The organism is Pseudomonas sp. D8002 (assembly GCF_013385695.1).
GTDB lineage: Bacteria > Pseudomonadota > Gammaproteobacteria > Pseudomonadales > Pseudomonadaceae > Aquipseudomonas.
Genome location: NZ_JACAPM010000032.1, coordinates 110,169 through 167,839, shown reverse-complemented (window position 1 = coordinate 167,839; position 57,671 = coordinate 110,169). Strand labels below are relative to the sequence as shown.

The following is a 57,671-nucleotide window of genomic DNA, read 5'->3' as shown; positions in this document are numbered from 1 at the left end:
CAGAGCTGCGAATCAGAATGCCGTGACGCGCCGCCACCGCAATGCCCGCAATCGCCGTGGCCGGAGCCGACAACACCAAAGCACACGGGCACGCCGCCACCAGCACCGCGAGCATCGCCTGGGCGTCATTGGTGACAAACCAGGTGACCGCCGCCAGCAACAGCACCAGCACCATGTAGCTGCCGGCGTAGCGCTCCAGCAATCGGGTGATCGGCGGCTTCGAACGTTCGGCGCTCTGCATCAGGGCGATGACTTTGCCCAGCGTCGACTCATTGCCAGTGCGGGTCACTTCCAGGCGCAGCAAACCGTCGAGGTTGATCGCGCCACCAAACACCTGCACGCCGACACTCGCTTCCAGCGGCACCGATTCACCGGTAATCGGCGCGGTGTCCAGGCTGGCCTGGCCCGACAGCACCACGCCGTCGGCGGGCACGCGGTCACCGGCACGCACTTCGACGATATCGCCGGTCTTCAGGATGCCGTTGTCCACTTCCAGGATCGTCCCGTCCGCCTGCACCAACCGTGCGTGGCTACGGGTCAGCTTGCCCAGGGCATGAATCGCTTCCTGGGAGCCGATGACGCTGCGCTCTTCCAGCACATGGCCGAAGATCATGATGATCGGCAGCAGCGCGGCGGTCAGCAGGTCACCGGTAGCCCAGGCGCCGAGCATCGCCAGCGCAATGAGTTGGTCGGTGATGCCATGCAAACTTGGATACCGCAGGCTGTACCAGGCCGAGCGCATCACGGGCACGGCCACCAGCAATGAGGCGACGCCCAACAGCAGTTGGCTCACGCCGGTCTGGTCCGGCGCCAGCCAGCGCCATACCAGGCCCAGGCTGAGCAGGCCCAGGGCGAGCATCGCCAGGGTCAGTTGCCGGGCGGCGCTGCGTTGTTCGGCCGACGAGAGCATCGGGGCTGCGTGGGCGGTCATTGTTCGGCTCCCTGAATGATCAGGCGGGAATCGTCTTTAGGGTCAACCGTGGTCACGGAGCCGGCCTGCCCGAGAATCTTCGGCAGGCGTTCGCGGTAGAGGCGCAGCAACAGGCCGGGGTCGTTGACCTGGGCCAGGCTGGCGACGGTGGCGGTTTGGGCCTGGGCGTTGGCCAGGCGCTCGCTGGCCTGGGCGTGAGCCACCTGCACGGCGCGATCAGCGTCCTGGTTGGCGGTCTGGGTGAGTTTTTCGGCGTCGGTGCGCGCATTGGCCACCGCCTTGTCGGCTTGCTGGCTGGCGGTCAGCACTGCGTTGAAGGCATTGACCGCCGGGCCCGGCAAGCTCGATTGCACGTCGACCCGGGTGACTTCGATGCCCAGGCCAAGGCCGGTGGACGCCAGGTCAGCCAGGCGTTGATTGATGCCGCGCACCAGGTCGCCACGCAGCCGTTCGCGGCGTTCGGCGGCCTGGTTGTCGGCGCCGATCAACTCGGGGCGCGCCACCAGAATCGTGTCCAGATCCCGCGCCGCAGTCAGCACCACGGCGCTGCGAGTGACCAGTCGATCCAGCGCGGGCAGCACGTGATCGCCCTGCAACACAAACGCGTAGGGCTCGGTGACCTTGTAGAAGACCCGCACATCCAGTTGCACCACGCCGGCATCGCCGGTCAGCAGGTAACCGGAGCCGGCCAGGGCATCGCTCAGCGGTGTGGCAAAACTGGCCACGCGATCGGCTTGGGTGGCCGCATCGGAACGCAGCAGGTTTTCCACCCGGCGCTCAATCACCCGGTCCGCGGCGGGCAACAGCACCACTTGCTCGAACGGACGCGGCCAGGCCAGCAGCAGCCCGGCATTCTGGATCCGGTCCAGCGCACCGAAGTGCAACACCACGGCGCGGTTCTGCGGGTCGATCTGGCGTACGTTGGAAAACGCCCACGCCAGCGCCGCCAATACCGTCACCGCATACAGCGCCAGGAACGTCAGCCGTCCAGCCTGGATCCACGGGCTGTCGAGGCTTTCCCGCTCACTCATGGCTGCACATCCTTCGGCCCATCCACCAGCGCGCGGAAAGGCGCGGCATCGGTGCGCAGGATGATCTTGGTGCCCGGCGTGACCACTGTGCCAAGGGTGTCGAGGGAACGCAGCAGGTTATACAGCTGCGGATTGCCGGCGTAGGCACGGCCATAAATCTGCGCGGCTTCGACCCGGGATTGCGCTTCGATGTCGGCGGCTTTCACCGTGGCGTCGGCCTGGACGATTCGCGCATCACGCTCGGCGGCCGAACGAATCTGCGCCGCTTCACGCTTGCCCACGGCGGTTCGTTCCGTGGCGATGGTCTCGCGCTCGGCGCGCATGCGGTCGACGGTGGCGGCGAGGGTCACCGAGGGCAAGGTCAGCCGTTCAACGCCCACCTGCACCACACGCACGCCATAGGTGGTGAGCAATTGTTGATCAATCTGCTGGCGCAACTGCGCTTCAAAATCGGCAATGCGCACCTGGCTGGCATCGGTGTTCACCAGGTTGGCCAGGTCGAAACTGGCGGCGGTGGTTTCCAGCGCCGAGCCGACAAAGGTACGAATCTGCCGCGCCGCTTCATCCGGCTGGTTCTGCACCGCACGCATAAAGCGCTGCACGTTGTCGGGGTCGCCCTGCACCTGCCAGGCCACGTAGGCCTGCACGATGATCCGCAGGCCATCGCGGGTGCCCACATCCTGCAAACCGCTGGAGGTGGTGCGCAGGCGCAGGTCCACCGGAATCGCCGCCTCGAACGGCGCCGGCCAGCGCCATCCCAGGCCCGGCTCCAGCAATACCCGCGACGGGTTGCCGAAGCGAGTAATCACCGTGGCTTCACCGGAACGCACCTGCACCAGGCTCGCCGCGGCGACCGCGAACAGCACCAGCAATACCGCCCAGCCCATACGCCGCCAGGGGAACGGGCCGGCTTCGTGTTCATCGCCATGATGGTGATGATGGTGGCCGTGGTGGTGACCATGGCCTGCGTGATCGTGAGAATGAGCGCTCAACAGATGAACTCCTTATTGAACGGCTTTACGCGGCACCGCAGGGTCGGCCGGTAAGGTAAAGGAACGCAGATCGATGGTCGGTGCGCCACTGGCGCCCAGGCGATGATCAAGAATGAGTAACTTGGCGTGGGCCAGGCCCTGGCTCAGTTGGCTCAGGTACTGCTCCAGCACGAAGGCCTGGCCGGCTTGTTGATAGGCCTTTTGTTCGGCGCTGAAGCGCAGGTCCGCCGCTTGGGCGCCGGCGCTGACTTCATGGGCCGTGGCCTGGGCTTGGTCACGGGCGGTACTGGCTTGCAGCAACGCCTGGTTGGTCTGCTCACTGGCAGCGCCGCGCTCCCGGGAAATCAGCGCCTGGGCGCCGATCTGCGCAGCTTGCACCGCGTGGTAGGCATTCGCCGCACCGGAGGGCGGGTGAATGGCTTCCACCACGGTGGCGAGAATTTCCACGCCGCTGTCGAGTTTCTTCAGGTCCGCTTGCACCGCCTGGCCAATTTCATCGGCGAGGCTGTTGCGTTCCTCACCCAGCAATTCATCAAGGGTTCGCGAGGCAAACTCGTGGACGAGGATGCGGCTGGCGGTGCTGCGGATCAGCGTGGGCACATCGGCGCTGTTATAGGTGGCGGCGAGTGCGGCCTGGTCGGTCAAGCCGATGCGGTACACAAAGCGCACGTCCATATTGACGATCTGGAAGCTCTGCTTGTCGCCGCTGCTGCTGGCGATCACCTGGGATTTGTCATTCACATGGCTGGCGTCCCACAGGCGGTTGGCGATCAGCGGCGCCGGGCCCTCGGCCGGAGCGACGTCGGTGTTTGCCGCTTCGCCAACGCTGGTGGCCAGCTCATGGACCACGCCGTTTTCCACGTTCAGTACGCGACCCAGCGGCCACGGCAAACCGGCATGCAGGCCAGGCCCGAAGACCTCCACCGGCTTGCCAAAGCGTTCATAGATCCCACGGCTTTGCAGGGCGACTTCATGCACGCCGGTCAGCAACCAGCCTACGGCCAGCACCACCACCAGCACTGGCAGGAATGCCCGGCGCATGTAGGTGAAGGCCCAGATCTGCCGCAGGTCGATGCCGAAACGGTTGTGCAGTTCGTGCTGCAAGGCGAGCAACGGTTGCGGCGGCCAGCGCAGCATCCCGGCGATAAAACTTTGCGCCATCAGGCGCGGTTCAAGCCGCTCCTGGCGCGGGCTGAACAGCGACAGCAGGCCTCTCAGCAGAAACTCCAGCGCCACCAGGGCCGGCAACAGGCCGATCAACACGGCCAGGCGCAGAGGCCACACGGACTCTTCACCGGCAAACAGCAGACAAATCGCACTGATCACCAGGCAGATAATCGCCACCCGGCTCAGTTGCGCCAGTTGCACCGCTTCCGGCCATTGGGCGGTGCTTTCCTGGGCCATGCGCCGTTCAAACACCAGCAAGCCGAACGCCAGTGCCAAGGCAATGGCGGCGCCCACACTGGCAGCCTGGCCCAACGCCGCGGCGGGCAAGGTCAGGCTCCAGAATTCCAGAACGCTGAAGAATGCCAACAACGACCAGCCGCACAGCCAGAACACCGGTGCGCCAATCTGCACCAGCAAGCCGTTACCGACGCGACCGAACTGCCGGTTTAGCCAGCCAGGTTCTTCTTGTGGCAGCGGCGGTTCGATCAGCCGTGCAGCCGGCTCCTCCAGCGCCATGGCCCGCCAATCCGCGACCCACCACGCCGATTGCAAGCCAGCCACCAGCACCAGCAACGCCGAGGCGCAGTTGATCAGCACCACCGGCCAGATCGACAGCGGGGCGAACAGCGCCACAAACAGCGCCAGCATCCAGCCGCCGACCGCCAGCACCGTCAGGCCAATGCCGGCCTGCCTCAACCGGCGGGCATGAAACAACCCCTGCTGAAAACGCGGCAGCCCTTCGATGGCCACGTCATCAGCGTCTAGATCCACTCGCATCCCCAAACGCCCACCCAGAAACAATTAGTTACTCTATAACCCGAAGCGTGAAATTTTTGTTTGGTTTCACACAGATAGTGACGAAAGCCCCAGAAACACGAGCCATCACTGGTTTCAGCGGTGATAAATCGGCACACTCCCCAGAGTTTTTCGCGGGCTTACGGACAAGGAAGCGTCACTCCCCATGATTTCGATCTATCAGCTTAAACCGCGTTTTCAGAACCTGCTGCGCCCGCTGGTGCAGCGCCTCTACGACAACGGCACCACCGCCAACCAGATCACCGTGCTGGCCGGGGTGGTTTCCCTGCTGGTGGGATTGCTGATTGCCGGCTTCGCACAACATGTGTGGCTGTTTGCGCTGATCCCGCTGTGGATGATCCTGCGCATGGCCCTCAATGCCATCGACGGCATGCTCGCCCGGGAATTCGGCCAGCAATCGCGACTCGGCGCCTACCTCAATGAACTGTGCGACGTGATCGCCGACAGCGCACTGATCCTGCCGTTTGCGCTGATCCCCGAGGTCAGCCTGGCGCCGGTATTGCTGGTGACGCTGCTGGCGGTGTTCAGCGAATACGCCGGCGTGCTCGGGCCGATGGTCGGGGCTTCCCGGCGCTACGACGGCCCGATGGGCAAGAGCGATCGGGCGTTTGTGCTCGGGGTGCTGGCCACCGGCGTAGCGCTGGGCTGGCTGGGTGCCGGTTGGGTCGATGCGGTGATGTGGCTGGTCGCGGCGTTGCTGGCCTACACCCTGGTCAACCGCGTGCGCCAAGGCTTGAAAGAAGAAACGAACACCTCCCCTTCTGCATAAGGATTTTGCGATGCGTGAACAGCAAGAGCACACCTTCAGCACCCATGACGGGGTGGAGCTTTTCTACCGTCATTGGCCCGCCACCGCACCCGCGGGCTTTGCGCCGCGCAAGGCGATCTTGCTGTTCCATCGCGGCCACGAGCATTCCGGTCGTATCGCCCACCTGGTGGACGAGTTGAACCTGCCGGAGTTCGACTTCTTCGCCTGGGACGCCCGTGGCCACGGCCAATCCCCCGGCGCGCGCGGCGACAGCCCGAGCTTCGCCACCAGTGCGCGGGACGTGCAGACCTTCGTTGACCATATCGGCGCCACCTACAACATTGAGGAAGAAAACCTCGCGGTGATCGCCCAAAGCGTCGGCGCGGTGATCGCGGCCACTTGGGTGCACGACTACGCGCCGAAGATTCGCTCGCTGGTACTCGCCTCCCCCGCATTCAAGGTCAAGCTCTACGTGCCCTTCGCCCGGCCGGGCCTGGCGTTGATGCGCAAGTTTCGCGGCAACTTTTTCGTCAACAGCTACGTCAAGGCCAAGTTCCTGAGCCATGACCCGGAGCGCGTGGCGTCCTACGACAGTGATCCGCTGATCACCAAAGCCATCTCGGTGAATGTACTGTTGGGCCTGTACGAAGCGGCCGACAGGGTTGTAGCCGATGCCCAGGCAATTCAGGTACCGACCCAACTGCTGATCTCCGGCTCGGACTTTGTGGTGCACCGCAAACCCCAGCAGCAGTTTTTCGACCGCCTCGGCAGCTTGAAGAAAGAGCTGCACATCCTCCCCGGCTTCTTCCACGACACCCTCGGTGAACGTGATCGTGCCGTGGCCTTGAGCAGCGCCCGGCGCTTTATCCTGCAGAACTTCGAACACCCGCTGGACCGCGCCTCCTTGCTGGATGCCGACAGGATTGGCCTGACCTGCGCCGAATCCGAGTCCCTCGCCGCGCCGTTGCCACGCAACTCCCTGCGCGACCTGTACTGGCGCATGACCCGCGCCAGCATGGGCCTGGGCAGCAAACTGTCGGATGGCGTGAAGCTCGGTTTCGACACCGGCTTCGACTCCGGCAGCACCCTGGACTACGTGTACCGCAACAAACCCACCGGCAAAGGCGGGCTGGGGCGGATGATCGACACCAACTACCTGAACTCCATCGGCTGGCGCGGTATTCGTCAGCGCAAGTTGAATGTGGAAGAGCTGCTGCGCCTGGCGATGGCCAAGCTGCGGGACGAGCAGCGGGAAGTGCGAATCGTCGACATCGCCGCCGGGCATGGTCGGTACATTCTGGAAGCCTTGCAGGGCGTTTCGCCGTTGCCGGAATCGATCCTGCTGCGGGACTACAGCGACATCAACGTGCGCGACGGTGGCGCGCTGATTCGTGAAAAAGGGCTGGGGGATATCGCCCAGTTCGTCAAAGGCGATGCGTTTGACCGGGCGGACCTTGCGGCGCTGGAACCCAAGCCGACGCTGGCGGTGGTGTCCGGGCTATATGAACTGTTCGCGGATAACGCGATGGTCGGTGGCTCGCTCGCCGGCTTGGCCGAAGCCGTGGAGCCCGGTGGTTATCTGGTGTACACCGGCCAACCGTGGCACCCGCAACTGGAACTGATCGCCCGCGCCCTCACCAGCCACCGCCAAGGCCAGGCCTGGGTAATGCGCCGGCGCAGCCAGGCGGAAATGGATCAACTGGTGGAAGCCGCCGGTTTCCGCAAGATCACCCAACGCGTGGATGAGTGGGGGATTTTCAGCGTGTCCCTGGCACAGCGAGCCTGACCCATGCGTGAACCGGGCCTGTTGAAACCGGCGGTGCTGTGGCTGCTGCTGTTGGCGCCGCTGTTTTTCAGCACCTACGGCTTTGCCACGTGGGTCACCAGCCAGCGCAGCGACGTGGGCACGATGGTGTTCGGCTGGGAAACCCATATCCCGTTCTGGGCCTGGACCATCGTGCCCTACTGGTCGATCGACCTGCTCTACGGTTTCTCCCTGCTACTGCCAAGCACCCGCCATGAACTGAAACAACATGCCTTGCGCCTGCTGACGGCCCAAGTGATTGCCGTCACCTGCTTCCTGATCTGGCCCTTGCGTTTCACCTTCGAAAGACCGGAGCTGGACCGCGTGTTTGGCTGGCTGTTTGCGGTACTCGCCGGGTTCGACAAGCCGTTCAACCAGGCGCCGTCATTGCACATCGCGCTGCTGGTGGTGCTGTGGATAATGTATCAGCGGCATAGCCAGGGCCTGTGGCGCTGGCTGGTGCATGGCTGGTTCGCGTTGATCGGCCTTTCGGTGCTGACCACTTATCAACATCACTTTATTGACTTACCCACAGGCGCCCTCGCCGGCTGGCTGTGCGTGTGGCTGTGGCCGCTGGAACATCCGAGCCCGCTGCTGAATGCCCAGCTGACCAGGGACCGCCAGCGTTGGCGGCTGGGGCTGCGCTATGGCTTCGGGTCGCTGGTGTGTTTGATCCTGGCGTTTTCCCTTGGCGGCGGCTGGTTGTGGCTGCTTTGGCCGGCGGTATCCCTTGGCTTGATGAAGGCGAATTACCTGGTACTGGGCGTTGCAGGATTTCAGAAACGCGCCGACGGACGACTCACTCCGGCGGCGCGCTGGTTGTTGGCGCCTTATCTGGTGGCTGCCTGGATCAATTCCCGCCTGTGGACACGTAGACATCCACAGCCCGATCAGGTTGTGGATAACGTTTGGCTGGGGCGAATTCCCACCAGCGGTGAGCTGGGATCATTCAAGGCGGTGGTCGATCTGTGCGCCGAATTGCCGATTAATCCACAGGGTCGCGCCTACTACAGCCTGCCAGTGCTCGACCTCACGGCGCCCACTGCAGCGCAATGCGTGGAAGCCGCCCAAGCGATAGAGCGGCTACGCTCAGCCGGACCTTTGCTGGTGTGCTGCGCCCTCGGTTACTCACGCAGCGCCACCGCCGTGGCTGCATGGCTGCTGCATACCGGGCGCGCAGGCAATGTCGACGAGGCGGTGGCTATTATTCGTACAGCACGCCCACGTGTGGTCCTGCATTCCGCTCACCGTGAAGCCCTGGAGGGTTTAGCCCATGCCCGCTGATATGGAATTACAGGTCGTCGCCAGCCTGCTGCGGCGGGGCCGTTCCCTGGATCAGTTATCCACAGGCCTGACCTTGCTCGGCGTACTGTTCGGCCTCGCTCAACTGCTGATGGCCAGCATCACGCCGGTCTGCCTGATCCTCAGCCTGTGGATGATTGTGCTCGGGCTGCTGGAAAAATATTGGGCGTTGCGGGTGGCCTTCGACGCCGACCTGTTCGCCCTGCTCGCCCGCGACACCGACCGCACGCCCGACTTCGACCAGGCCATGCAAACCCTTGGCCTGCAATCCGCCAAACGCGCAGGCCGCCCCTGGACCGAGCGCCGTCGCGGCGCCCTGAAACTGTTGCGCAAGCAAGCCTACCTGCTGGCGGCGCAAGTGCTGCTGACCGTGGCCGTCATCCTGGCCAGCCCCTGGCTGCCCTTCGCCGGATAAGGAATCCTCATGTTCGAACCCGTGGTCGCCACCCTGATTACCTCCATGGCCCGCACCGTCACCGGCGCCCGCAGCCTGTGGCTTGGCTGCGCGCCGGTGCCGGTGCAACGCATCTACTACGCCAACCACAGCAGCCACGGCGATTTCGTGCTGCTGTGGGCCTCGTTGCCGCAGAACCTGCGTAAATTCACCCGCCCGGTGGCCGGCAGCGACTACTGGAACACCAGCGCCCTGCGCCGCTACATCATCAACCGGGTGTTCAACGGCGTGCTGATCGACCGCGAGCGCAAGGACCCTGTGGATAACCCTCTGGCGCCGATGCTTCAGGCCCTGGAAAACGGCGACTCGCTGATCATCTTTCCCGAGGGCACGCGCAACCTGGAAGACGGCCTGTTGCCGTTCAAAAGCGGGCTGTATCACCTGGCCAAGAGTTATCCACAAGCCGAATTGATCCCGGTGTGGATCGCCAACCTCAACCGGGTCATGCCCAAGGGCCGTGTGCTGCCGCTGCCCTTGCTGTGCACCACCAGCTTCGGCGCACCGCTGCAACTGGAGGACGGCGAAGACAAGGCGCTGTTCCTCGCCCGCACCCGCGACGCCTTGCTCGCCCTTGCCCCGGAGCATTCCTGAGATGGATAGCCAAACCCTGATGTTGTTCGGCGGGATCGGCGCGATCCTGGTGCTCGCCTCGCTGATCGGCCTGATCCTCAAACTGCGCACCCGTGGCACACCCAACGCGGTGATCGACAACCTCAACGCCCGCATCAATGCGTGGTGGGTGATGGTGGTGGTGATTGGCATTGCGTTCTGGCTCGGCACCGGCGCGGTGATCCTGCTGTTTTACGCCGTGTCGTTCTATGCCCTGCGGGAATTCCTCACGCTGACACCCACCCGGCGCAGCGATTACCCGGCGCTGGTGGCGGCCTTCTACCTGGCGCTGCCGCTGCAATACCTGCTGATCTACTTCGACTGGTACGGGCTGTTCTCGATCTTTATCCCGGTGTACGTGTTCCTGCTGCTGCCGATCCTCGCGTCACTGGGCGGCGACAGCACGCACTTCCTGGAACGGGCGTCGAAAGTGCAATGGGGGCTGATGATCGCGGTGTTCTGTGTGTCCTTCGTGCCGGCGCTGCTGACCCTGGATATCGTCGGCTACGAAGGCCGCAACCTGCTGCTGATTGCCTACCTGGTGATCGTGGTGCAACTGTCGGACGTGTTGCAGTACGTGTGCGGGAAGCTGTTCGGCAAACACAAGATCGCGCCCAACCTGTCGCCATCGAAAACCGTGGAAGGGTTTGTCGGCGGGATCCTGCTGTCATCCCTGATCGGCGCGGCGCTGTGGTGGACCACGCCGTTCAATCCCTGGCAGTCGTTCCTGATTGCGCTGTTGATCAACCTGCTGGGGTTTGCGGGCGGGATTGTGATGTCGGCGATCAAGCGCGACCGGGGCGTGAAGGATTGGGGGCACATGATCGAGGGCCACGGCGGGATGCTGGATCGGCTGGATTCAGTGTGTTTTGCCGCGCCGATCTTCTTTCATCTCGTGCGCTACTGGTGGACCTGACGACCACCTTCCTCCCCAAATCCACACAACCCCAGTGGCGAGGGAGCTTGCTCCCGCTGGAGTGCGCAGCGCTCCCAGGATTTTGGGGCCGCTACGCAGCCCAGCGGGAGCAAGCTCCCTCGCCACAACAAGCGTCCTTATCACAATAAGAAAGCACCAGCCGGGAAGGTGCCCCCGGCGTCATTATCTGATCGTTCCCACGCTCTGCGTGGGAATGCATCCGGTGACGCTCCGCGTCACGACTTTAAAGCGGACGCGGAGCGTCCAGGGCGGCATTCCCACGCGGAGCGTGGGAACGATCTAGCCGGGAAGGTGACTCAGCGGCAACGCCCCGGGCGTCTTCACCGTCTGAATCGCGAAGTTGCTGCGGATATCACTCACCCCCGGCAACTTCAACAAGCTCCCTGTCAGGAACCGTTCATACCCGCGCAAGTCCGGCACCACCACTTGCAGCAGGAAATCCGACTCCCCCGACACCAGAAACGCCGAAATCACCTGGGGCAGCGCCGTCACCGCCAACCGAAACGCCTCCGCCTGTTCGTCGTTATGCCGCTCCACTTTCACCCCGACAAACACCGTCAGCCCCAACCCGACTTCATCCCGGTCCAGGCTTGCCTGGTAACCACGAATCACCCCGGCCTCTTCCAGCAGCCGCACACGCCGCAAGCAGGGCGAGGCCGACAGGCCAATCTGGTCCGCCAGTTGCACGTTGCTCAGCCGGCCATCCCGTTGCAGGGCTTCAAGAATCTTGCGGTCAAATGCGTCCAGCTTCAGATTTGGCATAAGTGAAATGTTTCGCCCGAAAAAAGTGGCAGATTGTGCCAAGACTAGACGCTTTTCCGGCTGACTACGCAAGCACCTGCCCCGGCCTTCACCTCTAAAATTGCCCTACGAATCACCTACCGCAAGGGGCAGGCACATGGCAGAACTCTGGTTGTTTTCAGTCGCGTTGGCAGTGGTGTACCTGCTGCCCGGCCCGGACATGATCCTGCTGCTGCAAACCGGCGCCCGCCAGGGCAAGGCGATGGCACTGGCAACCGCAGGCGGCTTGGGCTTGGCGCGAGCCTGCCACGTGGCGCTGGCGGGGATGGGCCTGGCGACCCTGTTCAAGGTCGCACCCTGGACCTTCGATGTGGTGCGCCTGGGCGGTGCGGCGTATCTGCTGTGGATCGGCGTGCAGTGCCTGCGCTCAAACCTGCTGCCCAACCTGAACGCCGAGCACAGCACGACGCCGGCGCATGCCTGGTGCGAAGCCTTCCAGCGGGGTTTGCTGACCAACCTGCTCAACCCCAAGGCGCTGCTGTTCTGCTCCGTGCTGCTGCCGCAATTCATTGATCCACATGGCGCATCGGTGACTGCGCAGTTTGGGCTGCTGGGGGCGATTCTGGTGGCGGTCGGCCTGGGATTCGACAGTTGCTATGGATTGGCCGGCGCAAGAATCGGCCGCTGGCTGGAACGCAGCCCGTCCGCCCAGCGCCTTCAGCAATGGCTGTTTGGCAGTCTTTTGATCGGTTTTGCGATACGCCTCACCTTCGTACAGCAAGCCTGAGCTTTGCAGCGCATTTGCCGTCATCTTTTGTATCAAAGAGACGTGTAAGATACGCGACACATTGCCAGGGATGCTCACCATGTTTGATTCGTTAAAAGCGACCAGCCGCCGTTTTTTCGGGGCCTTGATCTCAGTGGTGAGTGTTCTGTTCAGCGCCGTTCGATGGCTGGCGCGCAGCCTGTTCGGCCAGTGGCAGCCGCCGCGCTGGCTGCAAGCCACAGGCAACGGCCTGGTCAACGTCGGCCACAAGGCCCGGGCTTATCCGCGCCAGGCTGCGGGCGGCGCGCTGGCCCTGGTACTCGTGCTGGCCGCGGGCTTTTACGGCTGGCACTGGTATTCCCACCTGCCACAGCCCCACACCGTGGGTTATTCGCTGCACAAGCCCAACCTGACGGATTACACCCAGCCGCAGCCAGTTGTGGATAACTTGCAGGTGCGCTTCGCCGAATCCGTGGCCCCGCTGGCGGCCATCGGCAAGCCGGTCACCGAAGGCATCACCCTCAAGCCTGCCATCGCCGGCGCCTGGCGCTGGGCGGATGACCGCAGCCTGGTGTTCACCCCGGAAAAAGACTGGCCCGTCGACGCCCACTACACCATCGACCTGGCCAAGAAAACCCTGTTGGCCGACGGCGTACTGCTCAGCCAATACACCAGCCAATTCTCCACCCAGCCGTTCCGCGCCACCTTGACGCAAAACGAGCTGTACCAGGACCCGAGCAACCCGACGCAGAAACAGCTGGTAGCGACCTTCCACTTTTCCCACCCGGTAGACGAAGACAGCGTACGCAAACGTGCCTCGGTCGCCCTCGGCAAAGGCTTGGCCTACCGCGACGCGCAACTGCCCAATCGCCCGGAAATCACCTTCGACGAACACAAGCTCAACGCCTTTGTGCGCTCTGCCGCCCTGGCCACCCCACTGGAAAGCACCCCGGTCAGCGCCAAGCTCGATGAAGGCCTCAAGGCCCGTGATGGCGGCAATCCCAGCTCGGCGCCGCTGGTGGCCGAAGTCACCGTGCCCGGCCGCTATCGCCTGACCTTTACCGGCGCCGAAGTCAGCTTTGTCGACAACGAGCGCGGCGAACCCGAGCCGGTGTTGATGTTCAGCAGTTCCAGCGCCGTGGCCGACGAGACCATCGCCAGCAAGGTCCAGGCCTGGATGCTGCCGGAAAAAGCCGAGGACGATACCCGCCCCTGGAACCTGCAAGACATCGACGACAAGCTGTTGGCCAGCAGCACCAAGGTCAAGCTGACCCACGTGCCGAGCGTCGAACCGCTGAACACCCTGCACGCCTTCAAGTTCAAGGCCCCGCCGGGCCGCGCCCTGTATGTGCGGGTGCCGGCCAACCTGGAAGCCATCGGCGGCTACCTGGCGAAAAATCCGACAGCCTCTCTCGTGAGCATGCCGGCTTATCCACGCACGCTGCAGTTCCTGTCCGACGGCGCCCTGCTCAGCCTCACCGGCGAAAAACGCCTGGGCTTCATGGCCCGTGGCGTACCCGGCGCCCATGTGGAAATCGCGCGCCTGCTGCCCAACCAGTTGCAACACCTGGTGGACCAGAGCAGCGGCAGCTTTGCCCGACCGAATTTTGCCAATGACTACTTCGACCGGATGGTGGAGCGTCAGAGCCTGGACATTCCGCTGTCGGCTGGCGACCCGTCGAAAACCGTCTACGACAACGTCGACCTGAGCAACTACCTCACGGCCAACGGCGGCCGCCGGGGGATTTTTGTGCTCAAGCTGAGCCCGCAGGACGACCCGGCCGATCGCACCTTCGACTACTCGCGCAACACCACCAGCGACCTGCGTTTCATCGTGGTCACCGACTTGGGCATCATCGCCAAGCGCTCCAGCGATGGCAGTCACGATGTGTACGTGCAGTCCATCGGCAACGGCTCGCCGGTGTCCGACGCCCAGGTCGATATCATCGGCCGCAACGGTTTGCCGGTCGCCAGCGGCCATACCGACGCCGAAGGTCACGCGCACTTCGCCAAGCTGGATGAACTGCGCCGTGAGAAAACGCCGTTGATGTATGTGGTCAGTCGCGGCAATGACCAATCCTTCCTGCCGATTGCCCGTCAGTCGCAACAGCTGGATTTGTCACGCTTTGATGTAGGCGGCCTGGAAGAGGACGGTGCGATCAATCGCCTCAGCGCCTACCTGTTTACCGATCGCGGCCTGTACCGGCCCGGCGAGACCGCGCACCTGGGCATGATCGTGCGCAGCGGCGACTGGAAAGGCGCCCTGCAAGGCCTGCCGGTTGAGTTGCAGATCACCGACCCCCGTGGCCTTGAGGTGATTCGCCAGCCGTTGAAACTGTCGGCCAGCGGTTTTGAAACCTTCGATTTCCCAAGCAGCGAAGTAGCCCCATCCGGCGATTACACCGCGACCCTGCAACTGATCGGTGAGAAGCAGCGTCGTACCGACCTGGGCAGCGTCAGCTTCAAGGTCCGCGACTTTGAACCGGACCGGATGAAAGTCAGCCTGAGCCTGCACGATACACCGGTGCTGGGCTGGATCCCGCCGGACCAGGTGGTGGCCAAGGTTACCGCGATGCACTTGTTCGGCGCTCCGGCGGCGGGTCGTCGCGTCACGGCGAAAATGTCTCTGAGCCCGACGCTCGCGGCCTTTGATCGCTACCCGGATTACCGCTTCCGCCTGAATGACTCGCTGGAAGAAGCCAGCTCCGAAGACCTGGCCGAAACCACCGTCGACGACAGTGGCCAGGCGGTGCTGGACCTGAACCTGCAACGCTTCGCCAACAGCACCTACCGCCTGCAAGTGATGACCCAGGTGTACGAAGCCGAAGGCGGTCGCAACGTCGCCGCACAAAGCGCATTGCTGGTGTCGGCGGCGCCGTACCTGGTGGGTGTGAAGAGCAAGGATTCGCTGTCTTTCGTCGCCAAGGACGCCCCGCGTGAAGTGCAATGGCTGGCCGTGGCGCCAGACCTTACGCCAGTCGCAGTCGACGGCCTGACCAGTGAAGTGGTCGAGCACCGCTACGTCTCGGTGCTGGTGAAGCAATCCAACGGCACCTACAAATACGAGTCGCGCATCAAGAACATCAGCCAGCCTGCCTCGCCGCTGGTGATGACCAAGGACGGCGCCAAGCAAACCCTGAACACCGGCACCCCGGGCGATTTCACCCTGCAACTCAAGGACGCCAACGGCAACCTGCTGAACCAGATCGACTACAGCGTCGCCGGCCGGGGCAACACCTCGCGCTCCCTGGAGCGCAACGCCGAACTGCAACTGCGCCTGGATAAACGCAGCTACGCCACCGGTGATGAGATCGCCATCAGCATTCGCGCGCCGTACACCGGCGCCGGGTTGATCACCATCGAGCGGGACAAGGTCTACACCCAGCAGTGGTTCAAGGCCGACAGCACCAACAGCGTGCAACACATCCGCGTTCCTGCGGGGCTTGAGGGCAATGCCTACGTCAACGTGCAGTTCGTACGGGACATTGGTTCGTCCGAGGTCTACATGAGCCCGCTGTCCTACGGCGTAGTGCCGTTCAGCATCAACCTCGACGCGCGGCGCATGGCGCTGAAAGTCGAAGGCCCGGCGAAGATCGAGCCGGGGCAGACCCTGGATATCAAGGTCAACGCCGACCGCCCTGGCCGCGCAGTGGTCTACGCGGTGGACGAAGGCATCCTGCAAGTGGCGCGCTACCAGACGCCGGACCCGTTGGGCTTCTTCTTCCAGAAGCGTGCACTGGAGGTCGGCACCAGTCAGATCCTTGACCTGATCCTGCCGGAATTCAGCCGCCTGCTCAGTGGGGCAGCGCCGGGTGGCGATACGGAAGGCGCCCTGGCCAACCACCTCAACCCGTTCAAGCGTAAACATCAGCCGCCTGTGGCCTGGTGGTCTGGCCTGGTGGACTTGCCGGCCGGTGAAACCGTGCTGCATTACCAGGTTCCGGACAGCTTCAATGGCAAGCTGCACCTGTTTGCGGTGGCCGTGGACAGCGACAGCGTGGGCGTCAGCGAGGCCAACACCGAAGTGCGCGGGCCGCTGGTGATCACGCCGAACGTGCCGGCCTTTGTCGCACCGGGGGATGTGTTCAGCGTCAGCGCCGGGGTGTTCAGCAACCTGGACGCGGCGGCGGACGTGAAGTTTGAAGTGCAGACCAGCGATGGCCTGCAGGTGCAAGGCGACAAGGCCAGCACCCTGGCCCTGCAACCGCGCAAGGAAGGTGTTGCCGAGTTCAAGATCAAGGTTGGGGAAACCCTAGGCTCGGCCGACTTGCGCTTCGTCGCGGTGCTGCCGGATGGCAAGCGTATCCAGGTGGCGGAAACCACTTCGATCCGACCCTTGAGCGAGCATCGGGTGGCCCTGAGCCTGGGCCGTTTCGACAGCGCCAGCAAAGAGCTGAAACCGACCCGCGAGCTGTTCAGCCAGTTGCGCGATGTGCAGTTGGGCGTCGCCGCTTCGCCGCTGGTATGGGCCAACGGCCTCAAGCATTACCTGGATGACTATGGCTACGCCTGCACCGAGCAATTGGTGTCCAAGGCCATGCCGGCGTTGATCTGGGGTGGTAACGCGCCGGAGGCCGAGCAAGCCTTCAGCGGTGCGGTGCGCATGCTGCGTCAACGGCAGAACCAGGCCGGCGGTTTCGGCTTGTGGGCGGCCAACCCGGATGTGGCGCCGTATGCCAGCCTGTACGCCACCGACTTCCTGATCGAAGCCAGGGAGCGCGGGCTGCCGGTGCCGGAAGACCTGCTGCAACGTTCCAACGCGTACCTCACCGACCTGGCCAACGGCCCGAGCGAAGGCCTGTCGGAATTGCGCAACCGCGCCTATGCCAGTTACCTCCTGAGCCGTCAGGGGATTCTGGTGAGCGGCGCCTTGAGCGATATCCGCGAGCGCTACGAAAGCTACTTCAAGGACACCTGGCAGAACGACATTGGCGCGGCGTACCTGGCCGCCAGCTACAAGCTGCTCAAGCAGGATCGTCAGGCCGATACCTTGTTCCGCAAGGTGCCGTGGCTTTCCCTGTCGGATAAATGGAACAGCGACGGCCTGTATTACGACCCGCTGGTGCACGACGCCGAGCACCTGCATTTGCTCGCACGGCACTTCCCGGAAATGCTCGACGATGTGCCGACAAGCCTGCTGGATAAACTCGGCAAGCGTCTCAACGAGCAACGCTACAACTCGCTGTCGGCGGCACTGTTGCTGCGGGCCCTGGACAATTACGGCCAGCGCGCCCAAAGCGACATGACCCTCAAGGCCACCGCATGGCTCAGCGACAAGCAGCAACAGTTGTTGCAGATGGCCGGCCAGCCGCCACGTGCGGCGGTGCCTGCCGGTACGCAAAAACTGCAGATGGAAAAATCCGACGGCCCGGCGGCGTTCTACATGCTGAGCGAAGCGGGCTATGACAAGGGCGCCAACCTCAAGCCGATCAACAGCGGCCTGGAAATCATCCACGAATACCTCGACCTCAAGGGCAATCCAGTCAGCAAGGTCGCGGTAGGCGATGAGTTCCTGGTGCGCCTGCGCTTGCGGGCCACCGACCGTGATCAGGTGCAGCAAGTGGCCGTGGTCGACTTGCTGCCGGGTGGTGTCGAGCCTGTGTATAACTTGCCGCCGGAGCCGGAAGCGGCCAGCACCGAGGAAAGCGAAGGCGACGATTCGGAGTACGTTGAAACCGGCGAAGACACCGAAGAAGCCGACGCCTGGCAGGCGCCGATTGGCGAGACCGACTTGAGCAACTGGCAACCGGACTACGTCGACGTGCGTGATGACCGAGTGGTGTTGTACGGCACCGCGCTGCGGGATGTAGGCACCTTCGTGTACCGCGTGCGCGCCACCAACGCCGGTACCTTCAATACGCCACCGGCCTACGCCGAGGGCATGTACGAAACCACCCTGCAAGGACGCGGCAAAGTAGGCCAGCTTGAAATTACCAAGCCTTAAAAACCTGACGCCGCTGCTGGCAGCGGCGTTGATTCTGGCGGGGCTGCGCTTGTGGCCCCATGCACCGCTGGAACAGGCGGCCAGTTCATCACGGGTGGTTTTGGCCGATGACGGTTCGCTGCTGCGCATGACCCTGGCGGCTGACGGGCAATATCGCCTGTGGCTTCCCCTGGAACGGATTTCTCCGTCACTGGTTGAGGCGTTGCTGCTCAAGGAAGACCGCAATTTCTACTGGCACCCGGGGATCAATCCCCCGGCGTTGCTGCGGGCGGCCATGGCCACCTATAGCGGCGGCCAGCGCCAGGGCGGCTCGACCTTGAGCATGCAGTTGGCCAGGCGCCTGTGGGATCTCAATACCCGCCAGGTACCCGGCAAGCTGCAGCAGATGGCCCTGGCACTGTGGCTGGAGGCGCGTTACAGCAAGCACGACATCCTTGAGGCCTACCTCAACCTGGCGCCCATGGGCGGCAATATCGAAGGTGCCGAAGCGGCCAGCCGGATCTATTTTGGCAAGTCAGCGGCGCAGTTGTCCTTGTCTGAAGCCCTCGCGCTGGCCGTGATTCCCCAGCAACCGGGTCGTCGGGCGCGCTTTGGGCCTTCCCTGCAAACCGCCCGGCAACGGCTGATGGCCGACTGGCGGGAAACTTATCCACAGGACCCGCGTAACGACAGTTTGCTGGACCTGCCGCTGGAAGCCCGCAACCGCCAGCAGATCCCGTTTCTCGCGCCGCACCTGAGCGAACAGTTGCTGGCCTCGCAAACCGGCAATGAGTTGAACAGCACCCTCAACCTGGCGCTGCAACAATTGCTGGAACGGCTGATCACCGGCTTCATCGCCGAGCGCCGCAGCAGCGGTGTGGAAAACGCCACGGCGATCCTGATCGACAGCCGCGACCAGAGCGTAAAAGCCCTGGTGGGCTCGGCAGACTACTTATCCACAAGCATCCACGGCCAGGTCAACGGCGTGTTGTCGCGGCGCTCGCCGGGCTCCACCCTCAAGCCATTCCTGTATGGGCTGGCGCTGGACCAAGGGGTGATCCACCCCATGAGCATCCTCAAGGACATGCCGAGTAACTTCGGCTACTTCCAGCCGGAAAATTTCGACGGCAGTTTTGTCGGTCCGGTGACAGCCCGCGACGCGCTGATTCGCAGCCGCAATATTCCGGCGGTGTGGCTGGCCAGCCAAACCCGCTCACCGTCACTCTACGGATTGCTGCAACGGGCCGGGATCAAGGGCCTGCGCGGCGAAAGCCATTACGGCTTGGCGCTGGCCTTGGGCGGCGGCGAGATGACGCCCGAGGAGCTGGCGCGGCTGTATGTGATGCTGGCTGGTGACGGGCATTTGCGGCCGCTGCGCTATTTGCAGGAACAGCCGCAAACCACTGGCGCCCAGCTACTCACGCCGCAGGCCGCGTTTATGGTGCGCGACATGCTGCGGCGCAACCCGCGCCCGGACGGGCTGCCGGGGCGCCACTGGCGTACGGCCTGGAAGACCGGCACGTCCTGGGGTTTTCATGATGCATGGAGCGCCGGCCTCGTAGGCCCGTACGTGCTGGTGGTGTGGGTGGGCAACTTCGATGGCCGTCCGAATCCTGAGTTTATCGGTGCGAAAACTGCGGCACCGTTGTTCTTCCGTATCGCCGACGCCCTGCCGCTGGCCTTGCCCAATGTGGTGATCAAGCCCGACAAGCCGCCCGCCGGGCTGATCCGCATCGACGTCTGCGCGGCCTCTGGTGACTTGCCCAACCGTTGGTGCCCACGTACCCGCAAGACCTGGTACATCCCCGGCGTGTCACCGATTCGGGTGTCCAACCTGCACCGCCCGGTGCTGATCGACACCCGCACCGGCAAGGCCGCGTGCCCGCCGTTCGACCCGCAGTACACCCGTGAAGAAGTCTTCGAGTTCTGGCCCAGCGATGTGCAGCGGCTGTTCCGCGCCGCCGGACTGCCCCGGCGTACGCCGCCCAATGTGCAGAAAAGCTGCCAACCCAACCGTGTCGGCGATCAAAGCGAAGCGCCACAGATTCGCTCGCCGCTGACCCAGGTCAGCTACCACCTGCGCCTGTCCCAGCCCCAGGAAAGCATCCCGCTGAACGCCAACGCGGCCAGTGATGCACTGACGCTGTATTGGTTCGCCGACCAGACCCTGATCGGCCAGGGCCCGCCGCAAACCACGCTGAACTGGCGGCCGGGTAAGTCGGGGGAGTACCGGTTGCGGGTGACTGACGATCAGGGCCGCAGCGCCAGCCGAGGCTTGAAGGTTGAGTTTGTACCCTGATCAGGCGTCTTCGTCGCCTAAACCGGCAGTGCCGGCATCTTTTGCGAAATGCTTGTACGCCACCCCCAGCTTGCGTTGCTCAAAGATCGAAAACACCAGGGTGCCCAGCAGAATCATCATCCACACCAGGAACACCTTCATGGTGTCCACCTGGGCCACCACCAGCAGCAAGGTCACTACGCCGCCAATCACCATGCCCAGGCCCATCCAGGCGCCCAGCACGCGGCCTACCGCCAGGCGCATGCCCGTGGGCAGCAAGAGCCGCAGCGCGAGCAACACCACAAACATCGTCAGCAAGAAGCCAAACGCGGCCATGAAAGGAATCACGAAGCCATTGTCACGGTACAACCAGGCCAGAAACCGATAGGCGGGATTCAGCTCTGCCATTTGCTGGTAGGTGGCGGGGCCCGGCAGATGCAGTTGGGCAAAATGTTCCGGCGTCATGGCCATGATGCCGACGCCGATCAAACCCACCACCACCGCGTAGAAACCACCGGCGCGCCACAGCGGCGCCAGCACACGGCGGTTTTCCACCTCCTTGGTCTCGGCCAGGCCGAACACCGCGTCAGGTTGCCGGCCCTGGGCAATCACCGTCTTGCCCGCACGCTCGCAGGCGTCGCCAATCAGCATCACCTGCATATCCTGGGTGAGGAGCAGTTCGCCCTGGCGGCGGGAGCTGCTGATCCATTCATGGTCGTCAGGGCGCTTCTTGCCGAACAGGTCGATACCCTCGGCAATCACTGTCACTTCACCGGTGGCGTCCTGCAGGCGGAAGTCATTGCAGCGAGCCTCGGCCGAGACCTGGCTCCAGCTCCAATCGCCATCCTTGTCTTTGGTGCCTTCTTCGATGACCCACACGTAACCGGCGCAAGGCTTGCCGTGGACCGGGGAGATCAGCGGCGTGTCGACGATCACCTTGCCGTTCACCTCCACCAGCCCCATGGCCAATGAGCGTATCTGGCTGGTGGCCAGGCGCTGTTCGGTGCGATAGAAATTGGGGCCGAAGCTGGCCAGCAGTCCGATCAGGATGCACACAGGAAAAAACAGCGCCACCAGGATCGTCGGGGCGTAGACCATCAGGCCAATAAAGCCGGCGAGAAAGACCAGTGCCACCAGGGTTTTCCACGCTGGTTTTTTTGTGACAACCCCTGCCTGGGTGGTTTTCATGCCCCCGGCACCTCAAGCTTTACGCCGTCGTAGCGGGTTTCTTCGGCGCTGATGGCCAGCAGCGGAATGCGCTGATAGCCGAGCATCTTGGCGAAGAACAGATCAGGAAAAATCGCGATGGCGATGTTGTAGAGGTTGACCGACTCATTGAAGAACTCGCGACGGTCGGCGATGCGTTCCTCCACTGCCGAGATCGCCTGCTGCAACTCGACCATGTTGGGGCCGGAGATCAGCGTCGGATAATTCTCGGCCACTGCAATCACCGACTTGAGCGCCGTATTGAGCTGGTTGGAGGCATCGACTTTATCGGTGAGGCTGCTGGCGTTGAGGTACGCGGTGCGGGCGTCGCTGAGGCGGGTGAACAGCGCGTTCTCATGGTTCATGGCGGTTTGCACCACGCGCATCAGGTCGGGAATCTGGTCTGCCCGCTGCTTGAGCAGCACGTCGATGTTGGCGAAGGCTTTATCCACATCGTTGCGGCGCATCACCAGGCCGTTGTAGACCCCCACCAGCCAGCCGACCAGGCCGACGACAATAATCAGCACGACGATACCGGCGATCAGCAGTTCGATGTTCATGGCGGCGGCATTCCCTGGCTAGTTATCCACAGGGCGCATTCTAGGGGTAAAGCAGGGGAATACTCCCGGAATTAGTCCACAGAAACGGCAAGACCCGATGCTCGGTAGCCTGAAAAAGCAAAACCCCCGAAGAACGGGGGTTTTGGTGGTTCGGGTGCGGCTTATTCCACCGTCACCGACTTCGCCAGGTTACGCGGCTGGTCAACGTCGGTGCCCTTCAGCACAGCCACGTAATACGACAGCAGCTGCAGCGGGATGGTGTAGAGGATCGGCGACAGGGTGTCGTGGATGTGCGGCATGTTGATGACGTGGGTGCCTTCGCCATTGGTCATGCCGGCCTTCTCGTCGGCGAACACGATCAGTTGCCCGCCACGGGCGCGCACTTCCTGCAGGTTGGACTTGAGCTTCTCCAGCAGTTCGTTGTTCGGCGCGACGGTAACGACTGGCATGTCGTCATCCACCAGGGCCAGCGGACCGTGCTTGAGCTCACCGGCCGGGTAGGCTTCGGCGTGGATGTAGGAGATTTCCTTGAGCTTGAGCGAACCTTCCATTGCCACCGGGTATTGCGCACCACGGCCGAGGAACAGGGTGTGGTGTTTGTCGGCGAACAGCTCAGCGACTTTCTCCACGGTGCTGTCCATGGCCAGGGCTTCACCCAGGCGGGCCGGCAGGCGGCGCAGTTCTTCGACCAGGTGTGCCTCGACGCCTTCGCCCAGCGTGCCGCGAACCTGGCCCAGGGACAGGGTCAGCAACAACAGGCCGACCAACTGGGTGGTGAAGGCCTTGGTGGATGCCACGCCGATTTCACGACCGGCCTGGGTCAGCAGGGTCAGGTCGGACTCGCGCACCAGCGAGCTGATGCCGACGTTGCAGATCGCCAGGCTGCCGAGGAAGCCCAGTTCCTTGGCGTTGCGCAGGGCGGCCAGGGTGTCGGCGGTTTCACCGGACTGGGAGATGGTCACGAACAGAGTGTCGGGCTGCACCACCACCTTGCGGTAGCGGAATTCGCTGGCGACTTCGACCTGGCACGGGATGCCGGCCAGTTCTTCCAGCCAGTAACGGGCGACCATACCGGCGTGGTAGCTGGTGCCGCAGGCGACGATTTGCACGTTGCGCACTTTGGCGAACAACTCGGCAGCTTGCGGGCCGAAGGCTTGCACCAATACCTGGTTCTGGCTCAGGCGACCTTCCAGGGTGCGTTGCACCACGGCCGGTTGCTCGTGGATTTCCTTGAGCATGAAGTGGCGGAACTCGCCCTTGTCGGCGGCTTCGGCGCCGTCACGATACTGCACGGCCTCACGTTCCACGGACTGGCCGTCAACGTCCCAGATCTGCACGCTTTCACGGCGGATTTCGGCGATGTCGCCTTCTTCCAGGTACATGAAGCGGTCAGTCACCTGGCGCAGGGCCAGTTGGTCGGAGGCGAGGAAGTTCTCGCCCAGGCCCAGTCCGATCACCAACGGGCTGCCACTGCGGGCGGCGACCAGGCGGTCGGGCTGGCTGGCGCTGATCACGGCCAGGCCATAGGCGCCGTGCAGTTCCTTGACGGTGGCCTTGAGAGCGTTGGTCAGGTCGCCGATGTCCTTGAGCTTGTGGTTCAGCAGGTGGGCGATGACTTCGGTGTCGGTGTCCGAGGTGAAGACATAACCCTGGCCTTTGAGCTGTTCACGCAGCACTTCGTGATTTTCGATGATGCCGTTGTGCACAACCGCCAGGTCACCGGAGAAGTGCGGGTGAGCATTGCGTTCGCACGGCGCGCCGTGGGTGGCCCAACGGGTGTGGGCGATACCCAGGCGGCCTACCAGCGGCTCACCGGCCAACGCTTGTTCGAGTTCGCTGACCTTGCCCGGGCGACGCATGCGCTCAAGCTTGCCGGCGTTGGTAAAGAGCGCCACACCGGCGCTGTCGTAGCCACGGTATTCCAGGCGTTTGAGGCCTTCGAGCAAAATGGCAGTGACGTTTCGTTCAGCGACTGCGCCAACAATTCCACACATGGTTTCTCTCCTAGATGACTGCCGCGCAAATCAGCGTGATGCCGCGGGCTTGAATCTGGTCGCGGGCCTCAAGTGGCAGGCGATCATCGGTAATAAGGGTATGGACGCTGCTCCAGGGCAGTTCCAGGTTGGGGATCTTGCGGCCAATCTTGTCGGACTCGACCATCACCACCACTTCGCGGGCGACTTCGGCCATGACGCGGCTCAGCCCCAGTAATTCGTTGAAGGTGGTGGTGCCGCGCTCCAGGTCGATGCCATCGGCACCAATAAAGAGCTGGTCGAAATCGTAGGAACGCAGTACCTGTTCGGCGACCTGACCCTGGAACGAGTCCGAATGCGGGTCCCAGGTGCCGCCGGTCATCAACAATACCGGCTCGTGTTCCAGGTCGCTCAAGGCGCTGGCAACGTGCAGGGAGTTGGTCATCACCACCAGGCCGGGCTGGTGGCCCAATTCGGGGATCATGGCGGCGGTGGTGCTGCCGCTGTCGATGATGATGCGCGCGTGTTCCCGCAAACGCCGGACGGCCGCACGGGCGATGGCGCGCTTGTAGGCCGAAATGGGCTGTGCCGGATCACCGACCAGTTCCTGAGGCATGGTGATGGCGCCACCGTAGCGACGCAGCAACAGGCCGTTACTTTCGAGGGCCGCCAGGTCCTTGCGGATGGTGACTTCCGAGGTTTCGAAACGCTTGGCCAATTCGTCCACGCTGACTTCACCTTGCTCGGTGAGCATGGCAAGGATGTTGTGGCGACGTTGGGGTGTATTTCGTTTCGACATGGTGATGATAAGTTTCGTTTCGAAAGATAACGAAGGCAATCAAAACCTATTCATTCAAAATGGTCAAGCATGCGACTGAGTTTTTTGAATCAACACAGATAAAAATGTGGGAGCGGGCTTGCTCGCGAAGGCGGTGTGTCAGTCGGCGCATGTATCAACCGAAAGACCGCCTTCGCGAACAAGCCCGCTCCCACATAAGTACCGCAGTGTTTCAGGGTTGTGGATAACTCAGGTCTTCTTGATTTTGACCGGGCGTTTCCAGCCGTCGATGTTGCGCTGGCGGGCGCGGGCGACGGCCAACTGGGACTTATCCACATCCTGGTTGATGGTGGAACCTGCGGCGGTGTTTGAACCATCACCGATAGTGACGGGGGCGATCAGCGAGTTGTTGGAGCCGATAAACACGTCTTCGCCAATGGTCGTCTGGTACTTGTTGGCGCCGTCGTAATTGCAGGTGATGGCGCCTGCGCCGATATTGCTGCGGGCACCGATCACTGCATCACCGAGGTAGGCCAGATGGCCGGCCTTGGCGTCGTCGCCCATCCGGGCGTTTTTCAGTTCTACAAAGTTACCCACATGGGCGCGAGCGCCCAGCACGCTGCCCGGACGCAAACGCGCGAACGGACCGGCATCACTGCCCTCGCCCATCACCGCACCGTCGATATGGCTGTTGGCCTTGATCACCACACCCTTGCGCAGGGTGCTGTCCTTGATCACGCAGTTCGGCCCGATCACCACGTCGTCTTCAATGACCACGCGGCCTTCGAGGATCACGTTGATATCGATCAGCACGTCGCGGCCAACGGTGACGTCACCCCGCACATCGAAACGTGCCGGATCACGCAGCGTCACGCCCAGCGCCATCAGGCGGCGGCCTTCACGCAGTTGGTAGTGACGCTCCAGCTCCGCCAGTTGCTTGCGGTCGTTGGCGCCCTGCACTTCCATCGGGTCGTGGGGCTGTTCGGTGGCGACCACCAGGCCATCGCTGACGGCCATCTCGATGACGTCGGTCAGGTAGTACTCGCCTTGGGCATTGTTGTTGGACAAGCGGCTCATCCAGTCAGCCAGGCGGTCAGCCGGCACAGCGAGGATACCGGTGTTGCCTTCAGTGATGGCGCGCTGGGCTTCGCTGGCGTCTTTATGCTCGACGATGGCGGCGACCTTGCCGTCAGCGTTGCGCACGATGCGACCGTAGCCGGTCGGGTCGTCCAACTCGACAGTGAGCAAGCCCATCTGGCCTGGCACCACGTGCTTGAGCAGGCGCTGCAAGGTTTCCACTTCGATCAGCGGCACGTCACCGTAGAGGATCAGCACGGTGTCGGCCTTGATGAACGGCACGGCCTGCGCGGTGGCATGCCCGGTACCCAATTGCTTGTCCTGCAATACGAAATTCAGGTCATCCGCCGCCAGCCGCTCACGCACCACATCGGCACCGTGGCCGATCACCACATGAATGCGCTGTGGATCCAGCTGCCGGGCGCTGTGGATAACATGGCCAAGCATGGAGTTGCCGGCAACCGGGTGCAGCACCTTGGGCAGGGCCGAACGCATACGGGTGCCCTGGCCTGCGGCAAGAATTACGATTTCGAGAGACATGAATGGCTACCAATCCTGGGCGGTCAGACTTCAGACCAAAGAAGTGTTTTGCAAAAAAAGAAAAAGGGTAGCCGAGGCTACCCTTTTTAATCAATCACGCATGAGGCTTGACGGCTTAGCCGCCAAACTTCTTGCGGATCTGCTGGACGGTGCGCAGCTGAGCTGCGGCCTCGGCCAGACGTGCAGCAGCAGAACCGTAGTCGAAATCTGCGCCTTTTTCGTTCAGGGCCTTCTCGGCAGCCTTGACGGCTTCCTGAGCGGAGGCTTCATCCAGGTCGGCAGCACGTTGCACGGTGTCGGCAAGTACCTTGACCATGTTCGGCTGAACCTCGAGGAAACCACCGGAGATGTAAAACACCTCCCGTTCCCCGCCCAGCTTGGTCAGAGTGATCGGACCAGGCTTCAAGGATGTAATCAATGGCGCGTGGCCAAAGTTAATACCCAGGTCGCCCAGTTCGCCGTGTGCAATCACACTCTCGATCTGACCGGAGAAGATTTCCCCTTCCGCGCTGACGATATCGCAATGGAATGTCATAGCCATCTGCTTGCCTCAACCTGATTAGCGCCCGTTACCGGGCGCCGGAATTACAGTTTCTTGGCTTTCTCGATCGCTTCTTCGATGCCGCCGACCATGTAGAACGCTTGTTCTGGCAGGTGGTCGTAGTCACCGTTGAGGATGCCTTTGAAGCCAGCAATGGTGTCTTTCAGGGAAACGTATTTACCCGAGGCACCGGTGAAGACTTCAGCCACGAAGAACGGCTGCGACAAGAAGCGCTGGATCTTACGAGCGCGGGATACCAACTGCTTGTCGGTTTCCGACAGCTCGTCCATACCCAGGATCGCAATGATGTCCTTCAGTTCTTTGTAACGCTGCAGAACGTACTGGACGCCGCGAGCGGTGTCGTAGTGTTCCTGGCCGATGACGTTCGGGTCCAGCTGGCGCGAAGTCGAGTCCAGTGGATCGACCGCTGGGTAGATACCCAGGGAGGCGATGTCACGGGACAGTACGACGGTGGCGTCCAAGTGGGCGAACGTGGTCGCTGGCGACGGGTCAGTCAAGTCATCCGCAGGTACGTATACCGCTTGGATCGAGGTGATCGAACCGTTTTTGGTCGAAGTGATACGCTCTTGCAGAGTACCCATCTCTTCGGCCAGGGTCGGCTGGTAACCTACTGCGGAAGGCATACGGCCCAGCAGTGCGGATACTTCAGTACCGGCCAGGGTGTAACGATAGATGTTGTCGACGAACAGCAGAACGTCGTTACCTTCGTCACGGAACTTCTCGGCCATGGTCAGGCCGGTCAGTGCTACGCGCAGACGGTTGCCCGGCGGCTCGTTCATCTGACCGTAAACCAGTGCCACTTTGTCCAGAACGTTGGAATCCTTCATCTCGTGGTAGAAGTCGTTACCCTCACGAGTACGCTCACCCACACCGGCGAACACGGAATAACCGCTGTGCTCGATGGCGATGTTACGGATCAGTTCCATCATGTTTACGGTTTTGCCTACACCGGCACCACCGAACAGACCGACTTTACCGCCCTTGGCGAACGGGCAAACCAGGTCGATAACCTTGATGCCGGTTTCCAGCAGGTCGTTGCCGCCTGCTTGTTCCGCGAAGGAAGGCGCAGGACGGTGAATGCCCCAGCGCTCTTCGGTGTCGATTGGACCGGCTTCGTCGATCGGGTTACCGAGGACGTCCATGATCCGGCCCAGGGTCGCTTTACCGACCGGTACGGAGATGGCTGCGCCAGAGTCAGTGACTTCCAGACCGCGCTTCAAGCCTTCGGTGGAACCCATTGCAATGGTACGAACCACGCCGTCGCCCAGCTGCTGCTGAACTTCCAGGGTGGTGCCTGCATCGCTTTTGACTTTCAAAGCGTTGTAGATGCTCGGTACGCTGTCGCGTGGGAATTCCACGTCGATAACGGCGCCGATGATTTGAACGATACGTCCGCTACTCATAGCTGGATCCTCTGAATATTTGAACCGTTAAACCGCGGCAGCGCCGCCGACGATTTCCGAGATCTCTTGGGTGATCGCAGCCTGACGCGCCTTGTTGTAGATCAGCTGCAAATCGCTGATCAAATCACCGGCGTTGTCGGTAGCGTTCTTCATCGCGATCATCCGCGCAGCTTGTTCAGCCGCGTTGTTCTCGACCACCGCCTGGTACACCTGCGACTCCACGTAGCGCACCATCAAGCCGTCAAGCAGCTCTTTGGCGTCTGGTTCGTAGAGGTAGTCCCAGTGGTGCTTGAGTTCTTGTTCCGGGGCGGCCACCAATGGAATCAACTGCTCCACGGTAGGCTGTTGCGTCATGGTGTTGATGAACTTGTTGGATACCACGGAGAGGCGGTCAATCCGGCCTTCCAGGTATGCATCCAGCATCACTTTGACGCTGCCGATCAAATCATTGATCGACGGTTCTTCACCCAGGTGGCTGATAGCTGCAACGACGTTACCGCCGAAGTTGCGGAAAAAGGCCGCACCCTTGCTACCGACCACACACAGATCGATCTCGACGCCTTTTTCGCGGTTTACCGCCATGTCCTTGACCAGGGCCTTGAACAGGTTGGTATTCAAACCACCGCACAAACCACGGTCACTGCTCACCACGACATAACCGACGCGCTTTACTTCGCGATCGATCATGAACGGGTGGCGATATTCCGGGTTGGCGTTGGCCAGATGACCAATAACCTGGCGGATACGCTCCGCGTAGGGACGGCTAGCAGCCATGCGCATTTGTGCCTTGCGCATTTTGCTGACCGCCACTTTTTCCATGGCGCTGGTGATCTTTTGCGTGCTTTTGATGCTCGCAATCTTACTGCGAATCTCTTTTGCGCCTGCCATGTAACACCTATCAGGTTAGCAAGCGGGAGCCTCGCGGCCCCCGCTGCGGCTTACCAGGTTTGGGTGGCCTTGAACTTCTCGATACCGGCTTTGATGCCAGCGTCGATGTCGTCATTGAAGTCACCCTTCACGTTGATCTTCGCCATCAATTCGGCGTGATCGCGGTTGAAGTAAGCAATCAGCGCTTGTTCGAAGCTGCCGACCTTGGTGATTTCAACGTCGGTCAGGAACCCACGCTCAGCGGCATACAGCGACAGCGCCATGTCAGCGATCGACATTGGTGCGTATTGCTTCTGCTTCATCAGCTCGGTAACGCGCTGACCATGCTCAAGTTGCTTACGGGTCGCTTCGTCCAGGTCAGAAGCGAACTGGGCGAATGCCGCCAGTTCACGGTACTGAGCCAGAGCGGTACGGATACCACCGGAGAGCTTCTTGATGATCTTGGTCTGAGCGGCACCACCCACACGGGATACCGAAACACCGGCGTTCACTGCAGGACGGATCCCGGAGTTGAACATGGCCGATTCCAGGAAGATCTGACCGTCGGTGATGGAAATCACGTTGGTCGGAACGAACGCGGAAACGTCGCCAGCCTGGGTTTCGATGATCGGCAGTGCGGTCAGGGAACCGGTTTTGCCGGTCACTGCGCCGTTGGTGAACTTCTCTACGTATTCTTCCGAAACGCGGGATGCGCGCTCCAGCAGACGGGAGTGGAGATAGAACACGTCGCCTGGGTAAGCTTCACGGCCTGGTGGACGGCGCAGCAGCAGGGAAATCTGGCGGTAAGCCACTGCTTGCTTGGACAGATCGTCATAAACGATCAGCGCGTCTTCACCGCGGTCGCGGAAGTATTCGCCCATGGTGCAACCGGAGTACGGTGCCAGGAACTGAAGTGCAGCGGATTCCGAAGCACTGGCGGCCACGACGATGGTGTTAGCCAGGGCGCCGTTTTCTTCCAGCTTGCGAACCACGTTGGCGATGGTCGATTGTTTCTGACCGATGGCTACGTAGACGCAGAAAATCCCGCTGTCTTTCTGGTTGATGATCGCGTCGATCGCCAGAGCGGTTTTACCGATCTGACGGTCACCGATGATCAGCTCACGCTGGCCACGGCCGACAGGAATCATGGCATCGACAGCCTTGTAGCCAGTCTGTACAGGCTGGTCTACCGACTTACGCCAGATCACGCCTGGAGCAACTTTCTCGACCGCATCGGTCTCGGTGTTGTTCAGCGGACCTTTGCCGTCAACTGGGTTACCCAGTGCGTCGACAACGCGACCCAGCAGTTCCTTACCAACCGGAACTTCCAGGATGCGGCCTGTGCACTTGGCGCTCATGCCTTCGGCCAGAGTCTGGTAGGAGCCCAATACAACGGCACCTACAGAGTCTTGCTCCAGGTTGAGGGCCATACCGTAGACGCCGCCCGGAAACTCGATCATCTCGCCGTACATTACGTCGGCCAGACCGTGAATCCGCACGATGCCGTCAGATACGCTGACGACAGTGCCTTCGTTACGGGCTTGGGAGGTCACATCGAGCTTGTCGATGCGGCCCTTGATAATTTCACTTATTTCGGAAGGATTGAGTTGCTGCATTGCTCTGCTGCCCCTTCAAACTCAAGATTTCAATGCTTCGGCAAGATTCGCGAGTTTGCCGCGAATCGAGCCATCGATAACCAGGTCGCCGGCGCGAATGATGACACCACCAATCAGGGTGGCATCCTCCGCAACTTGCAGGCGCACTTCCCGGTCGAGTCGTGCACTGAGAACCTTGGCGAGTTTGTCTTGCTGTTCTTGGTTCAATGCAAAAGCACTGGTCACTTCAACATCTACCGATTTCTCTTGTTCGGCCTTGTACAGGTCAAACAGAGCGGCGATCTCCGGCAGAAGCGGGAGACGGTCGTTTTCGGCAACGACGTGGATGAAGTTCTGCACTTTTACATCAAACTTGTCGCCGCACACGTCAATAAACGTGGCGGCCTTGTCTGCGCTCGTCAGTCGCGGGGCCTTGAGCACGCGCTGCATGGTGTCGTCTTGCGACACTGCTGCAGCCAGGCCGAGCATGGCTGACCAAGAGGCCAGCTGCTGGTGGGCCTGGGCGTGCTCGAAGGCTGCCTTAGCGTAAGGTCGGGCCAACGTGGTCAATTCTGCCATGATCGCCCTCGCTTAAATTTCAGCAGCCAGTTTGTTTACCAGCTCCGCGTGCGCGTTTTGATCGATTGTGGCACCCAGGATCTTCTCAGCACCGCCGACGGCCAGAGCACCCAGTTGGGCACGCAGCGCATCTTTGACACCGTTCAGTTCCTGCTCGATCTCGGCTTGAGCCTGAACCTTCACACGGTCAGCGTCGATACGGGCTTTTTCAACAGCCTCTTCAACGATCTGGTTACCGCGTTTCTTGGCTTGCTCAATGATTTCAGCTGCCTGAGCTTTCGCTTCGCGCAGTTGTTGACCCGCTTTATCTTGGGCCAACTCCAGGTCGCGAGCTGCTCGTGCGGCAGCGTCCAGTCCGTCTGCGATCTTCTTCTGACGTTCGTGCAAAGCCGCGATGACCGGAGGCCATACGAACTTCATGCAGAAAACTACAAAAATCAAGAACGCTAAGGACTGACCAATAATGGTTGCATTAATGTTCACGCCAATACCTCGCTCGTTCGTTGCACAACACACCAATCACTCGAAAAAACGAGTGATTAACCGGCGAGTTGACCAACGAAGGGGTTCGCGAAGGTGAAGAACAGAGCGATACCAACACCGATCATGGTCACGGCGTCGAGCAGGCCGGCGACGATGAACATTTTAACTTGCAGCATTGGAACCATTTCTGGCTGACGCGCTGCGCCTTCCAGGAACTTGCCGCCCAGCAGGCCGAAACCAATGGCAGTACCCAGGGCGCCCAGGCCGATCAACAGTGCAACAGCGATAGCGGTTAGACCAACTACAGTTTCCATCTTTCCTCCCGACTTTTACGTCGTATGGTTTAGGTTTTTTAGATTTTAAAGCGGTAAAACAAATCGTTTCATAGCCCTTCAGGGCTACCCTCCCGTTTGACCGGGAGGGACATCAGACTAGTCGAGACTGGTCTTAATGGTTCTCTTCGTGCGCCATCGACAGGTAGACGATGGTCAGCATCATGAAGATAAACGCCTGCAGGGTGATGATCAGGATGTGGAACACAGCCCACGCCCACTGCAGAACAATGCCCAGGCCGCTAAGCCAGAGCAGACCACTGCCGAACATCACAGCGATCAGAATGAACACCAGCTCGCCGGCATACATGTTGCCGAACAGTCGCAGGGCCAGGGAAATCGGCTTGGCGACCAGGGTCACGAACTCCAGCAGGAAGTTCACCGGGATCAGCAGCGCTTGAACGAAGATGTTCTTGCTGCCGAACGGGTGCAGGGTCAGTTCGCCGATGAAGCCGCCGATGCCCTTGATCTTGATGCTGTAGAAAATGATCAACGCGAACACCGACAGGGCCATGCCCAGGGTGGCGTTAGGGTCCGTGGTCGAAACCGCACGGAATGGAATGTGGTGATCGCCGGAGATCAGGATGGCCAGCTGAGGAATCCAGTCGACCGGGATCAGGTCGACGGCGTTCATCAGGAACACCCAGACGAAGATGGTCAGTGCCAACGGTGCAATCACCGCGCTACGACCATGGAAGCTGTCCCGCACGCTGCCATCGACGAATTCGACCAATACTTCAACGAAGTTCTGCAAAGCACCTGGCTGACCGGAAGTCGCCTTCTTTGCCGCCATGCGGAAAATCAGGACGAAGATCAGACCCAATGCGACAGACCAGCCCAGAGTATCCAGGTGGAATGCCCAGAAGCCCATTTCTTTGGCTTCTGCTGCGGAGTGGGCAAAGCCCCAGCCGCCGTTGGGAAGCTGACCGAAGGTCAGGTTCTGCAAGTGGTGCTGGATATAGCCCGAAGCGGTTGTTTCTGCCATGGTTGCCTCAAACGCCCTAAGGTTTCGAAAGTCTTGTTTTCATTAGCAGGGGAGCGAACCAGCTGACCAGTTGGGTCAACACGAAGACGCCGAATACAGCCAGCGGCGCCAATGGCTTCACACCTGCAAAGGTCAGTGCAAACAGCACTGCCGTCAAAATCAATTTCCCCGCCTCGCCGGCATAAAAAGACCGGACGATAGCCTGGGCTGCTCGGGCGCCGGAAAACCGAAAGGCCCTGTGAGCAAAATACATATTGGGCAGCAAGGCTATCAGGCCTCCGCAGAGTCCCGAGTATCCGGCTACGACTCCATGCCAATACCAGAGCGCCAAAGAGGCGATCAGTAAAATGACAAATTGAGCCACTAAAACCGGGAAAACGGCCAAGCGATGGAACGGCAACGTGTTTGGCGTGCGGGTTTCCATCACTCTTGCTCCTCAATGGTCGGCTGCCGGAAATCAATAACTTGGCATAATTTGTGCCGACAAAATGCGCGCAGAGTATAGGGGCGGTTCTGCCCCTATTCAACTGCCGGGTAGTGATTTCCGACTGCGCGCTACAGAAGCAATTGTTTCAGCGGATGTGGGCAAGGACGCCCTGAAGCTCATCCAATGAGTTATATCCGATGACCAATTGCCCTTTGCCTTTCTTGCCATGACGAATTTGCACCGCAGAGCCTAGGCGTTCGGCCAGGCGCTGCTCCAGGCGTGCAATATCCGGATCAGGTTTGGCGGTTTCGACCGGTGCAGGTTTGCCACTGAGCCACTGGCGAACCAGGGCCTCGGTCTGACGAACGGTGAGGCCTCGTGCGACAACGTGTCGCGCCCCCTCAACCTGTTGATTTTCCGGCAAACCGAGCAAAGCACGGGCATGACCCATTTCCAGGTCGCCATGGGAAAGCATGGTTTTGATGACTTCCGGCAGCGCGATCAGGCGCAACAGGTTGGACACGGTAACCCGGGACTTGCCCACCGCATCCGCGACTTCCTGCTGAGTCAGTTTGAATTCCTGCTGCAAACGCTGCAGGGCGATCGCTTCCTCGATCGGATTGAGGTCTTCACGCTGGATGTTCTCGATCAACGCCATGGCGATGGCGGTTTCATCCGGCACATCGCGCACCATTGCCGGAATGGTTTCCTTGCCGGCCTGCTGGCTGGCGCGCCAGCGGCGCTCGCCGGCGATGATTTCAAAGCGGCCTGCACCAATCGGGCGCACCACGATCGGCTGCATCACGCCCTGGGCCTTGATCGAATTCGCCAATTCCTCCAGCGCCTGCGGGTCCATGTCCCGGCGCGGCTGGTATTTGCCGCGCTGGATCAGGTCCAGCGGCAGGTGCTGCAGCTCGCGCTCGTCGGCCTGCACTGCCTGTTCTTCAAGCGAAGTGACAGTCGGACCACTCAGCAGTGCATCCAGTCCACGTCCGAGACCTCGTTTCTTGACGGCCATGGGGATTCCTTAAGTTGGCTGGGCTGCAGCGGTGCGTGAATTGCGGCGTTGACGGCGAACCATCTCGCCGGCCAGCGCCAGATAGGCAATGGCGCCGCGGGAAGACTTGTCGTACGCCAGCGCGGGCATGCCATAGCTTGGCGCTTCGGCCAGGCGGATGTTGCGTGGAATCACGGTGTCGTAGAGCTGATCGCCGAAGTGTTCCTTGAGCTGTGCCGACACATCGTTCATCAGGCTCAGGCGCGGGTCATACATGGTCCGCAGCAGGCCTTCGATTTGCAGGTTCGGGTTGAGCAACTCGGCGATACGCTTGATGTTATCCACAAGGTCGCTCAAGCCTTCGAGCGCGAAGTACTCGCACTGCATGGGGATAATCACCCCGTCGGCCGCAACCAGTGCGTTCAACGTCAGCATCGACAGCGACGGCGGGCAGTCGATCAAAATGTAGTCGTAATTCTCGCGAATCGGCGCCAGAGCGCTGCGCAGACGGCTTTCTTTCATCTGCATTTCCAGCAGCACCACTTCCGCCGCGGTCAAATCGCGGTTGGCAGGCAGCAGTTGATAACCGCCGTGCTCGGAGAAGTGCATGGCCTGGGCCAGGTCGCACTCGCCAATCAGCAAGTCGTAGACCGAGTTTTCCAGGCCGTGTTTATCCACACCGCTACCCATGGTGGCGTTGCCCTGTGGATCGAGATCGATCAACAGCACCCGACGCTTGGTAGCGACCAGGGATGCTGCGAGGTTGATGCAGGTGGTGGTTTTGCCCACGCCACCTTTCTGGTTCGCTATCGCGAATACCTTAGCCATTCTTGCTTGTGTTCCCAATCATGCCGTGCGGCGCAGTATCAGCAGATGGCGTTGGCCTTGGCAACCGGGTACGGCCAAGGCGTGTTCGCTATCGAGGTGGAAGTCTGCCGGCAATGCTAACAGCTCGTCGCTTGGATGAACGCCCTTCATTGCCAGCCAACGGGTATCGCGGTCGCCGAGGTGGCGGGTCCAGTTGCTGAAGTTCTCCATGCTGCTGAACGCCCGGGAAACAATTCCGTTGAAAGGCTGTTCAGGCGTAAAGGCTTCGACGCGACTGTGGATAACTTGCAGGTTATCCAGCTTGAGTTCGAGTTTGACCTGGGTCAGGAAGCGGGTTTTCTTGCCGTTGCTGTCCAGGCAGGTCACTTGCGACTCCGGAAACAGGATCGCCAGCGGGATGCCGGGCATGCCGCCGCCGCTGCCAACGTCGAGCCAGCGGCCGTTTTCGATAAACGGCATCACACTGAGACTGTCGAGCAGATGGCGGGAGACCATTTCGTCCGGGTCACGCACCGCCGTGAGGTTGTAAGCCTTGTTCCATTTGATCAACAGGGCCAGATAACCCAGCAGCAACTCGTGCTGGGCTTCGGTCAGGTTGACGCCAAGCTGGCGAGCACCTGTGGATAACTCTTCGGCGTGTTGCGAGGTGACCAACGAACTCAAGCGCTTTGCTCCAACTGACGGCCCGCGCCGCGTTTTTTCAAATGAATCATCAACAGCGAAATGGCTGCAGGCGTGACGCCCGGGATACGGGACGCCTGGCCCAGGGTCTCCGGTCGAGTTATCCCCAGCTTGCCTTGGATCTCTTTCGACAGCCCGGAAATGTTTGTGTAATCGATATCCACAGGCAGCTTGGTGTCTTCGCTGGCCCGCAGACGAGCGATCTCATCCTGCTGACGGTCAATGTAACCGGCGTATTTGGTCTTGATTTCGACCTGCTCGGCAACCTGTGGATCTTCTGCGCCAGCGCCGGTGACCGAGATCAGACCAGCGTAGTCGATTTCCGGCCGGGACAGCAGGTTCAGCAAGTTGTATTCGTGAGTCAGCGGCGTGCCGAATTTTTCGGCAATCGCATCGCCTTGCTCGGTGCCCGGGCGAACCCAGGTACTTTTCAGGCGTTGCTCTTCCAACTCGATACTTTCGCGTTTTTTGCAGAAGGCCGCCCAACGCACGTCGTCGACCAGGCCCAATTCGCGACCTTTTTCGGTCAAGCGCAGGTCGGCGTTGTCTTCCCGCAGGATCAGGCGGTATTCGGCCCGGGACGTAAACATCCGGTACGGTTCCTGGGTTCCGAGGGTGATCAGGTCGTCGACCAACACACCGATGTACGCCTCATCGCGACGCGGGCACCAGCTGTCTTTGCCCTGTGCACGCAGTGCCGCGTTGGTTCCGGCCAGCAAACCCTGGGCGCCGGCTTCTTCGTAACCGGTGGTGCCGTTGATTTGCCCTGCAAAGAACAAACCGCCGATGACCTTGGTTTCCAGGCTGTATTTCAGGTCACGCGGGTCGAAGTAGTCGTACTCGATGGCGTAGCCAGGACGCACGATGTGCGCATTTTCCATACCGCGAATCGACTGCACGATCTGGATTTGCACGTCGAACGGCAGAGACGTGGAAATTCCGTTCGGGTACAGCTCATGGGTGGTCAGACCTTCCGGTTCGATAAAGACCTGGTGGCTTTCCTTGTCGGCAAAGCGATGGATCTTGTCTTCGATCGACGGGCAATAGCGTGGGCCAATGCCTTCGATCACCCCGGAATACATCGGCGAACGGTCGAGGTTCGCAGCAATGATTTCGTGGGTGCGAGCGTTGGTATGGGTAATCCAGCAACTGACCTGTTTCGGATGCTGTTCCTTGGAGCCCATGAACGACATCACCGGGATCGGCGTATCACCGGCTTGCTCGGTCATCACCGAGAAATCCACCGAACGGCCATCGATACGCGGCGGGGTGCCGGTTTTCAGGCGACCAACACGCAGTGGCAGTTCGCGAAGGCGCTGAGCCAGGGCGATTGACGGTGGATCACCGGCGCGGCCACCGGAATAGTTCTGCATACCGATGTGGATAAGTCCGCCGAGGAAGGTACCGGTGGTCAACACCACGGATTCTGCGAAGAAACGCAGGCCCATTTGCGTGACAACACCGCGTACCTGGTCTTGTTCGACGATCAGGTCATCGGCTGCCTGTTGAAATATCCACAGGTTCGGCTGGTTTTCCAGGGTTTCGCGGACAGCGGCCTTGTACAGGATGCGGTCGGCTTGAGCACGTGTGGCTCGTACGGCCGGTCCTTTGCGACTGTTCAATACGCGAAATTGAATACCACCCTTATCGGTGGCCATGGCCATCGCGCCGCCCAGGGCATCGATTTCCTTGACCAGGTGGCTTTTGCCAATCCCGCCGATCGCGGGGTTGCAGCTCATGGCGCCGAGGGTTTCCACGTTATGCGTCAGCAACAGGGTTTTTGCCCCCATGCGTGCTGACGCCAGTGCTGCCTCGGTACCGGCATGACCGCCGCCGATGACGATCACTTCAAAACGGGAAGGGAAATCCACCACGCACCTCGTGCCTGCTTCTGTAGGTAATTAGGAATGAGCGTTCGAGATCAGGTTTTCGAACGAGTCGGCAAGTATAGGGACTTCGCCCTTCCTAAAGAACCCTTTGCACAAAATTTAACCAGCTGTGGATGAATCACGAACAATAGAAATTAAAAGAGAGAAATTTATTAAATCTTTGTTTTTATGTTTATTTCTACTGAGGCATGTTTCTGTGGATAGATCTCTACAGGCCTTTATTTACGTTATGTACAGAGATTCAAAAGTCTGTGGTTAGGTGTCAATGAGGCCCTTGGATAAGTGCTTTAAGCCTGTGGATTAAACGGGTGGTTATCCACAGAGGGGTTTTTACTCAGGTTTCAAGCCTGGTTATCAACTGGGCACAGGGGCGGTTATTCACAGGGCTTAATCCACAGAAAACACGGATCCCGATAAGTTTCAGGCAGGCAGATGCCTCCGAAAATCCTCGGTCAGGCAGGAAACAGTTCATTTGCATTTGTGAAACGGGTTGATGGAACGCCTATTGTGAGAAAGCGTCACGGCAGTTAATAATAGTTATTATCATTAACCTGCCTCGTCACCTCTCATGGCCCTTCCCTCGCATACCGTTGCAGTCCAACACATCTATGAGCAGCACCATTCGTGGTTGCACAGCTGGCTCAAGGGAAAGTTGCATAACGCCTGCGATGCAGCTGACGTGGCACACGATACGTTCGTGCGGATCCTGGGGGGCCGCAATGCGACGCAGATCCTCGAGCCCAGGGACTATCTGGCCACAGTTGCCCGGGGACTGGTGATTGACCGCTATCGCCGCCGCGCCATTGAGCAGGCCTATCTGCAAACCCTGGCAGACCGGCCCGAAGCGATCGCAATCAGTGAAGAAGACAAGGCCATCATCATTGAAACCCTCGTTGCTGTGGATAAAGCCTTGTGTGGGCTGGGGGAACGGGCCAGGCGAATTTTCATGCTGTCCCAGGTCGAAGGCCTGACTTATCAACAGATCGCCGATCAGTTGCGTGTCTCGCTGACCACCGTCAAGAAACATATGGTTCGGGCCCTGACTGAATGCGCCTTGATCATGGCGGGCATGTAATGGCTGCCCCGGATCGCAAGACGTTCGAAGCCGCCGCCAGTTGGTACGTGCAATTTCAATCGCAGCCACCGACACCCGCGCAACAAAGTGCCTGGCAGCAATGGCTCAACGGCGATCCCTCCCATCAGGCGGCCTGGAACCAGATGGAGCAGTTGCAACGTGGCCTCGGTGCGCTACCCAAGGACTTCACCCGTCGTGCGCTCTCGGCCAGTCAACAACGGCGGCAAGTGCTCAAGCTGATGCTGATGCTCGGTGCCGCCGGGTACTTGGGGTGGAACGTTCAACAACACACGTCACTGGGCAACCTCTGGGCTGACTATCGGACCAAGGTCGGCGAACGACGGCGAATCGGGTTGGCCGACGGCACTCAAATTGACCTCAATACGAACACGGCTATCGACGTACTTTTCGATGGGCAGCAGCGACTGGTCCGTTTGCGTGAGGGGGAAGTACTTATCCACACCGGAAAGTCGGGCCGGCAAACACCGTTTTATGTCGAAACCCATGAGGGTCGTGTTCAAGCCTTGGGTACGCGGTTCACTGTTCGCCAACTGCAAGGGTCGACGCGGGTTGGTGTGCTGGAAGACCGGGTCAGCGTGCAACCCGTCGACCAGCCGGCCAATAGCCGAGTGCTCGGACCTGGTGAAAGTGTCGACTTCGGCACGCAAGACGTAGGCCCCAGCCATATCTATCGCGGGAACCAAGCCGCATGGGTCGACGGCCAACTGATCGTTCTGGATGCGCGACTGGGGGATGTCATCGACGAACTGGCGCGCTATCGGCCGGGCGTTATGCAGTGCGATGCCGCATCAGCGCGGCTGCGGGTGTCCGGCACTTTCCGTCTGGATTCCACCGACGCCGTATTGGCCAACCTGCAGGTCACGCTGCCGATCCACGTGAAGTATTTCACGCGCTATTGGGTCTCCGTCACGCTTACCGCTTGATACTGAAAAAATACTCTCAACGGGGGTTATCTTTTTTTTACCTGGCGCGGCCCTACAGGTAATCACGATGCTACCTTCAGGGCTTACTCACACATGCGCCTTCCTACAAAACTTCGCCAGCGTCTCTCCCATCACGGCATCACGTATGGCTTGCTGCTGGCCACGGCAGCGACTGCCAGCACCTTGCTATGCACTCGGGCCATTGCTGCCAGCCCAGTGCAACATTACGTGATCGCCTCCGGGCCACTCGACAATGCCTTGAGCCAATTCGCTTCGAAGGCCAATGTGATTCTGTCATTCTCGCCGCAGCAGACGGCGCGCCTGCAAAGTCCTGGGCTGGAGGGTGACTACTCGGTGGAGCAAGGGTTTGCGTTATTGCTGCAAAACTCGGGATTGCAGGCGGCGGTTCAAGGCCCCGGCAGCTACGCGCTGCAGCCGGCCGCTAGCGGAGAACAGCTCATGCTGGCCCCCACTACTGTAAGCACGTATCAACAGACTGGGTTCAATCAGGAAATTGCCGGGGACGTAGGTTACAAGGCGCAAAACAGCCGAATCGGTACCAAGACCAGCACACCATTGTCGGAAACCCCGCGCTCGGTGTCGGTGGTGACCGGCCAGCGCATCAAGGATCAAAAATCCCAGACGCTCACAGAAGTGCTGGGCTATGTGCCGGGAATCTTTGCCCCTCCCTTCGCTGCGGGCGACGGGCTGGCCGGTGACTTGTTCTTCATTCGCGGTTTCAACGCTACGGATTATGGCTACGGCCTGCTGCGCGATGGCTTGCGAGTCCAAGGCAACCGGTATGACACCACCAGCGAACCTTATGGCCTGGAACGGGTGGAGATATTCCGTGGCCCTTCTTCCCTGCTCTACGGCGAAAACGCACCCGGTGGCCTGGTCAACCTGGTGAGTAAACACCCGACAGCTACACCACAAGGCGAAGTTCAGCTGACCTACGGTTCTAATAACCGGCGCCAGGTGGGTGTGGATATCTCCGGTCCCTTGGACGACAGCGGCAATATCCTTGGACGGGTGGTGATGCTCGGCAGGAAGTCCGACACCCAGACCGATCACGTTCCCGATGACCGCCTGTATATCGCACCGTCCCTGACCCTCAATTTCGACGACTACAACACCCTGACGCTGCTGGCCAACTACCAGAAAGACCACACCAATCTTGAACTTGGCCTACCTGCAGCAGGCACGTTACTGACCAACCCCAACGGAAAGCTCTCAAAGCACACCATGCTCGGTGACCCGGATTGGAACACCTTCGAACGGGAAACCTGGAGCACCGGCTACGAGTTCAGCCACAGCTTCAACGACGACTGGCAGTTTCGGCAGAACTCGCGCTACATGCAGTCGCGAATCACCCGCCATGAAACCTGGCCAGGCAACCTGAATAATGCGGGGTTCGGCACACAGCTGAACATGAATGCCTACGACCGCTACAACAAATCGATGGTCTACTCGCTGGATAACCAGTTGGAAGGCAAATTCCAGGTAGGCGGGCTGGAAAATACCGTGCTGTTCGGTGCCAGCTATGACCGTACCTCGTTCAGCCAGGATTGGAATGCCGGATTTGCAGGCACGATCAATGTGTATAACCCGGTGTACCTGAGGGATCCATTGACGCCTCTCGCGGTGCAAAACACGTTGCTCGAACAGCAGATGAAAGGTGTTTATGCACAGCTTCAGAGCAAGTATGACCACTGGTTATTCTTGCTCGGCGGGCGGCAGGACTGGGTCGACAGTGATTTTCGCGACAAGGTGGCCAAGGCCGGCAACATCAGCTCTGAAGACCGCAAGTTCACCTATCAGGGCGGGATCATGTACCAGTTCGACAATGGCCTGACGCCATATGTCAGCTACTCGACCGCGTTCGTTCCGGTACAGCAGATCTCCAATGCCGGCACACCGCTGGACCCGATCACCAGCAGTCAATATGAAGTAGGCCTCAAGTACGAGCCGATCGGCTGGGACACGGCGATGACGTTGTCGGTCTATGACTTGCGCAAGCAGGACGACACGTACCTCGACGCCACGACCAATACCTACCGCCAGGTCGGCGAAAGCCGGGCCAAGGGTGTGGAAGTGGAGGTCAACAGCAACCTCACACCTAATTTGAACGTGACTGCGGCCTACACCTACACCGATGCTCGGATTACCAAGGATTCGGCAACGTCGCTCGTGGAAGGTCACCAGATGACCGGTGTTCCGCGTAATCAGGCTTCGGTCTGGGGCAAATACCGCTTTCTTGATGACCAGCTCAAGGGCTTGTCCGTCGGTGGCGGCGTGCGCTACTTCGACAGCACTTTCGCTTACACCGCGCCTTCTCTTTACGGGAAGCTGGATGCTGGAAGCGTGACGTTGGTGGATGCCGCCATTGGTTACCAGATTGACCAGCACTGGTCGGTAGACGTGAACGCGAAGAACCTGTTCGACAAGGAGTATGTGTCCGGCTGCAACGATGCGGGCCGCTGCTACTGGGGTGAAAGCCGGACGCTACTCGGAACAGTTTCCTACAACTGGTAACCAGCCAGCTGTGGATAACCGCCTATTTCCCGATACAGAAGCTTGAAAAGATCCGCCCCAACAAATCATCGGAGCTGAATGCGCCGGTGATCTCACCCAACAGCTGCTGCGCCTGGCGTAAATCCTCAGCCAGCAGCTCACCGGCTCCTGCCAGCGTCAGTTGCGCACGGCCATGCTCGAGGGCGGCGCTGGCATGCCGCAGTGCCTCCAGGTGCCTGCGACGAGCGCTGAAGCTGCTTTCCGAAGTCTGCTCGTAGCCCATGCACGCTTTCAGATGATCGCGCAGCAGTTCCAGCCCTTCTCCTGCAGCCTTGGCACTCAAGCTGATTGTCACGTGGCCATCTTCACTGACTTCCAGGGCAATTGCCTCGCCCGTCAGGTCAGCCTTGTTGCGAATCAGCGTGACCTTGGCCGGGTCCGGCCGTTGTTCGAGGAATTCCGGCCACAGTGCGAACGGGTCTGCAGCCTCTGGCGCGGTGGCATCCACCACCAGCAACACGCGGTCAGCTTCCGTGATGGCCTTCAACGCGCGTTCCACCCCGATCTTTTCCACCTGGTCATCGGTGTCACGCAGTCCAGCGGTGTCCACCACATGCAGGGGCATGCCATCGATGTGGATATGTTCGCGCAGGATATCCCGCGTGGTGCCGGCGATCTCGGTGACGATCGCGGCCTCTCGCCCGGCCAGGGCATTGAGCAGGCTCGACTTGCCGGCGTTGGGACGGCCGGCAATCACCACGGTCATACCGTCACGCAGCAAGGCACCTTGCCCGGCTTCGCGCAGCACTGTGGATAACTCATCACGAACCTTATCCAGCATCGCCAGGACATGGCCATCGGCAAGGAAGTCGATTTCTTCCTCCGGGAAATCAATCGCGGCCTCCACGTAGATGCGCAAGCTGATCAATTGCTCGGTGAGGTTATGCACACGCAGGGAAAACGCGCCCTGCAACGAGCGCAACGCATTGCGCGCAGCTTGTGCAGAGCTGGCTTCGATCAGGTCGGCAATCGCCTCGGCCTGGGCCAGGTCGAGTTTGTCGTTGAGGAACGCGCGTTCGCTGAATTCACCCGGACGTGCCAGGCGGCAACCCAACTGCAGGCAACGCTGCAGCAGCATGTCCAGAACGATCGGGCCGCCGTGGCCTTGCAGCTCGAGGACGTCTTCGCCGGTAAAGGAGTTCGGCCCCGGGAAATAAAGGGCGATACCTTCATCCAGCACTTCTTCATCAGCACCTAAAAACGGCCCGTAATGCGCATACCTCGGCTTCAGTTCCCGCCCGCTGATGGCCTGGGCCGCCACGCTGGCGAGCGGCCCGGAAATACGAACGATACCGACACCACCACGACCTTGAGCGGTGGCGACAGCGGCGATGGTTTCACGAGGAGCGCTCATGGCGGGTACCCGGATAAAAGTGACAGAAAGCAAAACGCCCCACTAGGGGGCGTCTTGAGTGGTGTTATCCACAGAGTAAATTACGCCTCGGCTTTTTTGGTAGCCGCTTCGATTTTACGTGTGATGTACCACTGTTGGGAGATCGACAGGCAGTTGTTGACCACCCAGTACAGCACCAGACCAGCCGGGAACCACAGGAAGAAGAAGGTGAAGATGATTGGCATCATTTTCATTACCTTGGCCTGCATCGGGTCCGGCGGAGTCGGGTTCAGGCGCTGCTGGATGAACATGGTCGCGCCCATGATGATCGGCAGGATAAAGAACGGGTCTTTGATCGACAGGTCAGTTATCCACAGCATGAACGGAGCCTGGCGCATTTCCACGCTTTCCAGGAGCACCCAGTACAGCGACAGGAACACCGGCATCTGCACCAGAATCGGCAAGCATCCACCCAGCGGGTTGATCTTCTCTTTCTTGTACAGCTCCATCATGGCCTGGGACATTTTCTGCCGGTCATCGCCATGTTGTTCTTTCAGCGCAGCCAGTTTCGGGGCCACGGCACGCATACGCGCCATCGACTTGTAGCTGGCGGCCGACAGTGGGAAGAAGATCCCCTTGATCAGCATGGTCAGCAGGATAATCGAGAAGCCCCAGTTACCCACAATGCTGTGGATATGTTGCAGCAGCCAGAAAATCGGCTGGGCAATGAACCACAGAATGCCGTAATCCACAGTCAGTTCCAGACCTGGGGATAACTCTTTGAGGACTGCCTGGCTCTTCGGACCGGCGTACAACGTGGCGCTGGCTTCAGCCTTGGCACCCGGCGCGACGGTCAACGTCGGGCCAGTAAAGCCAATGATGTAGTTGCCTTGGCTGTCTTTGCGGGTTTGAACCAGGTTGGCATCACCTTTGTTCGGGATCCATGCGGTCACGAAGTAGTGTTGCAACCAGGCAACCCAGCCACCTTGAACGGTTTCTTTCAGCGCGCCCTTGTCGATATCTTTCATCGACACTTTTTTGTACGGCTCGCTACTTGTCCACAGGGCTGCGCCCAGGTAAGTCGCGGTGCCGGTGGCGGTGCTGGAAGAAGGATCGGCGCTGTTGTCACGCTTGAGCTGGGCAAACAGGTTGCCCGTCCACGGCTTCGCGCTTTCGTTGTCGATCAGGTAAGTGACTTTCAGATCGTACAAACCGCGGGTGAAGCTGAAACGCTTGATGTAGTTGACGCCGTCGTGACTGAATTTCAGGTCGACGTTCAACTGGTTCTGGCCATCGGCCAGTTGATAAGTCTTCTGTTCGGTCGAATAAACCGGACGACCGGTAGCACGAGCATCCGGACCGTCAGTACCGGTCAGGCCACTTTGCGCCAGATATACACGTTCGCCACCGTTATCGAACAGTTGGAACGGAACGTCCGGATGGTCTTGGCGACGTGGATACAGCGGCAGCTTCAGCTGGGCGATATCACCACCCTGTGGGTCGATTGCCAGGTCCAGTACATCCGTTTTTACATGGATGAGGTCTTTATTGGTGACGACCGGGGTTTCTACCGGGGTACTGGTATCGGCATTCGCGCTGGGTACATCGGCACTGGCGGCAGCATTGTTACCCAGTGGCGTATCCGGAATAGCCGGCGCCGACTGATTGGTAGCAACATTCTGAGTCGGCAGGGCAGCTTGGCCATAATCCTGGTTCCACTTAAGAACCATAGAGTAGGACACGATTGCCAGGGCGACGATCAGGATCGTGCGTTTAATATCCATGATTACTCGGCCATCGAAGAAGAACGGGAGGTAGGGATAGGCGGAACCGGGTCATAACCACCGGGATTCCACGGATGACAGCGACCTAAACGACGAAAGGTCAGCCAGCCACCGCGCAGAAGGCCATGATTTTCTATGGCTTCCAACGCGTAGCAGGAACAACTGGGGTAGAAACGACAGTGGTTTGCCATCAGGGGACTAATGGCATAGCGGTAAAACTGGATCGGAACGAGGGCCAGTTTACGCATCAGTACTGTCTACCCCTACAGTTTCGGTGCTGACAGCTGGTGCTGGCTTGTTGGTACGAGCCAAACGTTTCCAGAGCTTGCCGAAATGCTGAATCAATTCGGGGTTTTCTACGTCCCCCAAGCCTTTGCGCGCGACGATAACAATATCCCAACCAACCAGAGTCTCCTGGTGGAGGCGAAACGATTCGCGCATCAGACGCTTGAGGCGATTGCGCTCAACGGAGAGCTTTACGCTCTTCTTGCCGATCACCAACCCGAGACGGGGGTGATCCAGATCGTTGTTACGCGCAAGGAGCAGGAGATTTTTCCCCGGAACCTTGCCGGTGGGGGAGTCAAAGACTGCCTTGAAATGCCGGGGGGTTAGCAGACGCTTTTCCCGACTGAAGTCCTGACTCACCACCAGTACCGGATTATCAAACTGCCAGACGCGCACGACCTTTGGCGCGGCGACGCGACAGGACAGCACGGCCGTTCTTGGTGGCCATGCGAGCACGGAAGCCGTGAGTACGGGCGCGTTTGATGGTGCTTGGTTGGAAAGTACGTTTCATGGCGTGTTACCTGGTTCGTCCACAACGGGCCGGAATGGCCCCCGTTTTAAGAGACCGGCGATTCTAGAGAAAGCAAGCCTCTAGGTCAATTTCCAACCAGCTTTTCCTTTAATTAGATATCTGGAGGCCTGCGTACCGAATCCGGGCGATTCGCCTTTCACGAGCAATGCCATAGATATAAAAATAAAGAAGGAAGTTATTTAAAGCTTTTCTGTAAAGCTTATAAAAGCTAGGCACCCCATCTTCTGTGGATAACTGCCTTGAGGACATATTCTACGGGCTGTACAGAGAATGACAACACGGGGGAGAAACGGTGCTCTGCCTGTGCTGCGCTATCGGATAAGCTGTGTGTGGAATGGCTAGTTATCCACAGGCCAGTTACCCACAGACTTTCGACCCCACTTGTACAACGAGCTTAGGGGCGCTTATCCACAGAGCTTATGCACAGACCATTTGTCGCCTTTTTTACGGTTAAGGCATTGATTCTTGGCGCCCTGTGAGCAACCTACATGTGGATAAGTGGGCGGCTGGCCGCTACAATGGCGGCTGTTTTTGCCTCACCGGCTTTCAACTTAGGGGATATCCGTGTCAGTGGAACTTTGGCAGCAGTGCGTGGAGCTTTTGCGCGATGAGCTGCCTGCCCAGCAATTCAACACCTGGATCCGTCCGCTACAGGTCGAAGCCGAAGGCGACGAGTTGCGTGTCTACGCACCCAATCGTTTTGTTCTCGACTGGGTCAACGAGAAATACCTGAGCCGCGTTCTCGAATTGCTCGACGAACACGGCAACGGGCTTGCTCCGGTGCTCTCCTTATTAATAGGCAGCAAACGTAGCTCGGCACCTCGTGCTGCGCCGAATGCACCGTTGGCAGCCAGTGCCTCCCAGGCTCAGGCCGCTGCGGCACCTGTTAATAACTCTCCAGCCCCGGTCGCCCAGACGCCTTCGAAATCCTCGTCGCAGAAAAACGCGCCTATAAATGAAGAGCCGTCCCGCGACAGCTTTGACCCAATGGCCGGCGCCAGCTCACAACAGGCCCCGGTTCGTGCCGAACAGCGCACCGTCCAGGTAGAGGGTGCGCTCAAGCACACCAGCTATCTGAACCGCACGTTCACCTTTGAGAACTTTGTCGAAGGTAAATCCAACCAGCTGGCCCGCGCGGCTGCCTGGCAGGTCGCCGACAATCCCAAGCACGGTTACAACCCGCTCTTCCTTTATGGTGGCGTTGGCTTGGGTAAAACTCACTTGATGCACGCCGTGGGTAACCACCTATTAAAGAAGAACCCGAATGCCAAGGTCGTGTACCTGCACTCGGAGCGCTTCGTGGCCGATATGGTCAAGGCGTTGCAGCTCAACGCCATCAACGAGTTCAAGCGGTTCTACCGTTCCGTTGATGCCTTGCTGATCGATGACATTCAATTCTTCGCCCGCAAGGAACGTTCCCAGGAAGAGTTTTTCCACACGTTCAACGCGTTGCTCGAAGGTGGCCAGCAGGTCATCCTGACCAGTGACCGTTATCCGAAGGAAATCGAAGGCCTGGAAGAGCGCCTGAAGTCGCGCTTCGGCTGGGGCCTGACCGTAGCGGTAGAACCGCCGGAGCTTGAAACCCGCGTCGCGATCCTGATGAAAAAGGCCGACCAGGCCAAAGTCGACCTGCCGCACGACGCCGCGTTCTTTATCGCCCAGCGCATTCGCTCCAACGTGCGTGAACTGGAAGGCGCACTCAAGCGGGTCATCGCTCACTCGCACTTCATGGGTCGTGACATCACCATCGAGCTGATTCGCGAATCCCTGAAAGACCTGCTGGCGTTGCAAGACAAGCTGGTGAGTGTGGATAACATCCAGCGCACCGTGGCCGAGTATTACAAGATCAAGATTTCCGACCTGCTGTCCAAGCGCCGTTCGCGCTCGGTAGCACGTCCCCGCCAGGTAGCGATGGCGCTCTCCAAAGAGCTGACCAACCACAGCCTGCCGGAAATTGGTGATGTGTTTGGCGGTCGCGACCACACCACGGTCTTGCACGCGTGCCGCAAGATCAACGAACTTAAGGAATCCGACGCGGATATTCGCGAGGACTACAAGAACCTGCTGCGTACACTGACTACTTGATGAACACCAGCGCAGCTTATTAAGGCAAGGGACTAGACCATGCATTTCACCATTCAACGCGAAGCCCTGTTGAAACCCCTGCAACTGGTCGCAGGCGTCGTCGAGCGCCGACAGACCTTGCCGGTGCTTTCCAACGTATTGCTGGTTGTCGAAGGCCAGCAATTGTCCTTGACCGGTACCGACCTGGAAGTCGAGCTGGTCGGTCGCGTCCAGCTCGAAGAGCCCGCCGAACCCGGCGAGATCACCGTGCCGGCGCGCAAGCTGATGGACATCTGCAAGAGCCTGCCCAACGACGCGCTGATCGACATCAAGGTTGATGAGCAAAAGCTGGTGGTCAAGGCCGGTCGCAGCCGTTTCACCCTGTCGACCTTGCCGGCCAACGACTTCCCGACCGTGGAAGAAGGCCCAGGCTCGCTGACCTGCAGCCTGGAACAAAGCCGACTGCGCCGCTTGATCGAGCGCACCAGCTTCGCCATGGCCCAGCAGGACGTGCGTTATTACCTTAACGGCATGCTGCTGGAAGTCTCCGAAGGCATCATCCGCGCCGTAGCCACCGACGGTCACCGTCTGGCCATGTGCTCGATGAAGGCCGATATCGGTCAGCCGGATCGCCACCAGGTGATCGTGCCGCGTAAAGGTATTCTGGAACTCGCGCGCCTGCTGACTGAGCCGGATGGCAATGTCAGTATCGTGCTGGGCCAGCACCACATCCGCGCGACCACTGGCGAGTTCACCTTCACTTCCAAGCTGGTTGACGGCAAGTTCCCGGATTACGAGCGCGTTCTGCCTAAAGGCGGCGACAAGCTGGTGATCGGTGATCGTCAGGCCCTGCGTGAAGCGTTCAGCCGTACCGCTATTCTTTCCAACGAGAAATACCGTGGTATCCGCCTGCAATTGGCCAACGGCCAACTGAAAATCCAGGCGAATAACCCTGAGCAGGAAGAAGCGGAAGAAGAAGTGGGCGTCGACTACAACGGCGGCAACCTGGAAATCGGCTTCAACGTCAGCTACCTGCTGGACGTGCTGGGCGTGATGACCACTGAACAGGTTCGCCTGATTCTGTCTGACTCCAACAGCAGCGCCCTGGTACAAGAATCCGACAACGATGACTCGGCTTACGTTGTCATGCCGATGCGCCTGTAATCATGTTCAGCAGAAGCTAGATGTCCCTCAGTCGCGTCTCGGTCACCGCGGTGCGCAATTTGCACCCGGTGACCTTCTCCCCCTCCCCCCGCATCAATATCCTCCACGGCGCCAACGGCAGTGGCAAAACCAGCGTGCTGGAAGCCATTCACCTGCTGGGGCTCGCTCGTTCCTTTCGCAGTGCCCGCTTGTTGCCGGTGATTCAGTACGAGCAACTGGCGTGCACAGTATTTGGCCAAGTCGAATTGGCCGAAGGCGGTCATAGCAGCCTGGGGATTTCTCGTGATCGTCAGGGGGAGTTTCAAATCCGCATCGATGGGCAGAATGCTCGTAGTGCTGCGCAGCTGGCAGAAATCCTGCCGCTGCAACTGATCAACCCGGACAGCTTCCGCTTGCTGGAAGGCGCGCCTAAAATCCGCAGGCAATTCCTCGATTGGGGAGTGTTCCACGTGGAACCGCGTTTCATGGCCACTTGGCAGCGCCTGCAGAAGGCCCTGCGGCAGCGGAACTCATGGCTGCGGCATGGTACACTTGACGCCGCTTCGCAAGCTGCTTGGGACCGGGAACTGTGCCTGGCCAGCGCTGAAATAGATGAATACCGCCGCGCCTATATCAAAGCCTTGAAACCAGTCTTTGAGCAGACCTTGAGCGAGTTACTCGAACTCGAGGGGCTGACGTTGAGCTACTACCGTGGTTGGGACAAAGACCGGGAACTGAGTGCAGTGCTCGCGACGTCCTTGCAACGGGATCAGCAAATTGGTCACACCCAGGCCGGACCACAACGGGCTGATTTGCGCCTTAGATTGGGCGCACACAATGCTGCGGATATCTTGTCCCGCGGTCAGCAGAAGTTGGTGGTCTGCGCTTTGCGTATCGCCCAGGGGCATCTGGTTAGCCAGGCCCGGCGCGGGCAATGTATTTATCTGGTGGATGACTTGCCGTCCGAACTGGACGAGCAGCACCGCCGCGCGTTATGCCGCTTGTTGGAAGACTTACGCTGCCAGGTGTTTATCACCTGTGTAGACCACGAATTATTGAGGGAAGGCTGGCAGACGGAAACGCCAGTCGCTTTGTTCCACGTGGAACAAGGCCGTATCACCCAGACCCACGACCATCGGGAGTGAAGGCATGAGCGAAGAAAATACGAATACGTACGACTCGACCAGCATTAAAGTGCTTAAAGGTTTGGATGCCGTACGCAAACGTCCCGGTATGTACATCGGTGATACCGATGATGGCAGCGGTCTGCACCACATGGTGTTCGAGGTGGTCGATAACTCGATCGACGAAGCTTTGGCCGGTCACTGCGACGACATCAGCATCATCATCCACCCGGACGAATCCATCACCGTACGCGACAACGGTCGCGGCATTCCGGTAGATGTGCATAAAGAAGAAGGCGTTTCGGCGGCAGAGGTCATCATGACCGTGCTCCACGCCGGCGGTAAGTTCGACGATAACTCCTATAAAGTATCCGGCGGTTTGCACGGTGTAGGTGTTTCGGTAGTAAACGCCCTTTCTGAAGAGCTGATCCTGACTGTACGTCGTAGCGGCAAGATCTGGGAACAGACTTACGTTCATGGTGTTCCACAGGAACCGATGAAAATCGTCGGTGACAGCGAAAGCACTGGTACGCAGATTCACTTCAAGCCTTCGGCTGAAACCTTCAAGAACATCCACTTCAGCTGGGACATTCTGGCCAAGCGGATTCGTGAACTGTCTTTCCTGAACTCCGGTGTGGGTATCGTCCTCAAGGACGAACGCAGCGGCAAGGAAGAGCTGTTCAAGTACGAAGGCGGCCTGCGTGCGTTCGTTGAATACCTGAACACCAACAAGACCGCGGTCAATCAGGTGTTCCACTTCAACATCCAGCGTGAAGACGGCATCGGCGTAGAAATCGCCCTGCAGTGGAACGACAGCTTCAACGAGAACCTGTTGTGCTTCACCAACAACATTCCTCAGCGCGATGGCGGTACTCACCTGGTGGGTTTCCGTTCTGCACTGACGCGTAACCTGAACACCTACATCGAAGCGGAAGGCCTGGCGAAGAAACACAAAGTCGCCACCACCGGTGACGATGCCCGCGAAGGCCTGACCGCCATTATCTCGGTCAAGGTTCCGGATCCGAAGTTCAGCTCCCAGACCAAAGACAAGCTGGTGTCCTCCGAAGTGAAGACAGCGGTCGAACAGGAAATGGGCAAGTACTTCTCCGACTTCCTGCTGGAAAACCCGAACGAAGCCAAGCTGGTTGTCGGCAAGATGATCGACGCAGCACGGGCTCGTGAAGCGGCGCGTAAAGCCCGTGAGATGACGCGTCGTAAAGGTGCGCTGGATATCGCCGGCCTGCCGGGCAAACTGGCTGACTGCCAGGAGAAAGACCCTGCCCTCTCCGAACTGTACCTGGTGGAAGGTGACTCTGCTGGCGGTTCCGCCAAGCAGGGTCGCAACCGTCGCACCCAGGCCATCCTGCCGTTGAAGGGTAAGATCCTCAACGTCGAGAAGGCGCGTTTCGACAAGATGATTTCCTCGCAGGAAGTCGGCACCTTGATCACCGCCCTGGGCTGTGGCATCGGCCGCGATGAGTACAACATCGACAAGCTGCGCTACCACAACATCATCATCATGACCGATGCTGACGTTGACGGTTCGCACATCCGCACCCTGCTGCTGACGTTCTTCTTCCGTCAGTTGCCGGAGTTGATCGAGCGTGGCTACATCTACATCGCCCAGCCGCCGTTGTACAAAGTGAAAAAAGGCAAGCAAGAGCAATACATCAAAGACGACGACGCCATGGAAGAGTACATGACGCAGTCGGCCCTGGAAGATGCGAGCCTGCACTTGAACGACGAAGCCCCGGGCATCTCCGGTGAAGCGTTGGAGCGCCTGGTAAACGACTTCCGCATGGTGATGAAGACCCTCAAGCGTTTGTCGCGCCTGTACCCTCAGGAGCTGACCGAGCACTTCATCTACCTGCCATCCGTCAGCCTGGAACAGTTGGGTGATCATGCCCACATGCAGGCTTGGTTGGCCCAGTACGAAGTCCGCCTGCGTACCGTTGAAAAATCCGGCCTGGTCTACAAAGCCAGCCTGCGTGAAGACCGTGAACGTAACGTCTGGCTGCCAGAGGTCGAACTGATCTCCCACGGCCTGTCGAACTACGTCACCTTCAACCGCGACTTCTTCGGCAGCAACGACTACAAGACGGTTGTTACCCTCGGCGCGCAACTGAGCACCCTGCTGGACGACGGTGCTTACATTCAGCGTGGCGAGCGCAAGAAAGCGGTCAAAGAGTTCAAGGAAGCCCTGGACTGGTTGATGGCGGAAAGCACCAAGCGCCACACCATTCAGCGATACAAAGGTCTGGGCGAAATGAACCCGGATCAGCTGTGGGAAACCACCATGGACCCAGCCCAGCGTCGCATGCTGCGCGTGACCATCGAAGACGCCATTGGCGCGGACCAGATCTTCAACACCCTGATGGGTGATGCGGTCGAGCCTCGTCGTGACTTCATCGAGAGCAATGCCCTGGCGGTTTCCAACCTGGACTTCTGATCAGGTTGCAGCGCAAAAACAAAAAAGGCCAACGCTTAGCGTTGGCCTTTTTTATGGGCTGGATATGAGCATTTTATAAATGCTCCACGTGGAACATCTCAGTCCTCGGAAGCCGCCGTCACACTCTCCAACCGATATCCGTACCCATAGATCGTCAGCAACTGCCAACCCCGATCCGCCGTCAGCCCGAGCTTATTCCGCAGCCGATAAATATGCGTATCCAGCGGCCGCGACGACACCATCTCCTCATGGGTCCAGAACCGTTCATACAGGTACTCTCGAGACAGCGGCCGCGCCAGGTTCTCAAACAGGCACCGCGCCAGGCGGTATTCGCGCTCCGTCAGGCTGATGGGTTTTCCCGCCCTGCTCACCGTGAGTTCAGCATCATCAAAGGTCAGGTCATTGAAGGTATGCACCTCACTGGCTGCAGACTTCTGCAACCCGTGGCGACGCAGAACGGCATTCACCCGAGCCTTAAGCTCATTGGGACGAAACGGCTTGCTGACGTAATCATCTGCACCACTGTTCAGCGCCTGGACGATATCGCTCTCGGCATCGCGGCTGGTAAGCATGATGGCGGCTGGCGGCGCTTCCATGTGCTCGCGGGTCCAGCGCAGCAATGCCAGGCCACTGAGGTCGGGCAGTTGCCAGTCAAGGATCAGCAAGTCGAAGGTCTCGCGGCGCAGTTGTCGCAGCAGGTCTTCTCCACGCTCGAAGCAGTGCAGGGTCCATGGCTGATCCGCAGCGCTGGGGATTTGTCGCAGTGTCTGTTCCACCCGCCGCAGTTCAGCAGGTTCGTCATCCAATATTGCGACACGCATGGCAGGGTCCTTTCTTATTGAAGAATGCGGGCATCGAATCTGAACAATTATGGCCAGATTCTCAGGCCCTCTGAATCTCTCGGTACGCTGATATCAAATGGCCGCAAGCCATTGGAAATCGTCAACACCCAAGCTGGGAAGATACCGGCTCGAGACCTTCAGGAAAAGGATCAATGGCAATCTGGTTTTATGCTGTTTCGAGACGTATGGCCGTTCTGGGGAAGGTTGATGTATGGGGAAGACTGGTATTGGTGGTGATGGTTGCTACGCTGGGCACGGAAACGGTCGGGGCCAATAAGCCGGCGATACCTATGCCGTTCGAGGAACGGCAGACTTTGAGTGAGCCCGGCAATGGCATGGGCTTCGCCCGTTCACCGTTTCAGCAACTCAGCGAACAGCAGCAGACCCAACGTTGGGTATTTTAAGTACCCGCAAATCTGAACAAATGTTGCGAATCGGTCCGATGCACCTATGTTGTAGGTAAATTCGCTCTCGCTGGATGACACACGGATTGGAGCGACGGAAGTGCTCCGACACAGGGACGTGTCATCTTCTGCAATGGATCTCACGCTCCCAGATATTTCGGCTATCGACTGGATACCTCATCGAGTATCGTAGACGGTACTCAAGGTCTTCCCGCTGCAAGACGCTGCCTGAAAGTGCTTTCTGATGACCCATTAGAACTAGAATCTTGATGAGCGCCATGACCTTTTTCCCTTGCCGATTCCGCTCTGCCGCTTCTACGCTGTTGAGTTCGGGCCTGATCGTTACGCTTGGCGTAGTGAGTCTTCCGGCCTTGGCACGCCCTTCCCCTCCCCGTGCACCCTATATCGACGACAACCGGATGTGCCGCGCGCAACCGCTTCCGGCAGTGGTGCAGCACCTCACGGGTGAAGCCTGGAAACTGGATGCCAAGGGTGTGTCCACGGCCCTGGAAGAAGGCATGTTCATCGATGAACAAGAAAGCGTAAAAACCTCATCGGGCGCATTTGTCAGCCTGTTGCTGGGGGACGGCTCGCGGATTGTCTTGCCCTCCAGCTCCCAGGTCCGATTGCATCTGGTCGAGGAGCAATCCATTCCCCAGGTGATTCTTGAAGAAGGTCAGGTCGAGGCTTACGTGATCAAGCGTGCCAGCGACTATGACCGTTTCCAGATCATGACCCCGGTGGGCGTTCTAGGGGTACGCGGCACGCATTTCCGTGTGCGTAACGATGGCGAACAATCGCTGGTGGAAGTACTCAACGGGCAAGTGGCGGTCAATCGTGATGACGCTCCACCGACCCCGCGCCCTATCAAGAAGAAGCCCATTACCGGTCCAGTCTCTGGTGAAGTAAAGGTTGGTGCGCGGCAGGGCCTCGCGTTCAAGAAACAAGGCGAACTCAAACCCGTGGAACTGCTTGATGCGCCACGGTTGGTCGGCCAGGACGGCCAAAAGGGCGATGCGCCTGTCTGGACCCTGTTCCTGCGGCCATTGGCCGGGGCCCAACGCTACCGGGCCCAGGTCGCGACCGATAAGGAGTTTCTGAACATCAAGCAGGAAAATTTCTCCGACAAGCCGCAAATGCGCTTCACTGGGCTGAAAGCATCGTTCTATCACGTTCGCTTGTCGGCATATGATGAACACGGGCTTGAGGGAGAAACCGGGGTTTATGACATTTTCTATTACCCACCCGCGAACCGCGTTCAGTAGTGCCCTGGACGCGAGCCGGTGAGGCTGTGGCACAGGGCTGAAAAGCGCCAACCGACTCAGGCTCAGCGGCTGTTCAATGGCCTGGTGCGCGAATGGCTGTGGGTCAGCCTGTTGCTATTACCCATCACGGCCTTCCTGTCCCTGAGCCCTGGCCTGGCCCTCAATAACCTGCTGTATGACAGCCTCCGCCGGCTGGCGCCTTTATCGGTGGATCCACGCATCCTGCTGGTAACGATCGACGACCGAAGCCTGAAGGAACTTGGCCAATGGCCATGGTCCCGACGTGTGCATGCCGACCTGCTTGATCAGCTGAGCGCCGCCAAGCCTGCCGGCATCCTGTTTGATGTGATCTTCAGCGAGCCCGCCCGGGAGCCAGCCAATGACCTGCGCCTGGCCGAGGCTATGTGCAACGCTGGCAACGTCCTGTTGCCTTTGATTCGTGAAGGCTCGCCGCGCTACGGCCAGCCTGTGGCGCAAATCCTGCCCGTGTTGCCCTTGCGTGATTGCGCCCGTAGCGTCGGCCATATCAACGTGGAAGCGGACAGCGACGGCATCGTTCGAAGCCTGTATTTACGTGAAGGTCCACCAGGTAATTTGACACCGCAGTTAGCCTGGCTGGCGTTTGAACTGAGCGGCCAGCCATCCCTAATGCCGGGCGCACCTGGTCCGTCGGAAAGCTCCAGCTGGCAGCGGGAAAATGCCATTCGAATTCCTTTTATTGCCAGTCATGCTGGCTTTCCCAGCGTGCCGTATATCAGTGTCTTGCGCGGGGAGGTGCCATCCGAGTTGCTGCGCGACCGCTTGATCCTGATTGGCGCTACGGCACCGGGCATGGGCGACCGTTATGTCACGCCGCTTTCGGCCAGTGTCGGCACCACCCCGGGCGTGGAGATCCAGGCAAATATTCTCAATGGCTTGCTGCAAGGGCGCAGTATTGTCGATCTGCCCGTGTGGATGGCGACGCTACTGGCCACCGCGATGGTCGCGGTGCTGTTGGGCCTTCTGCTGTTTCGCCCGCGTTATGCACTTTGGCTGACCCTCGGTTGCATGGGGGCTGCGCTTCTGGGTTCTTGGGGCCTGTTGCGCCTGGGCCATTGGTGGTCGCCGGCAGCAAGTCTGGTTGGCATGTTGCTCAGCTATCTGATCTGGAACTGGCGGCGCCTGAGCGTGATCCTGGCCTACTTCGGCTGGGAACTGGCACGCCTGGACAACGAGCCCAAAGTGCTCCCGGAGCGCCGTCGAGCGCCCGCCAGCCAGGGTGATGTATTGCAGGGACGAATCTTCGCCCTCGAACAAGCGGTCAGCCGTACCCGGGACACTCGTCGCTTCATGGCCGATGGGCTGGAATGTTTGCCTGTAGCAACCTTGATTACCGATCCCAAGGGCAACGTCCTGCTGGCCAATCGAATTGCCCGCGATGTGTTCGGCAATGAACTGGTGGCCGAAAACCTCTTGGATCAGCTCGCCGCATTAGGTTATCCACCGCTGCAGGACGGTGTTCGCCCTGCCCTGTCGACGCTGGAGATTGTCGAGTTCCGCGATACCCTTGACCGCAGCCTGCGCCTCGACCTGGCGCCGCTGCTGCCTGCAGA

General features: G+C 60.0%; 48 protein-coding genes (2 of these 48 cut by a window edge). 19 read left to right on the top strand and 29 right to left on the bottom strand.

Features of this window, described 5'->3' with window-relative positions; genetic code table 11:
• The 4 genes in view from HX807_RS18825 to hflK (HX807_RS18810) are tightly spaced (at most 9 nt apart) and all read right to left on the bottom strand, a layout consistent with a single transcriptional unit that may run on beyond the window.
• On the bottom strand, nt 1–931 hold the 5' end (the start) of the coding sequence (locus HX807_RS18825; protein WP_008439522.1) for a cation-translocating P-type ATPase. Its footprint begins 965 nt before the window's first position; 931 of the gene's 1,896 nt are visible here — the first part of the coding sequence; it begins with the start codon at nt 929–931; the stop codon falls past the left edge of the window.
• Nucleotides 928–1,962: a protease modulator HflK gene (gene hflK, locus HX807_RS18820; RefSeq protein WP_177050691.1), complete on the bottom strand. Its 1,035-nt coding sequence runs from the start codon at nt 1,960–1,962 to the stop codon at nt 928–930. The genes HX807_RS18825 and hflK (HX807_RS18820) overlap by 4 nt, the downstream gene beginning before the upstream one ends.
• Complete coding sequence (gene hflC / locus HX807_RS18815) at nt 1,959–2,957, bottom strand: protease modulator HflC (protein ID WP_161635746.1); 999 nt, start codon at nt 2,955–2,957, stop codon at nt 1,959–1,961. Before hflC ends, hflK (HX807_RS18820) begins: the two co-directional genes overlap by 4 nt.
• Before the next feature lie 9 nt (nt 2,958–2,966).
• Nucleotides 2,967–4,898 (bottom strand): protease modulator HflK, encoded by a 1,932-nt coding sequence (hflK, locus tag HX807_RS18810; RefSeq protein ID WP_177050690.1) that lies wholly within the window; start codon nt 4,896–4,898, stop codon nt 2,967–2,969.
• Between the two features lie 184 nt (nt 4,899–5,082).
• Here hflK (HX807_RS18810) and HX807_RS18805 point away from each other — a divergent pair, with 184 nt between their 5' ends.
• The 6 genes from HX807_RS18805 to HX807_RS18780 are packed head-to-tail and all read left to right on the top strand — an operon-like array spanning nt 5,083 to nt 10,770.
• Complete coding sequence (locus HX807_RS18805; RefSeq protein ID WP_102370198.1) at nt 5,083–5,706, top strand: CDP-alcohol phosphatidyltransferase family protein; 624 nt, start codon at nt 5,083–5,085, stop codon at nt 5,704–5,706.
• A 10-nt stretch (nt 5,707–5,716) separates the two neighbouring features.
• Nucleotides 5,717–7,471: a bifunctional alpha/beta hydrolase/class I SAM-dependent methyltransferase gene (locus HX807_RS18800; protein WP_177050688.1), complete on the top strand. Its 1,755-nt coding sequence runs from the start codon at nt 5,717–5,719 to the stop codon at nt 7,469–7,471.
• 3 nt (nt 7,472–7,474) lie between these two features.
• Nucleotides 7,475–8,773 (top strand): phosphatase PAP2/dual specificity phosphatase family protein, encoded by a 1,299-nt coding sequence (locus HX807_RS18795; RefSeq protein ID WP_177050686.1) that lies wholly within the window; start codon nt 7,475–7,477, stop codon nt 8,771–8,773.
• Nucleotides 8,763–9,206 carry a hypothetical protein gene (locus tag HX807_RS18790; RefSeq protein ID WP_003213520.1) on the top strand — a complete coding sequence of 148 codons (444 nt, stop codon included), beginning with the start codon at nt 8,763–8,765 and terminating at the stop codon, nt 9,204–9,206. The genes HX807_RS18795 and HX807_RS18790 overlap by 11 nt, the downstream gene beginning before the upstream one ends.
• Nucleotides 9,207–9,215: 9 nt before the next feature.
• Nucleotides 9,216–9,836 (top strand): 1-acyl-sn-glycerol-3-phosphate acyltransferase, encoded by a 621-nt coding sequence (locus HX807_RS18785; RefSeq protein WP_003213522.1) that lies wholly within the window; start codon nt 9,216–9,218, stop codon nt 9,834–9,836.
• A gap of 1 nt (nt 9,837) precedes the next feature.
• A complete protein-coding gene (locus tag HX807_RS18780; protein ID WP_003213523.1) occupies nt 9,838–10,770 on the top strand; it encodes a phosphatidate cytidylyltransferase in 933 nt (310 codons plus the stop codon).
• Nucleotides 10,771–11,070: 300 nt separating this feature from the next.
• On the opposite strand, the gene HX807_RS18775 is transcribed toward HX807_RS18780, so the two are convergent.
• Nucleotides 11,071–11,544, bottom strand: coding sequence for an Lrp/AsnC family transcriptional regulator (locus tag HX807_RS18775; protein ID WP_177050785.1), 474 nt, complete (start codon nt 11,542–11,544; stop codon nt 11,071–11,073).
• Nucleotides 11,545–11,689: 145 nt separating this feature from the next.
• Between HX807_RS18775 and HX807_RS18770 the strand changes: the two genes are divergently transcribed.
• The 3 genes from HX807_RS18770 to pbpC all read left to right on the top strand — a co-directional run bounded on the left by HX807_RS18770 (nt 11,690) and on the right by pbpC (nt 20,520).
• On the top strand, nt 11,690–12,319 hold the full coding sequence (locus tag HX807_RS18770) for a LysE family translocator (protein WP_177050684.1): 630 nt from the start codon (nt 11,690–11,692) through the stop codon (nt 12,317–12,319).
• A 79-nt stretch (nt 12,320–12,398) separates the two neighbouring features.
• Nucleotides 12,399–18,242, top strand: coding sequence for an alpha-2-macroglobulin (locus HX807_RS18765; RefSeq protein ID WP_177050682.1), 5,844 nt, complete (start codon nt 12,399–12,401; stop codon nt 18,240–18,242).
• A complete protein-coding gene (gene pbpC / locus HX807_RS18760) occupies nt 18,223–20,520 on the top strand; it encodes a penicillin-binding protein 1C (protein WP_177050680.1) in 2,298 nt (765 codons plus the stop codon). Before HX807_RS18765 ends, pbpC begins: the two co-directional genes overlap by 20 nt.
• On the opposite strand, the gene HX807_RS18755 is transcribed toward pbpC, so the two are convergent.
• The 18 genes from HX807_RS18755 to mnmG form a co-directional block, all read right to left on the bottom strand.
• The gene (locus HX807_RS18755; protein ID WP_177040971.1) at nt 20,521–21,687 is read right to left on the bottom strand and encodes a hypothetical protein; all 1,167 of its coding nucleotides are present in this window, start codon (nt 21,685–21,687) and stop codon (nt 20,521–20,523) included.
• Nucleotides 21,684–22,265 (bottom strand): LemA family protein, encoded by a 582-nt coding sequence (locus tag HX807_RS18750; RefSeq protein ID WP_003213535.1) that lies wholly within the window; start codon nt 22,263–22,265, stop codon nt 21,684–21,686. The genes HX807_RS18755 and HX807_RS18750 overlap by 4 nt, the downstream gene beginning before the upstream one ends.
• 161 nt (nt 22,266–22,426) lie before the next feature.
• Nucleotides 22,427–24,259, bottom strand: a complete 1,833-nt coding sequence (glmS, locus tag HX807_RS18745; RefSeq protein WP_003213537.1) for a glutamine--fructose-6-phosphate transaminase (isomerizing) — start codon at nt 24,257–24,259, stop codon at nt 22,427–22,429.
• 10 nt (nt 24,260–24,269) lie between these two features.
• Nucleotides 24,270–25,037 (bottom strand): DeoR/GlpR family DNA-binding transcription regulator, encoded by a 768-nt coding sequence (locus HX807_RS18740; RefSeq protein ID WP_003213539.1) that lies wholly within the window; start codon nt 25,035–25,037, stop codon nt 24,270–24,272.
• A gap of 228 nt (nt 25,038–25,265) precedes the next feature.
• A complete protein-coding gene (gene glmU, locus HX807_RS18735) occupies nt 25,266–26,633 on the bottom strand; it encodes a bifunctional UDP-N-acetylglucosamine diphosphorylase/glucosamine-1-phosphate N-acetyltransferase GlmU (RefSeq protein ID WP_102370203.1) in 1,368 nt (455 codons plus the stop codon).
• Between the two features lie 115 nt (nt 26,634–26,748).
• The gene (locus HX807_RS18730; RefSeq protein WP_008439541.1) at nt 26,749–27,174 is read right to left on the bottom strand and encodes a F0F1 ATP synthase subunit epsilon; all 426 of its coding nucleotides are present in this window, start codon (nt 27,172–27,174) and stop codon (nt 26,749–26,751) included.
• A 44-nt stretch (nt 27,175–27,218) separates the two neighbouring features.
• Nucleotides 27,219–28,598 carry a F0F1 ATP synthase subunit beta gene (gene atpD / locus HX807_RS18725; RefSeq protein ID WP_003213545.1) on the bottom strand — a complete coding sequence of 460 codons (1,380 nt, stop codon included), beginning with the start codon at nt 28,596–28,598 and terminating at the stop codon, nt 27,219–27,221.
• A gap of 27 nt (nt 28,599–28,625) precedes the next feature.
• On the bottom strand, nt 28,626–29,486 hold the full coding sequence (atpG, locus tag HX807_RS18720; RefSeq protein WP_003213547.1) for a F0F1 ATP synthase subunit gamma: 861 nt from the start codon (nt 29,484–29,486) through the stop codon (nt 28,626–28,628).
• A 50-nt stretch (nt 29,487–29,536) separates the two neighbouring features.
• Nucleotides 29,537–31,081 carry a F0F1 ATP synthase subunit alpha gene (gene atpA, locus HX807_RS18715; protein ID WP_003213549.1) on the bottom strand — a complete coding sequence of 515 codons (1,545 nt, stop codon included), beginning with the start codon at nt 31,079–31,081 and terminating at the stop codon, nt 29,537–29,539.
• A 21-nt stretch (nt 31,082–31,102) separates the two neighbouring features.
• The gene (locus tag HX807_RS18710) at nt 31,103–31,639 is read right to left on the bottom strand and encodes a F0F1 ATP synthase subunit delta (protein WP_003213551.1); all 537 of its coding nucleotides are present in this window, start codon (nt 31,637–31,639) and stop codon (nt 31,103–31,105) included.
• Between the two features lie 12 nt (nt 31,640–31,651).
• Nucleotides 31,652–32,122 carry a F0F1 ATP synthase subunit B gene (locus HX807_RS18705; RefSeq protein ID WP_008439543.1) on the bottom strand — a complete coding sequence of 157 codons (471 nt, stop codon included), beginning with the start codon at nt 32,120–32,122 and terminating at the stop codon, nt 31,652–31,654.
• Nucleotides 32,123–32,178: 56 nt separating this feature from the next.
• Nucleotides 32,179–32,436, bottom strand: coding sequence for a F0F1 ATP synthase subunit C (gene atpE, locus HX807_RS18700; protein WP_002555987.1), 258 nt, complete (start codon nt 32,434–32,436; stop codon nt 32,179–32,181).
• A gap of 133 nt (nt 32,437–32,569) precedes the next feature.
• A complete protein-coding gene (atpB, locus tag HX807_RS18695) occupies nt 32,570–33,439 on the bottom strand; it encodes a F0F1 ATP synthase subunit A (protein ID WP_003213554.1) in 870 nt (289 codons plus the stop codon).
• 16 nt (nt 33,440–33,455) lie between these two features.
• Nucleotides 33,456–33,863: a F0F1 ATP synthase subunit I gene (locus tag HX807_RS18690; RefSeq protein ID WP_134327609.1), complete on the bottom strand. Its 408-nt coding sequence runs from the start codon at nt 33,861–33,863 to the stop codon at nt 33,456–33,458.
• A gap of 148 nt (nt 33,864–34,011) precedes the next feature.
• Nucleotides 34,012–34,884 carry a ParB/RepB/Spo0J family partition protein gene (locus HX807_RS18685; RefSeq protein ID WP_063033750.1) on the bottom strand — a complete coding sequence of 291 codons (873 nt, stop codon included), beginning with the start codon at nt 34,882–34,884 and terminating at the stop codon, nt 34,012–34,014.
• Nucleotides 34,885–34,893: 9 nt separating this feature from the next.
• Nucleotides 34,894–35,691, bottom strand: coding sequence for a ParA family protein (locus tag HX807_RS18680; RefSeq protein WP_003213559.1), 798 nt, complete (start codon nt 35,689–35,691; stop codon nt 34,894–34,896).
• A gap of 18 nt (nt 35,692–35,709) precedes the next feature.
• Complete coding sequence (gene rsmG / locus HX807_RS18675; RefSeq protein WP_003213561.1) at nt 35,710–36,354, bottom strand: 16S rRNA (guanine(527)-N(7))-methyltransferase RsmG; 645 nt, start codon at nt 36,352–36,354, stop codon at nt 35,710–35,712.
• The gene (gene mnmG / locus HX807_RS18670; protein ID WP_087694608.1) at nt 36,351–38,243 is read right to left on the bottom strand and encodes a tRNA uridine-5-carboxymethylaminomethyl(34) synthesis enzyme MnmG; all 1,893 of its coding nucleotides are present in this window, start codon (nt 38,241–38,243) and stop codon (nt 36,351–36,353) included. Before mnmG ends, rsmG begins: the two co-directional genes overlap by 4 nt.
• A gap of 586 nt (nt 38,244–38,829) precedes the next feature.
• On the opposite strand from mnmG, the gene HX807_RS18665 reads away from it, so the two are divergent.
• From HX807_RS18665 to HX807_RS18655, 3 genes are all read left to right on the top strand, one after another.
• Nucleotides 38,830–39,336 (top strand): sigma-70 family RNA polymerase sigma factor, encoded by a 507-nt coding sequence (locus HX807_RS18665; RefSeq protein WP_008439546.1) that lies wholly within the window; start codon nt 38,830–38,832, stop codon nt 39,334–39,336.
• Complete coding sequence (locus tag HX807_RS18660; RefSeq protein ID WP_177020335.1) at nt 39,336–40,280, top strand: FecR domain-containing protein; 945 nt, start codon at nt 39,336–39,338, stop codon at nt 40,278–40,280. Before HX807_RS18665 ends, HX807_RS18660 begins: the two co-directional genes overlap by 1 nt.
• 93 nt (nt 40,281–40,373) lie before the next feature.
• A complete protein-coding gene (locus tag HX807_RS18655; RefSeq protein ID WP_177009021.1) occupies nt 40,374–42,815 on the top strand; it encodes a TonB-dependent siderophore receptor in 2,442 nt (813 codons plus the stop codon).
• A 22-nt stretch (nt 42,816–42,837) separates the two neighbouring features.
• Here HX807_RS18655 and mnmE read toward each other — a convergent pair whose 3' ends face one another.
• The 5 genes from mnmE to rpmH all read right to left on the bottom strand — a co-directional run bounded on the left by mnmE (nt 42,838) and on the right by rpmH (nt 46,767).
• Nucleotides 42,838–44,208 carry a tRNA uridine-5-carboxymethylaminomethyl(34) synthesis GTPase MnmE gene (gene mnmE / locus HX807_RS18650; protein WP_134327611.1) on the bottom strand — a complete coding sequence of 457 codons (1,371 nt, stop codon included), beginning with the start codon at nt 44,206–44,208 and terminating at the stop codon, nt 42,838–42,840.
• An 80-nt stretch (nt 44,209–44,288) separates the two neighbouring features.
• On the bottom strand, nt 44,289–45,971 hold the full coding sequence (yidC, locus tag HX807_RS18645; protein ID WP_003213572.1) for a membrane protein insertase YidC: 1,683 nt from the start codon (nt 45,969–45,971) through the stop codon (nt 44,289–44,291).
• 2 nt (nt 45,972–45,973) lie between these two features.
• Entirely contained in the window at nt 45,974–46,219 is a 246-nt protein-coding gene (gene yidD, locus HX807_RS18640) for a membrane protein insertion efficiency factor YidD (protein WP_003213574.1), read from the bottom strand.
• Nucleotides 46,212–46,616: a ribonuclease P protein component gene (rnpA, locus tag HX807_RS18635; RefSeq protein ID WP_010168490.1), complete on the bottom strand. Its 405-nt coding sequence runs from the start codon at nt 46,614–46,616 to the stop codon at nt 46,212–46,214. Before rnpA ends, yidD begins: the two co-directional genes overlap by 8 nt.
• A gap of 16 nt (nt 46,617–46,632) precedes the next feature.
• On the bottom strand, nt 46,633–46,767 hold the full coding sequence (gene rpmH / locus HX807_RS18630) for a 50S ribosomal protein L34 (RefSeq protein ID WP_003213577.1): 135 nt from the start codon (nt 46,765–46,767) through the stop codon (nt 46,633–46,635).
• Nucleotides 46,768–47,352: 585 nt separating this feature from the next.
• On the opposite strand from rpmH, the gene dnaA reads away from it, so the two are divergent.
• Genes dnaA through gyrB form a run of 4 tightly spaced genes read left to right on the top strand, consistent with a single transcriptional unit; the run spans nt 47,353 to nt 53,568 of the window.
• Nucleotides 47,353–48,873 carry a chromosomal replication initiator protein DnaA gene (dnaA, locus tag HX807_RS18625; RefSeq protein ID WP_032868695.1) on the top strand — a complete coding sequence of 507 codons (1,521 nt, stop codon included), beginning with the start codon at nt 47,353–47,355 and terminating at the stop codon, nt 48,871–48,873.
• A 39-nt stretch (nt 48,874–48,912) separates the two neighbouring features.
• Nucleotides 48,913–50,016 (top strand): DNA polymerase III subunit beta, encoded by a 1,104-nt coding sequence (gene dnaN, locus HX807_RS18620; protein WP_003213582.1) that lies wholly within the window; start codon nt 48,913–48,915, stop codon nt 50,014–50,016.
• Nucleotides 50,017–50,036: 20 nt separating this feature from the next.
• Nucleotides 50,037–51,140 (top strand): DNA replication/repair protein RecF, encoded by a 1,104-nt coding sequence (recF, locus tag HX807_RS18615; RefSeq protein ID WP_003213585.1) that lies wholly within the window; start codon nt 50,037–50,039, stop codon nt 51,138–51,140.
• A gap of 4 nt (nt 51,141–51,144) precedes the next feature.
• The gene (gyrB, locus tag HX807_RS18610; protein WP_003213587.1) at nt 51,145–53,568 is read left to right on the top strand and encodes a DNA topoisomerase (ATP-hydrolyzing) subunit B; all 2,424 of its coding nucleotides are present in this window, start codon (nt 51,145–51,147) and stop codon (nt 53,566–53,568) included.
• 98 nt (nt 53,569–53,666) lie between these two features.
• On the opposite strand, the gene HX807_RS18605 is transcribed toward gyrB, so the two are convergent.
• Nucleotides 53,667–54,389: a response regulator transcription factor gene (locus HX807_RS18605; protein ID WP_003213588.1), complete on the bottom strand. Its 723-nt coding sequence runs from the start codon at nt 54,387–54,389 to the stop codon at nt 53,667–53,669.
• A 173-nt stretch (nt 54,390–54,562) separates the two neighbouring features.
• Between HX807_RS18605 and HX807_RS18600 the strand changes: the two genes are divergently transcribed.
• The 3 genes from HX807_RS18600 to HX807_RS18590 all read left to right on the top strand — a co-directional run.
• A complete protein-coding gene (locus tag HX807_RS18600) occupies nt 54,563–54,814 on the top strand; it encodes a hypothetical protein (RefSeq protein ID WP_003213590.1) in 252 nt (83 codons plus the stop codon).
• A 269-nt stretch (nt 54,815–55,083) separates the two neighbouring features.
• Nucleotides 55,084–56,079, top strand: coding sequence for a FecR domain-containing protein (locus tag HX807_RS18595; protein ID WP_256349520.1), 996 nt, complete (start codon nt 55,084–55,086; stop codon nt 56,077–56,079).
• A gap of 18 nt (nt 56,080–56,097) precedes the next feature.
• Nucleotides 56,098–57,671 carry the 5' portion of a CHASE2 domain-containing protein gene (locus tag HX807_RS18590; protein WP_177050678.1) on the top strand. Its footprint extends 718 nt past the window's final position, so 1,574 of the gene's 2,292 nt are visible here — the first part of the coding sequence; it begins with the start codon at nt 56,098–56,100; its stop codon lies beyond the right edge, outside the window.

What these genes read in the sequence shown, in the direction of transcription:
- hflK (WP_177050691.1), bottom strand. Translation starts at nt 1,962, where the DNA reads ATGAGTGAGCGGGAAAGCCTCGACAGCCCGTGGATCCAGGCTGGACGG.
- hflK (WP_177050690.1), bottom strand. Translation starts at nt 4,898, where the DNA reads ATGCGAGTGGATCTAGACGCTGATGACGTGGCCATCGAAGGGCTGCCG.
- HX807_RS18805 (WP_102370198.1), top strand. Translation starts at nt 5,083, where the DNA reads ATGATTTCGATCTATCAGCTTAAACCGCGTTTTCAGAACCTGCTGCGC.
- HX807_RS18800 (WP_177050688.1), top strand. Translation starts at nt 5,717, where the DNA reads ATGCGTGAACAGCAAGAGCACACCTTCAGCACCCATGACGGGGTGGAG.
- HX807_RS18795 (WP_177050686.1), top strand. Translation starts at nt 7,475, where the DNA reads ATGCGTGAACCGGGCCTGTTGAAACCGGCGGTGCTGTGGCTGCTGCTG.
- HX807_RS18790 (WP_003213520.1), top strand. Translation starts at nt 8,763, where the DNA reads ATGCCCGCTGATATGGAATTACAGGTCGTCGCCAGCCTGCTGCGGCGG.
- HX807_RS18785 (WP_003213522.1), top strand. Translation starts at nt 9,216, where the DNA reads ATGTTCGAACCCGTGGTCGCCACCCTGATTACCTCCATGGCCCGCACC.
- HX807_RS18780 (WP_003213523.1), top strand. Translation starts at nt 9,838, where the DNA reads ATGGATAGCCAAACCCTGATGTTGTTCGGCGGGATCGGCGCGATCCTG.
- HX807_RS18770 (WP_177050684.1), top strand. Translation starts at nt 11,690, where the DNA reads ATGGCAGAACTCTGGTTGTTTTCAGTCGCGTTGGCAGTGGTGTACCTG.
- HX807_RS18765 (WP_177050682.1), top strand. Translation starts at nt 12,399, where the DNA reads ATGTTTGATTCGTTAAAAGCGACCAGCCGCCGTTTTTTCGGGGCCTTG.
- HX807_RS18755 (WP_177040971.1), bottom strand. Translation starts at nt 21,687, where the DNA reads ATGAAAACCACCCAGGCAGGGGTTGTCACAAAAAAACCAGCGTGGAAA.
- HX807_RS18750 (WP_003213535.1), bottom strand. Translation starts at nt 22,265, where the DNA reads ATGAACATCGAACTGCTGATCGCCGGTATCGTCGTGCTGATTATTGTC.
- glmS (WP_003213537.1), bottom strand. Translation starts at nt 24,259, where the DNA reads ATGTGTGGAATTGTTGGCGCAGTCGCTGAACGAAACGTCACTGCCATT.
- HX807_RS18740 (WP_003213539.1), bottom strand. Translation starts at nt 25,037, where the DNA reads ATGTCGAAACGAAATACACCCCAACGTCGCCACAACATCCTTGCCATG.
- glmU (WP_102370203.1), bottom strand. Translation starts at nt 26,633, where the DNA reads ATGTCTCTCGAAATCGTAATTCTTGCCGCAGGCCAGGGCACCCGTATG.
- HX807_RS18730 (WP_008439541.1), bottom strand. Translation starts at nt 27,174, where the DNA reads ATGGCTATGACATTCCATTGCGATATCGTCAGCGCGGAAGGGGAAATC.
- atpD (WP_003213545.1), bottom strand. Translation starts at nt 28,598, where the DNA reads ATGAGTAGCGGACGTATCGTTCAAATCATCGGCGCCGTTATCGACGTG.
- atpG (WP_003213547.1), bottom strand. Translation starts at nt 29,486, where the DNA reads ATGGCAGGCGCAAAAGAGATTCGCAGTAAGATTGCGAGCATCAAAAGC.
- atpA (WP_003213549.1), bottom strand. Translation starts at nt 31,081, where the DNA reads ATGCAGCAACTCAATCCTTCCGAAATAAGTGAAATTATCAAGGGCCGC.
- HX807_RS18710 (WP_003213551.1), bottom strand. Translation starts at nt 31,639, where the DNA reads ATGGCAGAATTGACCACGTTGGCCCGACCTTACGCTAAGGCAGCCTTC.
- atpE (WP_002555987.1), bottom strand. Translation starts at nt 32,436, where the DNA reads ATGGAAACTGTAGTTGGTCTAACCGCTATCGCTGTTGCACTGTTGATC.
- atpB (WP_003213554.1), bottom strand. Translation starts at nt 33,439, where the DNA reads ATGGCAGAAACAACCGCTTCGGGCTATATCCAGCACCACTTGCAGAAC.
- HX807_RS18690 (WP_134327609.1), bottom strand. Translation starts at nt 33,863, where the DNA reads ATGGAAACCCGCACGCCAAACACGTTGCCGTTCCATCGCTTGGCCGTT.
- HX807_RS18685 (WP_063033750.1), bottom strand. Translation starts at nt 34,884, where the DNA reads ATGGCCGTCAAGAAACGAGGTCTCGGACGTGGACTGGATGCACTGCTG.
- HX807_RS18680 (WP_003213559.1), bottom strand. Translation starts at nt 35,691, where the DNA reads ATGGCTAAGGTATTCGCGATAGCGAACCAGAAAGGTGGCGTGGGCAAA.
- HX807_RS18665 (WP_008439546.1), top strand. Translation starts at nt 38,830, where the DNA reads ATGGCCCTTCCCTCGCATACCGTTGCAGTCCAACACATCTATGAGCAG.
- HX807_RS18660 (WP_177020335.1), top strand. Translation starts at nt 39,336, where the DNA reads ATGGCTGCCCCGGATCGCAAGACGTTCGAAGCCGCCGCCAGTTGGTAC.
- HX807_RS18655 (WP_177009021.1), top strand. Translation starts at nt 40,374, where the DNA reads ATGCGCCTTCCTACAAAACTTCGCCAGCGTCTCTCCCATCACGGCATC.
- mnmE (WP_134327611.1), bottom strand. Translation starts at nt 44,208, where the DNA reads ATGAGCGCTCCTCGTGAAACCATCGCCGCTGTCGCCACCGCTCAAGGT.
- yidC (WP_003213572.1), bottom strand. Translation starts at nt 45,971, where the DNA reads ATGGATATTAAACGCACGATCCTGATCGTCGCCCTGGCAATCGTGTCC.
- yidD (WP_003213574.1), bottom strand. Translation starts at nt 46,219, where the DNA reads ATGCGTAAACTGGCCCTCGTTCCGATCCAGTTTTACCGCTATGCCATT.
- rpmH (WP_003213577.1), bottom strand. Translation starts at nt 46,767, where the DNA reads ATGAAACGTACTTTCCAACCAAGCACCATCAAACGCGCCCGTACTCAC.
- dnaN (WP_003213582.1), top strand. Translation starts at nt 48,913, where the DNA reads ATGCATTTCACCATTCAACGCGAAGCCCTGTTGAAACCCCTGCAACTG.
- recF (WP_003213585.1), top strand. Translation starts at nt 50,037, where the DNA reads ATGTCCCTCAGTCGCGTCTCGGTCACCGCGGTGCGCAATTTGCACCCG.
- gyrB (WP_003213587.1), top strand. Translation starts at nt 51,145, where the DNA reads ATGAGCGAAGAAAATACGAATACGTACGACTCGACCAGCATTAAAGTG.
- HX807_RS18605 (WP_003213588.1), bottom strand. Translation starts at nt 54,389, where the DNA reads ATGCGTGTCGCAATATTGGATGACGAACCTGCTGAACTGCGGCGGGTG.
- HX807_RS18600 (WP_003213590.1), top strand. Translation starts at nt 54,563, where the DNA reads ATGGCAATCTGGTTTTATGCTGTTTCGAGACGTATGGCCGTTCTGGGG.
- HX807_RS18595 (WP_256349520.1), top strand. Translation starts at nt 55,084, where the DNA reads ATGAGCGCCATGACCTTTTTCCCTTGCCGATTCCGCTCTGCCGCTTCT.